Below are 57381 nucleotides of genomic sequence, written 5' to 3'. Positions count from 1 at the left end.
CGACCCGGGTCCGGGTCCGCGCCGCCGCCGAGGAACTGGGCTACGTCCCGCACGCCGCGGCCCGCAGCCTGCGCGCAGGGCGCACCCGGATCGTGCTGCTGCCCACGGCGCACATCCCGGTGGGTCCGCTCTACAGCCGCTTCTTCAGCGAGCTCCAGTGGGAGCTGCGCCGGCTCGACTACACGGTCGTCCAGTACGGCAGCCTCGGGCTCGGCGCGGACGAGGCAGCCCGCGCCTGGGCCGAGCTGCGGCCGGTCGCCGTGGTCTCGCTCGGCGAGATCGAACTGACCCCGCAGGGCGTCCAGCTCCTCAAGCGCTCCGGGGCCCGCGCGGTGATAGCGCTCGGCCCGCAGCGCGTCGAGGGTGCCCACGCGCTCGTGATGGACCAGCGCGAGATCGGCGCGAGCGCGGTCGCCCACCTGTGCGAGCGGGGGCGCCGGCGCATCGGCGTGCTGATCCCCGCCGAGGACGGGCTCGACCTCTTCTCCGCGCCGCGCCTGGCCGGTGCCCGCAAGGCCGTGCACGGCACCGACGCCGTGATCGAGCCCGTGACGATGGCGTACGAGGAGGAGTCCGCCGCCGAACTGGCGGGCCGCTGGCGGGAGTTGGGGCTCGACGCGGTGTTCGCGTACAACGACGAGTACGCCATGCTGCTGATGCGCGCCCTCCAGGACGCTGACATCGATGTCCCCGGCGAGGTCGCGGTGATCGGCGCCGACGACCTCCTGCTCGGCAGACTGCTGCGCCCCCGCCTCAGCACGGTCCATGTGGAGATGGTGACCGGCCGCCACCTCGCCGAACTGGTCGACCGCGTGGTCCGCGACCCGGACGGCGCGCCGGAACGCCACGATCTGATGGGCGCCCGGGCGGTACCCCGCGAATCGAGCTGAGCTCGCGGCCGGGCCGGGGCGCCGCCACCCGTGTGGGGGAGGCGCCCCGGAGGAGCTACTTCACGGACCACTGCCCGGTCTGGTTGGCGAATCCGCTGTTCATCGTGAACTGCACAGTGGCGATCTCCGACGCCTTGGGTATCTCGAACAGGATCCAGCCGAGGGCCTTCTCGCCGGGCGGAATCTTGGTGGCGGCGGGCATCTGCGGCCCGGCGGTGATCTCGCCGAAGGTGGACGGGAACCGCTGCCCGGTGGTGTCCGCGGCCTGGGCTCCGTTGGACGGACTGTCCTCGTAGGAGGCCGAGCCGGTGTTGAGGAGTTCGAACTGCGCCGCCACCCAGCGCTTTCCGTCCTGCGGGCCGGAGAACTCGTTGGCGCTCCCGGCCGGGTCGAGCCACTGCTTGACGGTGACGTCGAGCTGCTCGCCGCTGCCCGTGCCCTCGATTTTGATGGTGTCACCGACGGCGGCAGCCTTCGCGCGGCTGGGCGCCGGTGCGGAGGTCCGGTCCGGTGCGTTCGACGCGGGGCGGGAGGGGAGGGGCTGGCGGGTGATCGTGTTTCCACCCGTGCAGGCGGTGCCCGCGAGAAGCAGAAGCACGCCTGAGGAGATGGCTTGGGCGATGGTACGACGCATGGTGCCCCCAGATGGTGCATGGCTGAGGGACGCAGTGTGGTGCTTGCGGGCACAGGGATGCCGTGTATGTAGCCGGTCCGTGACGGCTTGGCCACCGACAGGTGACGTGATCTTGACGGGAGGGGTTTGTGGGGCGGGAGGGACGGCGTGCGGGCCGGGCGTCGGGTGTTTAGCGTCGGGGCATGAGCAATCAACCGCGGCGCATGAGCCGTCACCCGCAGCGATTCGAGATCCTGCTGGTTCCCGAGCACGTCGAGGACCGGGGCGGTGCCTCGGTGGCGGACAGCGCCGTGCGGTCGGCCGTCGTGGAGGCGACCGGTGAGACGGGATCCTCGGGCTATCCGCGCTACGCCGGGCACGGCATCGTGGCCGACATCGATCCGGCCAGCCACGCGATCGAGGCGCTGCTGGTCGACGGATCCGAGCTGGACTACGGCCTTACCGCGATGGTCGTGCCGCCGCGGACCGGGTTCTAGGGGGTGTCCGGCCCTGACCCACCGGACATCCCCTAGCCCGGGGGCCCGTTGACAGTGGGCGGCGGCGGGCAGAGACTCGGTCGCGGCCATTCATGAACATCACTTCACTGGGCGAACAGGCCGCCGTGGTGGGCCCGACGCGGTGAAGAGATCCGTGGGAGAGACCCGATGAGCATCCGCGACGTGTACATCGTCGACGCCGTCCGCACCCCGATCGGCAAGTTCGGGGGTGCGCTCGCCGGAGTACGGCCCGACGACCTCGCCGCGCATGTCGTCAGGTCGCTGGTGGACCGCACCCCGGAGCTCGACCCGGCCCGCATCGACGACGTGTACTTCGGCGACGCGAACGGCGCGGGCGAGGACAATCGCGATGTGGCCCGCATGGCCGTGCTGCTGGCCGGACTCCCCGTCTCGGTACCCGGCGTCACCGTCAACCGGCTCTGCGGATCCGGGCTCGAAGCCGTCATCCAGGCCGCCCGCGCCATCGCCGTCGGCGACGCCTCGGTTGCCGTCGCGGGCGGCGTCGAGTCGATGTCCCGCGCCCCCTGGGTGGTGCAGAAGCCCGAACGCGCCTTCCCCGCGGGCCATCAGCAGATGTACTCGACCACCCTCGGCTGGCGCATGACCAACCCGGAGCTGCCCGCCGAGTGGACGGTCGCGCTCGGCGAGGGCGCCGAGCTCATCGCCGACAAGCACCGTATCGGCCGCGAGCAGCAGGACGCCTTCGCGCTCGACAGCCACCGCAAGGCCGCCGAGGCGTGGGCCAAGGGTCTCTACGACGGCGAGGTCGTTCCGTACGAGGGTGTCGCTCTGCTTCGCGACGAATGCATCCGCGAGTCCTCGACCCCTCAGGCGCTCGCCCGCCTCAAGCCGGTCTTCCGCAAGGACGGTTCGGTGACCGCGGGCAATGCCTCGCCGCTCAACGACGGCGCCGCGGCCCTGCTCCTCGTCGACGAGGAAGGGCTGCGGGCCACCGGCCGCGAGCCGCTCGCCCGGATCCGCAGCTCCGCCGTGACCGGCATCGAGCCGCAGCTCTTCGGGCTCGGCCCGGTCGAGGCGGTGCGCAGGGCGCTCGCCAAGGCGGGCCGGGGATTCGGCGACCTCACGACCTTCGAGCTGAACGAGGCGTTCGCCGCCCAGTCGCTCGGCTGCCTCGCCGAATGGCCCGGACTCGATCCCGCCGTGGTCAACCCGCGCGGCGGCGCCATCGCCATCGGCCATCCGCTCGGTGCCTCCGGCGCCCGTCTCGCCGGAGCCGTCGCCCACCAGCTCGCGGCCGCCGGTTCCGGTACGGGTCTGGCCGCGCTCTGCATCGGGGTGGGCCAGGGCCTCGCCCTCGTGCTCGAACGCTGACGGGTGTAATTCCAGGGGGAGTTGGGGCAGCAGAGCAGCGCTCGCCCCGGGTTTTCGTTGAGCGGTGAATCATCCTACGATGGCGCCCGCGCGGTGGCGGGCGTCCGACGGCCCCGCCCCGCCCGGGACTTCCCCTGCGCGACAGAGTGACTGGAGATCCTTCATGACCCTGCTCGATCCCAAGACGTGGCAGTCCAGCAGGCTCTCGGGGGGTGAGTGCGAGGTCACCGAGCCCGCCACTGGGGAGTCGCTCGGCGCCGTCACCCTCGCCACCGCCGAGGACGTCGAGGCGGCCGCCGAAGCCGCCGCCGCGGCGCAGACCGCCTGGGCGCGCACCCCGCACGTCGCCCGCGCCGCGGTCCTGCGCGGGGCGGGCGACCTCTTCGCGCGCCACGCCGAGGAGTTGAGGGAGTGGCTGATACGCGAGTCCGGCTCCGTCGCCGGCAAGGCGGACTTCGAGCTGCACGTCGCCGCGCAGGAGTGCTACGAGGCGGCGGCCCTGGCGTCGCGGCCGCTCGGCGAGGTGCTGCCGAGCGAGCAGCCCCGGCTCTCCTACACCCGCCGGGTCCCGGTCGGCGTGACGGGCGTGATCGCCCCGTTCAACGCCCCGCTCATCCTCTCCATCCGCTCCGTCGCGCCCGCGCTCGCGCTGGGCAACGCCGTGCTGCTCAAGCCCGACCCGCGGACCGCCGTCTGCGGCGGCCTCGCGCTCGGGGCCGTGTTCGCCGAGGCCGGACTTCCCGAGGGGCTGCTGAGCATCCTGCCGGGCGGCGCCGAGACCGGGCAGGCGCTCGTCGCGGACCCACGGGTCCCCGTGATCTCGTTCACCGGGTCGACCGCCGCGGGGCGCCGGGTGGGAGGGGCTGCCGGGCGTCAACTCAAGCGCGTACACCTGGAGTTGGGCGGAAACTCCGCGCTCGTCGTCCTCGAAGACGCGGACATTGAGAGCGCCGTCGCGCAGGCCACCTGGGGGTCCTTCTTCCACCAGGGCCAGATCTGCATGACCACGGGCCGGCACCTCGTGCACGCCTCGCTGTACGAGGAGTACGTCGAGCGGCTCGCCGCCAAGGCCGACGCGCTGGCCGTGGGCGATCCGTACCGCGAGCGGGTCCACCTCGGCCCGGTCATCGACCGGCCCCAACTCGCCAAGATCCAGGGCCTGGTGGAGGCCAGTACCGCCCGCGGCGCCCGGCTCGCCGCGGGCGGCACGCACCGGGACCTCTTCTACCGCCCCACCGTGCTGGCCGACGTCGACGACCACACTCCGGCCTACGCCGAAGAGGTCTTCGGGCCGGTCGCGCCGGTCCGCCCGTTCGCCACCCTGGACGAGGCCGCGGCGCTCGCCGCCGCGGGCCCGTACGGACTCTCGCTCGGCATCGTCACCCGGGACACGGCGCTCGGCCTGGAACTCGCGGACCGCGTCCCGACCGGGATCGCCCACATCAACGACCAGACGGTCAACGACGAGGCCGTCGCGCCCTTCGGCGGCATCGCGGCCTCCGGCACCGGCGCCCGGTTCGGCGGCTCGGCCAACCTGGACGCCTTCACCGAACTGCGCTGGACCACCGTGCGCCGCGAACCGGCGGGCCACCCGTTCTGAGAGCCGTGTCTAAACCCCGCCCGGGCATCCTGACCCCGGCCGCGAGTGGCCGGAATCGCCCGGGCATCCTTGGCCGGTGCACTCGGTTCTCTCCGGCTTCCTGCCCATCTGGACCATCACCGCGTTCGGCTGGGCCGCCGGACGGTTCGAGCTGCTCGGCGGCCAGGCCCAACAGGTGCTCGGCCGCTTCGCGTTCACCTTCGCGATGCCGTCCCTGCTGTTCCTCACGATGGCCGGGTCACGGCCCGGCGAACTCGCCAAGCCCGGGGTGGCGGTCTTCGCCCTCAGCCTGCTCGCCGTGTTCGCCGCGGGGCTCCTGGCGAGCAGGAGGCTGTTCCGGCGCAAGAGGGCCGAGCAGGCGATCGGCGCGATGGCCGCGTCCTACGTGAACTCGGCGAACCTCGGCATCCCGGTCGCCGTGCACGTCCTGCACGACACGTCCTTCATCGTGGCCGCCGCGCTCTTCCAGATGCTGTTCATCACGCCGCTGATCCTGGTGCTCATAGAGCTCGACGTACGCCGTGACGCGGGCAGGCGCCGACTGCGGATGCTCCAACTGCCTGTCCGCAACCCGGTGGTGGGGGCGTCGGCGGCCGGTGTGGCGGTGGCCGCGCTCGGGCTTCAGCTGCCCGCCGAGGTGACCTCGCCGCTCCAGATCCTCGGCGGCGGCGCCGTCCCCGCGGCGCTCTTCGCCCTCGGCATGTCGCTCACCGGCCGGGCCGCCGCCGACCCGGAAGGGCGCGCCGAGCGCTCCCTGATCGTCACCCTGAAGACCGCCGTGCAGCCGCTCCTCGCCTACGCCCTGGGGAGGTGGGGCTTCGGTCTCGGCGGGCACGAGCTGTTCGCGGTGGTGCTCTGCGCCGGGCTGCCCACGGCGCAGAACGCCTTCATCTTCGCCTCCGAATACCGCCTCGACACGGCGCTGCCCAGGGACACCGTGCTGCTCTCGACCCTGCTGTCGATGGCGTCCCTGTCCCTGATCGCGGCCCTCCTCGGCTGACCGGACACCGCTCAGCAGGGCTGGCGCCAGGTGTCCAGCTTGAGGTTCTTGCGCATCGAGGACAGGCCGAGTTTGTCGGACTCCGCACAGAAGTCGCTGGTGGGCAGCGCGTACTCGACATGGAAGACCGCCTTGCCCGCCTTCACGAAGGGCGTGAGCTGGTTGCACTCGTCGAACTGCGCGCACTGCTCGTTGACGGCGAAGTCGAAGTCGGGCAGCAGCTCGGGGATCTGCTGGAGATCGTTCTTGAGCCCCACCGCGAGGCCCCGGGCGTGCGCGATCCGGGAGACCATGCGGTTGTACGCCAGTTGGTCACCGGCGCTCAGCGGGAACCCCGTCTTGTTGAGGTAGCCGTCCATGAGATCCGGCTCGACCGCGTCGAAGCCCTTCTCGCGGCACATGTCGAAGCGCCGCTCCATCAGGGGCCGCAGCACGTCGATGCGCCGGATGTCGAGCCAGCGCTCGCCCTCCCAGCCGTTGTTCTCGCCCTGCACCTCGCGGGGGAAGGCGTCCTTGTCGGGCCGGAAGTTCTCCCAGGCGCCCGCGTTGATGTAGCAGATCGCCCTGCGGCCCTGGCGGTGCAGCTTGGCGACGTCGGCAGCGGTGTTCTCGAAGCCGTCGATGTCGTACACCGGGACGTCCGGGCCGCTGTCCACCCGGCCGTTGAGCTGCCACTGCCAGGCGGTGCCCGGCTTGGGCTGCCACGGCTTGCCCTTGGCCGGACCGCTCGGCGAGGGGGTGGCCGGCCCGCTCGGCGCGGGCGCGGTGGGGGCGGCGGGGCCGGAGGCGGTCGGCTGCGGCTCGTCCGGGCCGTCCGCGCCGTCCGAGGAATCCGAGGAACAGGCGGTGGCGAGGAGGAGCAGGGCGACGGCCGTGCACATCAGGGGCAGGGTGCGGTTCATGGTGTCTTTCCGGGAAGTACGGGCGGCAGCGCCGCCCAGGGATTGGGTAGTTCACGCTCGACCACACAGCACACGCCCGCACCGCGTTCCCGTACGGTCCGCAGCGCGAGCTCGGTGAGCGCCCCCGGCACCCCGTACACGAGGTGGCACAGGCGCTCCGGTGGTTGGCGGTCGGCCCAGCCGGGCCGCGTGAAGGCGGACACATACGTCGTCCAGTGCCCTTCGAAGGTGACGACGAGATCGGCGGTCCGCAGATACCCGGGCGCCGGATGGACGCCCGGGTTGAGCACCACGGTGGCCGCGCCGCACCGCCGAGCGGCCCGGGCGACCCGCCGCACCAGCGGCAGGCCGGTCCGGTCGGCGGGCGCCCGGTCCAGGAAGCATCCGTCGGCCCGGTACCAGTCGCGGTGGTGCCGCAGGTCCCGCAGTACGCAGGCGACGGGCCGGGCGCCGTAGTCCAGGTCGACATAGCCGAGCACCCGGACCCCGGCCGCGCGCAGCGCCCCGACCGACCCGGTGAACGCCGGGTCCGGGGCGTCGCCCGGGCCGTCCGCCGCGTTCAGCACCACCGCGTAGAGCCCGGCCGCTGCCTCGGCGAGCAGGCGCCACGCGGCCGGGTCCTCGGCGGGGTGGACGTAGAGCGGAACGAGCAGCATCAGTGCACCGGTTCCCGGTCCGGCTCGGCGCGCACGGCCGCCCACAGCGCGGCCGCCGAATCGGCCAGGCGGTGGTTTGGCGACCACTCCAGGGTGGTGCGGGCGGCGCCGGGGTCGGAGCACTGCCAGGGGACGTCCGCGGAGCGCGCGGAGCCCTCGGCGCCTTCCTCGATCCGCCCCTTGAAGCCGGCCGCGCGGGCGAGCTCGTGCACCAACTCCCTTACCGGGACGGCCTGTCCGCTGCCGATGTTGAGCACCGGGGGCAGCGGGCCCGCGGCGGTCGCCGCGAGGACCGCCGCGTGGGCGACGTCCCGCACGTCGATGAAGTCCCGGTGCGCGGAGAGATCGCCGAGCCGCACCACGGACCGGGGTCCGACATCGCGCAACTGCCGTGCCAGGCGCCCCGGCAGCCCGGCGGCGGGCGCCCCTGGGCCGACCGGATTGGTGATCCGCAGGACCACCGCGTCGAGCCCGGACGAGGTGACGGCCAGCGTGCCGGCCAGCTTGGTCGCCCCGTACAGGGTGCTCGGGCGGGCCGCGGCCTCCTCGGTGACGCGCTCGCCGATCCCGGTCGGCCCGTACTCCGCCGCCGAGCCGAGCTGGACGAGCCGGGCCGCCGGGGCGGCCTCGCGCAGCGCCGCACACAGCACGGCGGGTCCGCGGACGTTGACCTCGGCGAGGGACACGGACTGCGGACCGACCACACCGGCGCAGTTGATGACGGCGTCCGGCGCGAACGAGTAGAGCCGCTCGGCGAGTTGGCCGGATCCGACGGTGGCGAGATCGACGGCGAGGTCCGCGGCCGGGCCGCGTCCAGCGCCGAAGAACCGTACGCCGGGCAGGGCGCGCAGCTCCCGGGCGACATGGCCGCCCAGATAGCCGCTGAAGCCCAGTACAAGGATGCGCATGGTGAGTTCAGGCCCCCTTGAGCAGCAGCGAGCGGTGGGTGGTGAACTCGGCGTTCGCCCGGTCGTAGTCGTCCGGGCGGCCGATGTCGAGCCAGTAGCCCTCGAAAGCGTAGGCGTGCGGCGGGGTTTGGGCCTTGAGCAGGTCGAGCACCAGCTCGTCGAAGCCCAGCGGAAGGCCCGCGGTGTAGTCGGCCAGGGTCTCCAGGGACAGGCCGTACACGCCCATCGACACCCGGTAGTCCATGCTGGGCTTCTCGGTGAAGGCCACCACCTTGGTGTCCTGGGTGGTGAGCACCCCGAAGTCGATGTGCACCTTGCGTGCGTAGGTGGCGATCGTCAGCGGGGCGCCGCTGGTGCGGTGCTGGTTCAGTACGTCCGCGTAGTCGAGGTCCGTGAGGATGTCCCCGTTCATGACGAGGAAGGACTCGGGCAACCGCTCCCGCATGGTCAGCAGCGGGCCGATGGTGCCCAGCGGGCTCTCCTCGGTGCTGTAGTCGATGTCCAGGCCCCAGCGTTCGCCGTCGCCCACGTAGGCGCGGATGATCTGGCCCAAGTGGCCGATCGCGATGGTGCATCCGGTGAACCCGGCGGCCGAGAGCTGGCGCAGCACGATCTCCAGGATCGCGTGCTGGTCGCCGATCGGGACGAGCGGCTTGGGCAGCGCCGTGGTGTAGGGCCGCAACCGGACGCCCTTGCCTCCGGCGAGTATCACTGCGTGCATGGGAGCCTCCCTGAGAGTGGGCCTGGCGGGGTCAGATGTTGTAGATGCCGGTCTTGTAGCGGGCGAGGTTGCCGGGGTCGCGGAAGAACTCCGCGGTCCGCGCCAGGCCCGACTCCAGGTCGTGCTCCGGCTGCCAGCCGGTGGCCCCGGTGAGCCGGCTCGCGTCCGCGACCAGGCGCATCACCTCGGAGTTGGCCGGTCTGATGCGCCGGGTGTCCTCCTGGACGTCGAGCTCGGCGCCCGTCACCTTGCCGATCAGCCGCACCAGGTCGCCGACCGAGATCTCGGTACCGGTCCCCGCGTTGAAGGTCTGCCCCACCACCCGCTCGGCGGGGGCGGTGCCCACGGCGAGGAAGGCCCGCGCGGTGTCGGCGGCGAAGGTGAAGTCCCGGGTCGGCCGCAGATCGCCCAGGGTGATGGTGCGCGAGCCCGCCGCGACCTGGCCGATGACGGTGGGGATCACGGCCCGCATCGACTGGCGCGGCCCATAGGTGTTGAACGGGCGCAGCGTCACCACCGGGGTGGCGAAACTCGCGAAGTAGCTGTCCGCGAGCCGGTCCCCGCCAGCCTTCGAAGCGGCGTACGGGGACTGGGTGTTGATGGGGTGGTCCTCGGTGATGGGCACGGTCTTGGCGGTGCCGTACGTCTCGCTGGTCGAGGTGTGCACCAGCCGGGGGGTCCCCAGCGCGCGGACCGCCTCCAGGACGTTCAGGGTGCCCGTGACGTTGGTGTCCACATAGCTGTGCGGGGCCTGGTAGGAGTACGGGATCGCGATGAGGGCCGCCAAGTGGTAGACGGCTTCGGCGCCTTCGGCCAGGCCCCGTACGGAGCCCGGGTCCCGGACGTCGCCGAGCACGATCTCCACCTGGTCCAGGACATCGGCCGGGAGCGTCTCCAGCCAGCCGTAGGAGGAGAACGAGTTGTACTGGGCCATCGCGCGGACCCGGTGCCCGGAGGCGACCAGGGCCTCGGTGAGGTGGGAGCCGATGAAGCCCTCGGCTCCGGTGACGGCGACAAGCGGTGCGGATGTCAACTGCCGTTCCTTTCAAGGGTGTTCACAACATTCGGTGATCATTCGGGTGCGGTGCGTGAGGCCGGTGCCCCGGCCTGGGCCGGGTGCGTGCGGTGCGGTGGGTCAGGCGTGCGCGGTCGGCCGCCCGAGCAGGTGGAGCGTGCAGCCCGCCAGGGCGGTTGCGGCGGCCGTACAGCAGAGCAGCTGCATGAGTGGTCCGAGCGGGGGTGCGAGCAGCGCGTCCGAGGCGACCCCGGTCGCGGCGGCCAGACTCAGCGCGGCCGGCGGCCAGGCGATGCCGAACGCCTGGAGCAGCAGCGCCGTCCACAGCAGGGCGGCGAGCGCGAGCAGCGGCGCGGGCTCCGCCCCGGTCAGCAGCGCCGCCGGGAACAGGGGGAGCAGATAGACGAGGAGGCAGCCCGCGAGGACCGCGGCCGAACGCCGGCGGAACGCCGCCGGAGTGGCCGTCGCCCGCAGCGCCGCCACCGACAGACCCCGGTAGCGGTAGAGCAGCCATTCGGCGGGGCCCATGCTGAGCGTCAGCGCGATCACCGCGAGCGGATGCCGCTCCCCGGCGAACACCACGAGCACACCGGCGGCGAGCCCGAACAGGCCGTAGGGGAGCGAGGAAATGAGCGGGGGCGCGGGGGAGTCGGCCGGGGTGGATCCCTTGAGGGTGTCGCGCACACAGTGGCCGACGGCCGCGAGCACCAGGATCAGGGTGAGCACGCTCACCCCGATGCGCGGCAACGGACCGGGATCCCGCCACGGCAGCATCGCGCCCCCCGCGATCAGCGGCGTGAGGGCGGCGAGCAGGAGCCGCTCGCGCGCGAGGACCAGCAGGACCCCGGCCGCGGCGAGATAGCAGGACTGGCCCACCACGAACACCGCGGCGCGGCCGGGGCCGGCGATGGCGAGGCCCGTGAGGGAGGCGAGCAGGGCGCCGAGCGGCGCGCCGGTCAGCAGGGTGCGGGCCGCCGCCGCCCGGCTCGACGCCATCCCCAGATAGGCGCGGTGGCCGAGCCCCTGCCCCCAGGCCCAGGAGACCAGACCCGCGAGGACCAGTGCGAGCACCGCCTCCTCGCTCTGCCACAGCCGGGCGGTCAGCGGATAGGCGATTGAGGGCAGCGCGAACAGGGCGCCGCGCAGCGCGCACCGCACCGGGTCGGGCGCCCAGGGATCGGCGGCCGCGGGCGGCTCCGGGAAGCTGCGCGGCACCCGGGCGTAGAGGTCCTCGGCGAGCGCGAAGAGATTGCCGTGGCCGTACTCGTCCGCGATCTGCCGGGCCGTCAGGCCCTCGGACTCCAGGAGGGCCGCGACCTCGTAGGCGTGCACGGCCGGTCCGATCTGCTCGACGAGCCGGGCCGCGAGCCGGTCGACAGCGGCGCCCTTGCCCACCCGCCCGGCTCCCGCGTTCGGCAGGCGCAGCGTCATCGTGGACTCGGCGGCGAGCCGGAGCGTCAGCGCGTCGTCGCGGCCGCCGGGCGGCTCCAGAGGGATCGGGCCGCTCATCCGGCCACCCGGCTCAGATCGGCGGCCGCGAGAGGGGACGCGACCAGGCGCAGCTCCGTCGTGGTGTCCTCGCGGGCGTCCCGTCGCCGGACCGGAACGGACCCGCCGCGGACCGGGAGTTCGAGGTAGATCGCCCGGAAGGTGTCGACGGTCTGCCGCAGCGTGAACTGCTCGACCACCCGCAGCCGGGCCGCTTCCCCCATGGCGGCCCGGCGTCCCGGATCGCCGAGGAGTTCCAGGGCGGCCGCCGCCATCGCGGCCGGATCGCGCGGCGGCACCACGAGCCCGGCCGGACCGACCGCCTCGCGCACCCCGCCGACGTCCGTGGAGACGGTGGCCCGGCCGCACGACATCGCCTCGATGAGGGTGAAGGGGAAGCCTTCGCTGATGCTGGACAGCATGACGACGTTGCCCGCCGCGTAGGCGTCCCTGATGTCGTCCACGCGGCCCTCGAAGGTGACCGCGCCGCGCTGGCCGAGCGAGTCCGCCAGCGCCTCGCACCGCTCCCGGTACGCCTCGCCGCCCCTGGGTGTGCCGCCGAACAGGCGCAGGGTGGCTTCCGGGAGTTCCGTACGTACCCGGGCGAAGGCGCGGATGAGCGTCTCCAGGTCCTTGATCGGATCAACTCGGCCTGCCCAGCTGAGAGTTGGGGTGGCCGGCTCGGGTCCGGCGGGCGGGAAGGCAGCCGGGTCGACCCCGTTGTACACGGTGCGGATCAGCCGCGGGTCGGCCCCGCCCTGCTCCTCCCACAGCCGGTTGTACTGATTGCCCGGCGTGATCAGCGCGGCCCGCCGGTACGTCTCCTCGGCGAGCAGCCGGAAGAAGCCGAGCAGCACCGCCTTGACCGGCCAGCGGTAGGGAGCGGTCCGGTAGCCCAGATAGCGCTCCCGCAGATACACCCCGTGCTCGGTCAACAGCAGGGGTACGCCGTGGAGTTCGGCGCCGACGAGGCCCGGCAGGACGGCCACGCCGCCGCTGACCGCGTGTGAGACGCCCTGGCTCGGCGGCTTCGCGGCGAGCGGCCGCAGCACGTGCTCCAGGAGCCCGGTCGCGGTGACCGCGTCGTGCAGGGTGGGCCGCGCCTCGCGCACGGCGAGCCCGGGCCGGTTCCACACCTCGGTCATGACCCGTATCGCTCGGTCGCCACGGAGCGCGGGGCTGAGCAGGCCGTCCCTGGCCGCCTCGGCAAGCTCGTACAGCGCCGGTCCGAAACCGCTCTCGGCGCGGGGGTCGAGCAGGGCGGTCAGGAAGCGTTCGTACGCCGTCATCAGGCCTCGCAGCCGGCGGCCGCGCGGGGCCGGACCGCCGGGTGCGGGGCCCCACATGGGGAGCGAGACGGGCTCGGAGACGTGCGGTGGAAGCTCCCACGCGATGGGCTCGCGCCCGGTGCCGGTCACCGCGATGATGTCGAAATCGATGTCGGGCATCGCGGTGACGAGCTGGTCGCACCAGACGCTCACCCCGCCGTGGCTGTGCGGATAGGTGCCCTCGGTGAGCAGGGTGACCCGCGCCGCGCCGGAGCGCGGCGCGCGGTGTCGTACGTGCATGCGTGCGCTCCGCGGCTGGAGAGAGCGGTGGGTGGTGAAGGCGGCCCGGCGGCCCGCCGCCGCAGCGGCGGCGGGCCTGTGGAGCCTGGATGCGGACCGGGGTCAGCGCCGCTCGGCGCTGTACGGCACCGGCTTGGCGACACCGGCGGGGACCGGCGTACGGGGCGTGCGCTGCGGTGCCGTGCCACCGGCGGAGTGCGCGGGGTGGCTCTGCGGTGCCAGGGCTCTCGCGGGGGCCGGGGCCAGCGCCAGTCCCACGCCGCTCTGCCCGGACTCCGGCGACACCCAGCCGGACACACTGCCCGCGTAGGCCTGGCCGAACCCGGTGGTGCCGCTCCGCAGGACCTGGTGGGTGCCGTTCGGCATCGTCGCGGTGACCTGCACACCCGGCGGAGCCTGCACGGTCACGCTGTCGCCGATCCGGTAGGCGGTGACCTGGCCGGCCTTCACCGCGCTGTTCCAGAGGCTCCGGTTGTGCAACTCCGCGCCGATGTCCTTCATCCGCGGGTTGACCAGCGGGGCACTGGCCGCGTACAGCGCCTTGTACTGGCCGAGCACTCCGTCGAGGACGGGGTAGCCGATCCGGTCCTCGGCGAGGTTGGACTGGTGGATGAAGTGCGGCCGCGGGTCGTTGCCCAGCACATGGCCGAGGGCCACCTGGGTTTCGAGGGGCACGATGTGACCGGCGTACCCGGTGGCCGCGTCGAGCGGCGCGGGCAGACAGGTGGTGTCCGGCAGGCCCTCGCACAGGCCGCTGCCGCCCTGGGCCCGGCTGGTGTAGATCCAGTTGTACTCGGAGACCTGCTCGGAGACGTGGCCCGCGTTGTAGAAGATGTTGACCGGGTAGCGGGCGACGGTGAGCGCGGAGCCGACCGCGCGCTGCTGGGGGTCGCGCGACATGTCGGCGCCGAGCCAGTCCACGTTGTTGGCGGCCAGCGCAGGGGCGACGTAGGGATTGTCGGCGGGCTGCTGCGGCAGCAGCCTCATCCCCGAGTGCTCACCGGTGATCAACTCGTCGGGCACGACGGGCAGTCCGGCGGTCTTCGCCCACTGCACATTGTCGGAGATCTCCTTGGATATCTCGGCCTGGCTCACATAGCGGGTGGAGCCGTCCGGGTTGGTCGCGCACTTCCACGGCACGACCGTGACGTTCTGCTCGCAGCCGAGGAAGGCGTGGTCGTAGGTGTGGTTGATCCAGCGGAACTGGTCCTTGTCAAGGGCGAGTTCGTCGGCGAGCGGATCGCTGCCGTTGTGCTCCGCCCGGTATTCGACGCTGCCGCCGCCGTTGTAGGCGAGGTCGAGCGTGAAGTTGCGGGACTTCTCCCAGGCGACGGCGTTGCGCACATCGTCCGGGGTCATCCGGATGGTGCTCTGGACGCCCTGCCCGGGCGGGCAGTCCACGTCGCCCGGCGTGCAGTGGAGCCTCGTGTCCCAGCGGTCATCACCGGCGTACATGTCGTCCACGTGGACCGCGAAGTAATTCCGTGCGGCGCCGAGCCGCACGTCCTGGGTCATCCAGTCGACGATGCCCCGGGCGAGCAGTTTGAACTGCTGCTGGTACTGGTTGTACGCGAAGGTGACGACCAGTTCCCGGCGTCCGTCGTGGCGGTACTCGCCGACGAGGCTGCCGTTGCCGGTCTTGCCGGGGATCGGTGCCTCGACGTAGCTGGTGAAGTCGGCGCCCGCGGCCGGTTGGGCGAGGAAGGCGTAACTCTCGCTGACGGAAGGCGAGTTGTCCTCGAACGGCACGCTTGCGTTGAGGTAGCCGAACGGTCCGCCGCGGCCCGCGGTGGTCACCTGGGCCCGCACACCGTCCACCGAGCCGCTGTACCCGGGCGTCTGCAACCCGACCTGCGGGCGTGCGTAGGTGTAGGCGTCGACCTGCGGGATCGCGTACGCCGTCTCGTACGCGGCGAGCGCCGCCATTTCGGTGGAGCCCGCCGGGAACGGGTTGTCGTTCGCCAGCACCACGGACTGGAACCTGGCCCGCGGCCGGCCGTCCACGGTGTCGGCGAGGAACGCGGAGTCGATGACGGGGCGGCCGGTCTGCCCCAGGTCCACCATCGTGTACGGGGTGCCCTCGCCGTCCAGTTCCGCGGCGATCGCGGTGGTGGCGGGACCGCCGTCCGAGACGACGAGGACCCGTAGGTCGATGCGCGGCGCAGGCGTCGCGGAGAACGCCGGCGCCGTTGGTAAGCCGAGTGCGAGCAGCAGCGCGCCGGCGGCCGTGCCGGTCAGGTGTCTGCTGCGGTATCTGTTCCGCTTCACGCGGTGAAGTCCCCTCCCCTGGAGGTCCGTTCGGCTCCCCTGCCGGGACGGACCCCGCCCCCCGCGCAACGGTGGCCCCCGCGAGGAGGGCCGTGCCGTTCCGCTCTGACGCGTCACATAGTGCGGCTCTTCTGGGAGGTTCCGAGTGGCTGCTGTGAAACATGACGAAAAAGTGCGGCCGGTGTGCGCCGGCGCAGAGCGGTGCACACGGCGGTGGGAGCGCTTCCGGCGTGGCCGGGCTCTGCTGGGCCGGGGCGGCAAACTCGGAGGAGCCCGGGGGAGCAATCGCTTTCGGCCGGGGGCGCACGAGGGCGCGTCCTCATCAATGGTCCAGACAACATCGGCGCCCCAGACCGCGTCCGGTTTTCGGCCACATGAGCGAAGCCCGCACTCGAACGAGGGATCCGGGGACGCGGCCCCGGACGCACGGAACCGGCCGACCCGGGGGGATGGGCCGACCGGCGTGCGTGGGGCCGCGCAGGAGCGCGGCCGGTCCGGAGCTAGTGGGCGCCGGGCGTGGCGCAGTTGACCCGCGTCGTCGGGGAGTTGAAGACGCCGTCCTTGTGGCTCTGGCTGTTGTTGAACTCGTAGTAGACGTACGAGTAAAACGCGATGTCGCCGTTGCAGCCGGAGGTCGGGGCTATCTGCACCGGGATGGTGACGGTGCGGCTGGTGCCCGGCGCGACCGGGACCGAGTAGTTCACGCCGAGCGTCGTGGTGCCGGTCCCGGTGCAGGTGACGCCCGTGCCGGAACACGAGGCGAGCGTGTACTTCAGGTCGGTGCGCTGGGCGGTCTGCCAGGTCGGCTGCACCGACTGGTAGACGAACCACACATCGGTGGTCTGGTTGTTGGTGAAGGTCATCTTCAGATTGACCGTGGCGCCCGGGGTGGCCGCCGGCTGGTCGACGCTGAAGCTGATGTCGGGGGCGGCGGCGCTCGCGGACTGGCCCAGGCCGAAGAGGGCGAGGGCGAAGGCGAGGACCGCGGCGAAGCTGAAACGCCCCAGGTGTGTGATTCGCATGAGGACGGAGAGTAGAAGCACGACCACATGACGTCCGCCGGATCTGCACACTGTGGAGCCCGCCCTGGCTCGAACCCTGCGGACCCCAACAGGCCGTCGATTGGCGCCAGTTGGCATCTTGACCACGCCCCGCCCCAGCGCCGCTCCGGTGCGCGGAAGCGCTCACGCGGCCCGGCGGCGGGCGACTGACCGGTAACCGTCGCACCCCGCCGGGCCCAGCAATGGCGCATTCCGCCGGACCGGTCCAACGGCCCGCTCCCGGGGCGGGGAGAGGGCCGTGCGGAGTGGCGGAACGCGGGCTACTTCTGCTGCGCCGCCTCGACCGACTTGCGCACCTCGTCCATGTCCAGGGCGCGAGCCTGGCCGATGACGTCCTCAAGGGCGGTCGCGGGCAGCGCGCCGGGCTGCGCGAAGACCGCCACGTTGTCGCGGACGATCATCAGCGTCGGGATCGACCGGATGTCGAAGGCCGCCGCCAGCTCCTGCTGCGCCTCCGTGTCCACCTTCGCGAAGACCAGGTCGTCGTGGCGCTCGGAAGCGGCCTCGTACACCGGGGCGAACTGCCGGCACGGGCCGCACCAGGAGGCCCAGAAGTCGATCAGCACGAATCCGTTGTCGGACACGACCGAGTCGAAGTTCTCTTTGGTCAGCTCGACAGTCGCCATCACACGCTCCCTCTTCCCGGCCCCGGGCTGGGGCCGCCTCGCACAACGGCACGCGCCGTCGCGGTATTCCGTCTTCGGCGCGTGCCCACCTGGCCAGGGAGTACACCCCGCACCAGACTGTTGCCTATGACGGAAGCCGAGGAATACGACGTGGTGGTGCTGGGTGCCGGACCCGTCGGCGAGAACGTCGCCGACCGGGCGAGGGCGGCGGGCCTGAGCTGTGCGGTGGTGGAGAGCGAACTGGTCGGAGGCGAGTGTTCGTACTGGGCCTGCATGCCCAGCAAGGCGCTGCTGCGCCCGGTCGTCGCCCGCGCCGACGCCCGCAAGGTTCCCGGCCTGCGCCAGTCGGTGCGGGGCCCGCTCGACGCCGGAGCGGTCCTCGCGCACCGCGACGACTACGCCTCGCACTGGAAGGACGACGGGCAGGTCGCATGGCTCGACGGCATCGGCGCCCACCTCTACCGCGGGCACGGGCGCCTCTACGGCACCCGCAAGGTCAGCGTCAGCAGCCCCGAGGGCGAGCACCACGTCCTGACCGCCCGGCACGCCGTCGCCGTGTGCACGGGCAGCCGCGCCGTGCTGCCCGACCTCCCGGGGCTCGCCGACGTGCGGCCCTGGACCAGCCGCGAGGCCACCAGCGCCCAGCGGGTGCCGGGCCGGCTCGTGGTGGTCGGCGGGGGAGTGGTGGCCGCCGAGATGGCCACCGCCTGGCAGGCGCTCGGCGCCCAGGTCACCGCGCTGATCCGGGGCGCCGGACTGCTGCCCAGGATGGAGCCCTTCGCGGGCGGACTCGTCGCCGATTCGCTCCGGGAAGCGGGCGCGGAGATCCGCACGCACACCTCGGTCACGGATGTCGTACGCAATGTCGCGACCGGCGCGGTGACGGTCTCGGTGCGCGGGCCCGAGGGCGACGAGCGCCTGGAGGCCGACGAAATCCTCTTCGCCACCGGCCGGGCGCCCCGCACGGACGACATCGGCCTGGAGACCATCGGCCTCGACCCCGGCTCCTGGCTGCCCGTGGACGACTCCTGCCGCGTCCAAGGCAGCGACTGGCTGTACGGGGTCGGCGATGTGAACCACCGGGCGCTCCTCACGCACCAGGGCAAGTACCAGGCGCGCATCGCGGGAGCCGCGATCGCGGCGCGGGCCGCCGGGATCCCGGTCCTGGAGAGCGACCGCTGGGGCGCCCACAACGCGACCGCCGACCACGCGGCCGTCCCCCAGGTCGTCTTCACCGAGCCCGAGGCCGCCTCGGCCGGTCTCACCCTCGCCGAGGCGGAGGCCGCGGGCCACCGGGTGCGCGCCGTCGACTACGACATGGGCGGCGTCGCGGGCGCCGGACTCTACGCGGACGGCTACCGCGGCCGCGCCCGCATGATCGTGGACGAGGACCGCGGCGTGCTGCTCGGTGTCACCTTCGTCGGCCCCGGCGTCGGTGAGCTGATCCACTCGGCGACGGTCGCCATCGCGGGCGAGGTCCCGCTGGAGCGGCTGTGGCACGCGGTCCCGTCGTACCCGACGATCAGCGAGGTGTGGCTGCGGCTCCTGGAGACCTATCGCGGTTGACGGCCGTCCGGGCAGATCATCGCCGCGAACCGAATGCCGGTGATGCTACGAGTTGGATCGCTCTCTCCAGTCAACTCCCGCCATCTGTACGTTCCGTGGCCGTCAGCGCCCGTCCATGTCGCTCTCCGGCTCTGCGGGCGCGTCCGCCGGTCCGGGTGGGCCCGCGGGTCGCCGCCGGGTCGGCCGCGACCGGCTGCCACAGGCGTGGCCAGTGGCGCTGGACCACGGCGGCGACCAGGCCCACGACGATGCCGGTGATCACGGGCTCGCCGTGGCCGTCGCCGAGCAGCAGCAGGACCGCGCCGTCGGCCGCGATCGCCGCGGCGAGCAGCCAGTGGCGCCGACCGGGGCGGATGAGCAGGGCGAGCCCGGCGATGCTGGTGGCGAGCCGGAAGGTCAGGCCCGAGTTCCCGCCGCCGGGCGGCCCGTGGACCAGGAAGGTGTCGATGCTGAACACGAGCAGGATGGCCGCGGCGATGGCCGGCATCATGCGGGTCCCCCACACGCGTTCGGCGGCGAGAGCGATCACGGCCAGGACGAAGAGGTTGAACGCGGTTCCCCCGACCCCGCCGTCCTGCACCATGAACGAGGTGAACGGCCGCCACCACTGGTGCCGGTCGATGATCAGGCCGGAGTCGCGGTGCAGGGCGTCGTACAGCTGCGGGAGCGCGAACTGGAGCAGCGAGGGGACCGCGACGAGCAGCCACAGCCCGACCGCGGCTTTGGGAGGGTTGCGCGGGCTGAACGTCAGCCGGGGCAGCCCCTCGACGACCTTCATGACCAGCACGATCATCAAGATGTACAGAGCGGGCGACAACACAGGGGTCATGACCCTTGACTACCCCGCGACCCGCCCGTCCTCCCGGCACCACGCGGTATCGGCCACGCTTCCCTCACACCCCGGACACCTGCCGCGGTGTGGTGCGCCCGCCCTCAACAGGGCGGCGGGGCCCGCGAATTCGGCCGGATCCCGCCATGAGCGCCAGCGCGAGCGTGACCGCGATCGACGCCGCCGCCGTCAGTGCCATGGCCGTGCCCGGCGAGGTGCGCTGGGCGACCGTGCCCGCGACGGCGGCGCCGATGCCCTGGAAGGTGAGCATGCCGCTGGAGTGCAGGCCGAGGGCCTGGCCGGTCATGGCATCCGGGGTGCGGGCCATGAGCTGCTCCTGCTGGAGCAGGCCGGCCGCGTATCCGACGGAGGCGAGCGCGACGGCCGCGACGGCGAGCGGCAGCGCCGGGTGCAGGGCGAGCGGCAGATAGGGACCGGCGAGCAGCAGCAGGAGCGGTACGGGCAGTCGGCGACGCCAACTCGCGGTCAGGAAGCGGCCGGTGACGGTGTCTCCGGCGAGCATCCCGACGGCCGCCGCGGCGAAGAGCAGCCCCGCGTGCTCGGGTGCGTACGGCACGAAGAGGGATTCGCAGCCGACGATCAGACCGTTCGGCACCCACAGCCCGAGGTAGAGGCGTCGGCGTGAACCGGACGCCCATAGACGGGAGTTGACCCGCCAGGTCTCGGTGACGGAGGGGCGGCCTTCGGCCCGCGGCGGACGGCGGGTGAGCCGGAGGCGGGCCAGGGCCGCGGCAGCCGCGTACAGTGCGGCGCCCGCGAGCAGGGTGCCGCGCGGCGAGAGCGCGGTCACCAGGACGCCGCCGACGGCGAACCCGCAGATCTGCGTCGTGCCCACGCCCATGTTGAGCACCGAACGGCCCAGCAGATAGCGGTCCTTGGGGAGGATCTCGTTGAGCAGCCCGTACCGCACCCCGCCGCCGACCGAGGCGACCAGGCCCTGGCAGAGCAGGACGGCGAAGACCGCCCCGACGGGCAGGCCCGGCGCCGCGAGCAGGGCGGTGCTCACCGCGAAGGCCGCCGCGATCGCGGTCGTCGCGGCGCGCGGTGGCAGCCGGTCGGCCGCCGACATCAGCAGGCTCGCCCCGATCACCTGGGTGAAGGAGGAACCGAACATGCTGAGCGCGGAGAGCAGCGGCGAGCCGGTCGCCGCGAAGACGAGGGTGGCGAGCGCCAGGCCGCTCACCGTCGCAGCGGCGACCTGGACGGAACTGACGAGGAAGAAGGATGTGAACTCCGGCGTGCGCCCGAGTTCCCGGTAGGTGGGCATGGCGGGCAGTCTCGACGGCCGCGCCGCGCGGCCGTTACTGTTTCGCGGGGAGGCGAAACCAATGGGGTGGTGGCAGGTCAGCGCGGACACCCTCGCGGGCAGCCGGTTCGTCGTCTCGCCCCTCGCCGAGACCACCGCGAGCCTCTTCGCGCTGCTGGCCCCGACCGCCCGCCACCCGGGGGAGCGGGCCTGGCTCGATGCCCATCTGCCCGCGTTCCGGGCGAAGTTGGCGGCCGATCCCGTCACCGCACGGCTCGTACGCGCCGTACGCAGCGCCCGCTGGACCGCGGACTTCCTCGTGCCCACGCCGACCGGCGACGGCGAGCCCGCCTTCCACGAGGAACTGGCGAAGATCCGCGCCACTCCGGCCGCGACCGTCCACGCGGACCTGGTCGAGACGATCGGCGGTCCGCTCCCCGCCGCGCTGCGGCGCGACGATCTGCAGGACCGCACGGCGGACCTCCTCGACTGGCTGTGGAACCGGGCGGTGCTCCCGGACTGGCCGCGCCGCCGCCGGGTCATCGAGGCCGACATCATCGCGCGCACCGGGCAGTTGAGCCGGGGCGGCTGGGCCGCGGTGCTCGACGACATGCGGCCCGGGATGCGCTGGCTGGGCGAGAGCCGCATGCAGATCAATGTGTACGACTACCCGCCCCGGGACATTTCCGGTGCGCGACTGCTCTTCCTGCCGGTCACGCCGCGTCAGTGCTGGGTCAGCTGGGACGACCGCGGCCACTACGCCGTCGTGTACTCGTGCACCGGCGCGCTCGCCGAAGCGGGCCGCGCGGCGGTGCCCGAAGCCCTGGGCCGGCTGCTCGGGCCGGGCCGCGCGGGCGTGCTCGTCCTGCTCGACACCCCGAAGAGCACGAGCCACCTGGTGGCGCTGACCGGCCAGGGGCTGGGCTCGGTGGGCCGTCACCTCAAGATCCTGCTCGACGCCGGGCTGGTGGGGCGGCGCCGGTCGGGGCGCTCGGTCCTCTATTACCGGACGGCCGCGGGCGACGTGCTGGCGGCGGCCCCGTCCGGCGCCGGCTGAGCCGCGCAGGCGGCCGACGCCCCCCGTCTATGAGTAATACTCTCCACATGTCTTCACGTGTTACGGGTTCGCGGGGCGCGGCGCACGGCGGGGTGACCGTCCGGCGGGCGGTCGCGCGCGACGCCAAGCGGCTGACCCGGCTCGTCCGCGGCTCCGGCGCCTACGAGGGCCCGTACGCGCCGATGGTCGCCGGGTACCGGGTGGGCCCGGACTACATCGAGACCCATGAGGTCTTCGTCGCGGTCGGCCCGGACGGCCGGGTGCTCGGCTTCTACGCGCTGATCCTTTCGCCGCCCGAGCTGGACCTGATGTTCGTCGCGGACGACGCCCAGGGCGTCGGCGTCGGCCGCCTCCTCATGGACGACCTGAAGAGCCGGGCGCGCGCCGCCGGGCTCGGCCGCGTGCGGATCGTCTCGCACCCGCCCGCCGAGGGCTTCTACCTGAGCGTCGGCGCCGAGCGCGTCGGCACGGTGGCGGCCAACCCGCCCGCCGTGATGTGGGACCGCCCGGAGCTTGAACTCCCCACTGATGAAGACGAGTTGGGGTACTGAGGAGAGATCGGCGTCCTGCTGGACGGCTGATCGCGTACGAGCCCGACGCGGCTTCCCGCTGTCGCTGGCGTCCCCGCCCCGGCGCCCCTTCCGTAGGCCCGCAGAGGCCGGGCGGGTCATCCGGTCGCCTGACAGCGGTCGAGATGTTCGAAAAGCCCGCTTAAGTTGTGAAACGGCGCGCCAGGCCGTCCGCGGCCATCGGCCGCCGCCGGGCACGACCTCGTGCGGATGGGGCCGTGAAGGTCACGAGGAATCCGGGAGCGAGGGCGACATGGCGCACAGGGCGGGACGGCCGGTCGGCGGCGGGCAGGGCGACCGGAGCGGACCGGATGCGGCGGCCGGTGCGAACGCGCGCGGGCCGGGCCCGGCGAAGGCCGCGCGACGGCGACTGGTGCCGTGGAAACCCCGGAGCGCGCTGACACCGGCACAGCTCGGCCGTCGCAAACTGGCCACCCGGGGCGCACTCGCGGTGTGTGTGGTGTGTGTCGGCGCGCTCGGCTACTCGGTGGGGGAGGTGCTGACCTACCCCGGTGACGAGAGCACGGCGGCGCGGCTGGCGGGCTGGGCCCGCGAACACAAGCTGGGCGTCGTCGTCGACAAGCTGGAGAACCTCCAGTACGAACTCGACCCGCCGAAGGTGGGCGGCACCCTGCCGAGTGAAGCGCTCGCCCGCATGAAGGCGACGGCCCCCGCCATGCCGGTCCACCACCAGGAGGTGCCCCTGCGCTCCCCGATGCGGCCGCTGGTCAGTCCCGCCCTGCCGGGCGAGGGGGTGTGGCGGGTGCTGAGCACCGCACACGGCGAGCCCGTCGTGCAGGGCACCTACGTGCGCCCCGACGGCGCCCACACCTCCTACCAGGCGGCCGTCGCCTGGGTCAGCGCCAAGAGGGCGCGCTTCCAACTGCATCCGGGGCTGCGCGAACCCGGTGGCACCTTCTCCGTACCGCCCGCCATCCCGCAGGGAAGCCGCACCGGTCTCCTCGCCACCTGGAACGGCGGCTTCAAGGTCACCGACGGCGGCTCGCACGGCGGCTTCTACCTCGACGGCAAGACGGCGGGCAACCTGCGCGACGGCGCGGCGGCGGAGGTCTTCTACAAGGACGGCTCGATCGGGATCGGCCAATGGGGCCGTGACATGCGGATGACACCCGATGTGGCCGGCGTGCGCCAGTGCCTGGAGCTCATGGTCGACAACGGCCGGGTCGTGCCGGACATCGACGTCGACTCCAAGTGGGGTGCCACGGACCAGAGCCGGATGTTCGTGGAGCGCTCGGGCGTCGGGGTGACCGCGGAGGGCGACGTCATTATGGTCGTCGGCCAGGCGCTCACCGCCCGCACCCTCGCCGAACTGATGCAGCAGGCCGGCGCGGTGCGCGCCATGCCGCTGGACATGAACCGGGCCTGGCCCTCCTTCATGAGCTACGACTCCGCGAGCGATCCGGCCAACCCGAAGCCCACCAACATCCTCGACTTCGGCAACCCGGCCGAGCGCTATTACAACCAGGCGACCCGGGACTTCGTCGCCGTCTACGCGAAGTGAGGACAGCGCGGGCACACACCCCGCGTTGTCCCCGGCACCGGATTCCCCGGCGGCGGCTGACCGGCCGCGCGCCTCGGCACGACCCCGACAGCGGGGGCGTGCGGGCCGAGGGAGCGCGGCCGTCCCGTGCGACTGTGCGGCCGCTACGTCGTCGGCACGCCGACCTGGGACCAGGCCTTGAGCACCGCCTGGATCTCGTCACCGTCGCCGAAGAGCTTGCGCGCGGTCGCCGCTGTCAGCCGTGCGAAGTCGGCGAACTGGGCGCCGGTGGCGAGCCCGCCGCCGGTGAGCGTGGCGTACCAGATCTTCCCGGCCCGCTCCCAGGCGTTGCCGCCGAGCTGCGAAGCCACCAGATAGAAGGCGTGGTTGGGGATGCCGGAGTTGATGTGCACCCCGCCGTTGTCGCGGCTGGTGCGGACGTAGTCGTTCATCGTTGCGGGCTGCGGATCCTTGCCGAGCTTCGGATCGTCGTACGCCGTGCCGGGGGCCTTCATCGAGCGGAGTGCCTCGCCGTGGACGGTGGGGGCGAGCAGACCGGAGCCGATGAGCCAGTCGGCCTGATCGGCGCTCTGGCCCAGTGCGTACTGCTTGATGAGTGAGCCGAACACGTCGGAGACGGACTCGTTGAGCGCGCCGGACTGGCCGAAGTAGTCCAGGTTCGCGGAGTGCTGGGTGACGCCGTGGGTCAGTTCGTGGCCGATGACGTCGATCGGCAGGGTGAAGTCGCCGAAGAGCTCGCCGTCGCCGTCGCCGAACACCATCTGGTCGCCGTTCCAGAAGGCGTTGTCGTACTTCTCGCCGTAGTGGACGGTCGCGATCAGCGGCAGCCCTGAGTCGTCGATGGAATGCCGTCCGTACGCCTTCAGATACAACTCGAACGTGGCACCCAGGCCCGCGTGCGCCCGGTTGACGGTGGCGTCGCCGGAGGGCTGGTCGCCCTCCGCGTGCACCTTCGTGCCGGGCAGCGTCTGCTGGTGACCCGCGTCGTAGATGGTGCGGTCGGGCTTGTCGGACGGGGTGGCGGTGGGGGCGGCGACGCCGCGCACGGTGGTGATCCGGCGCTGGGTGCGCAGCAGGGCGTCGCGCTCCAGGGTGCGGCGCGCGGGCCCGTACACGGCCGGGTCCTCGTGCTGGGAGAGCCTGTCGAGGATGTGGGGTGGCACCACGGTGCAGAAAACGGCTGAGTTCATGCGCATCAATGTGGCACAGCGTTACTTAACTGTCACCGGACGCAGTCCAGTTGGCTGGAAACGTGCTGCCCGACGGGCGCCCCTTGCCGAGAAGGGGCGCCCGTGGTGTGAGGGGGGCGGCTGTTTCGGCCGGGAGCCGGGCGCTGCCGGGAGGTGCCCGCTACTGACGGACCGGCTGCTCCGCCGGTGTGTCCTTGTGACTGGCCGCCAGGTAGGCGACGAGCGCGACGATCGGCACGATGAGCGCCAGAGTGACCGGTCCGGTGCCCCAGCCGAGGCCGGACCGGGCCGTGGGCACGCCCATCCAGTCGGCGAAGGAGGCACCCAGCGGCCGGGTCAGGATGTACGCCCACCAGAAGGCGGCCACCGCGTTCAGCCCGAGGAAGCGGCCGGAGAGGGCGGGTACCGCGATGAAGGCGGCGAAGAGGAAGCCCGACGCGACATAGCCCAGCTTCAGCGTGCCCGCCGTCAGGTCGCCGACCGCGGTGCCCAGGGCGAAGGTGGCGAGGACGGTGGCCCAGTAGAAGGTCTCGCGGCGGCGGGTGCGGATGCTGTGGATCGACAGCGTTCCCTCGCTGACGTACCAAACGATCAGGATGGCGGCCAGCGCCACGGTGAAGGCCACCGCGGAGACCGTGTACGGGATGCCCGCCACGACGTGCACGACATCGGCGGCCATGGTGCCGAACACGCTGACCATGACGATCGCCGACCAGTAGGTCCAGGGCCGGTACCGGTCGCTGCGGAACTGCAGCACCAGCGCGACCACCAGGCCCGTGAGTCCGAGGCCTCCCGCGGGAATCGGGCCGAGCGTGCGGCCCAGGTAGTCCGACGCGGTCTCGCCCATGCCGGTGGTCAGCACCTTGACGATCCAGAACAGGGCCGTGACCTGGGGCACCTTGCTCCAGTTCGAGCCGGTCGGATACGCGGCCGCCCGGTGCCGCCCCTCCGGTCCCGGCCTGGTCATGGCCTCGCTGATCGGCTGACCCATGGTCGCTCCTGCCCTCCCGGCGCGCCGCGCCCCGTGCCCTCAACTGCCCCTGATCCGGGCATGGTTGGGCTGATTGGTCCGATTCGGTGGTGATCGCCACCCAGTCAATGTCTACGTGACTGTAGACGATCGGGCTGTGGGTGGCGGGCGGAGGGGCGGTGGACCGCTCGGGGGCTCCCGCGGACCGAAGCGGAATCACGCCGTCCGGGTCGGCGGCCCCACCTGTGATCCACTTCGAACTTGCCCTCGTGAGGGCCTACTTGGAGGATGTGCGAGCATCCTGTTCCTGCTCCCGGGAACCTTCCCGGGCAGGAGCATGTCATGGGAGGGGGAAGGTGTTGTTCTCGCGGGGGAGGCGGCTGTGACGTCAGAGGCGGGCCAGGAGGGAAGCGCGCCGGGAGGCGGGGGGAAGGGCTTCGACCTGACGGGCAGCGGGGCCGTGCCGCTGGCGGCGGACGACCCCCGGCAGATCGGTTCGTTCCCGCTCGTCGGACGACTCGGTTCCGGCGGGATGGGGCGGGTCTACCTCGGTGTCGCGTCGGGGCGCTTCACCGCGGTCAAGCAGGTCCTGCCGATGCTGGCCGAGGACCAGGACTTCCTGCGTCATTTCGGGCACGAACTCGACAACCTCGCCCGACTGCCCACCGGCGTCAGCGCCGCGCTGCTCGCCACCGACCGCACCGCCAGGCCGCCGTGGTTCGCCACCGAGTACATCCCCGGACTCACCCTGGACCAGGCGGTGGACCTGCACGGCGGCGCACTGCCGCCCGAGGCGCTCTGGCTGCTGCTGCGGGACATGGCCTCCTGCCTGGGCGCGGTGAACGCGCGCGAGATCGTGCACCGGGACCTCAAGCCCTCCAATGTGATGCTGACCCTCGACGGCCTCACTGTGATCGACTTCGGGATCGCGCGGGCCGCGGACCAGAGCAGGCTGACCCAGACCGGCATGGTCATCGGCACGCTCGCCTACATGGCGCCCGAACAGGCCGCGGGCACCCTGCGCCTGACCGGCGCCTCGGACGTCTTCTCCCTCGGCTGCCTGCTCGTCTACGCGGCGACCGGACGCCCGCCGTTCGGCGAGGGCGCCGGGCACGCCCAGCTGTACCGCATCGTGCACGAGGATCCCGACCTCGGCCCGGTGCGCGAGATCGACGCCGATCTCGCCGCCGTCGTCGAGTCCTGCCTCGCCAAGGACCCCGCGGCCCGGCCGTCGGCGGCCGAACTGCTCGACCTCGCGCGCGAGCACGTGGCACCCGGCGCCGTGGCGTGGCCGCAGGTGGTCAGGGACCGGCTGGCCGAACGGGCCGCCTTCGCCGCGAAGGTGCCCGAGGTCGGCGAGGTCAGCGAGTCGACCCTGAGGCTGCGGCCCCGTACCGCCGAGCCGGAAGTGGACGTTCCGCTGGTCGCCCCCGTGGCCAGGAAGCCCCGCGAGCGCCGCACCCGCGTGCTGTTCACTGTCATCCCCGCCGTCGTGGTGGTCACCGGCACGGTGATCGGCATCAACCTCGTGCCGTACGACTCGTCCCCGCGCGGCGCGGCGCCGCCCGCGGCGGCTTCGTCGGCCGGGGCGCCGTCCCCGGGAAGGTCGGGTCCCGGCGCTTCCGCGCAGCCGCAGCAGTCGGGCGCACCGAGTCCCGGTCAGAGCGCCCCGCCGGCTTCCCCGGTTGCCTCGGGTCCGGCCGCCCCGCCCCCCGGGGCCGATCCGCACCAGGGCGGCCAGGTCACCACCGGCGGCGGCACCGGCGCGGGCGGAGCCTCCGGCGGGTCGTCCGGCGGGTCCTCGGGCGGAAGTCCGGGCGGCGGGACGACGGGCGGTGGAAGCCAGGGCAACCAGCCACCCCCGGCCGACCCGCCCCCGCAGTCCGGGGCCACGATCGGCTCGCCGGGCACCTACCGCGTCAAGAACGTCTCCAACAGCCAGTGCCTGAGCAGCGCCGGCACCGGCGCTTCGTACGGGCCCTGCTCCTCCAGCGCGTCCTACGCGTGGACCTTCTCCCACGCGTCCGACGGCAGCTTCGAGCTGATCAACAAGGCCACGGGTTACTGCCTCGTCGGCGGCAGCGACTTCGGAGGCGGCGTCGGCGGCGGCTTCACCGGCTACGCAACTGCCTTCCCCTGCGGGCAGTCGGGCGGCCAGCACTGGCGCATCGGCTCCAGTGACTCGTCCGGCAGCACCATCAAGAACACCTCCAGTGGGGAGTGCCTCGAAGTCGGCAGCAACGGGGCGATGGTGACGCCTTGCGACGCCAGTCAGCACGCCCAGCTGTGGAACAACGACTGAGCGCTCCGCTTGACGTGCGGTCAGGCGGCCGCGGGCCGAGGGGGGGAGGGCGGTCGCGCGGCTCCCCGCTCCCCTTGCGGGGCCCTTACCACACGGGCGGCGGAGGAATCTGACTACACCCGCGTAGACGCGCCAGTCCTCATTGATTAAGGTATGCCTTCGCTAACTGAGGCGAGGCACGCCTTTGTAGGGCTGGGGAGAACGGCATGTGGGACGACGCGTTTCCGAGCTTCTTGATCGGTTTGAGGGAGGGGCTTGAGGGCGGACTGATCGTCTCGATCCTGGTCGCGACACTCGTACGGGCCGGGGCCAAGTCCCGGCTGCCGCAGGTGTGGACCGGGGTGCTGGCGGCGCTCGCGCTCGCCATGAGTTTTGGGGCGGTGCTCACCTTCACCGCGGCCAGCATGTCCGCGACCGCCCAGGAGGCGTTCGGCGGCTCGCTCAGCGTGGTGGCCGTGGCGTTCGTCACGGCGATGGTGTTCTGGATGCGCCGCTCCGCGCGCAACCTCTCCGGCGAGATCAAGGAGAAGGTCACCGGCGCGCTCGCCATGGGCACGGGCATGCTGATCGTCACCTCGTTCCTCGCGGTGGGCCGCGAGGGCCTGGAGACCGCCCTGTTCCTGTGGACCACCGCGCGGGCGGCCGGCGAATCCGCGGGCCCGATGATCGGCGCCGGAATCGGCATCGTCATCGCCTCGGGCCTCTGCTGGGGCCTCTACCGCCGCGTCCTGAAGATCAACCTGACGAAGTTCTTCACCGCCACCGGCGCCGTCCTCATCGTCATCGCGGCCGGCGTGCTCGGCTACGGGCTGCGGGACCTCCAGGAAGGCGGGGTGCTGCCCGGCAAGTCCGCGTACGCCGTCGACCTGAGCCAGAGCATCGACCCCGGCGCCTGGTACAGCACCCTCGTCCAGGGCGTGTTCAACCTGACCCCGACGATGACCTGGCTCCAGGTCATCGCGTACGTCGGCTATCTCGCCGTGGTCATGACGCTGTTCGTGCGCGGCGTGCGGTCCTCCTCCGCCGCCGAGCCCGCCTCGCAGGAGAAGCCCGCCGAGGCGCCGGCACGTACCCGCAAGCGGCCCGCCTGGGTGGTCCCGGTGGCCGTGGTCGCGGTCCCCGCCGCCGTCGCCGGAGGCGTCGTGGCCTTCGGCAAGTCCAAGCCCGCCGACGCCCAGACCATCGCCGTCTCCGAGAAGGAGTGCGGCAAGGGATTCACCGCGCCCAAGCCCGGTCGGCAGACGTTCCAGATGCACAACACGGGCGACAAGGCCTCCGAGGTCTACCTCATCGACCCGGCGAGCAACGCGGTCTACGGCGAGATCGAGGGTCTGGCCCCCGGCACCACCCGCGACCTGGTCGCCACCGTCGCGGGCGGCTCGTACGCCTGGCGCTGCGTGCCCACCGGCGGCAAGGCCGTCACCTCGACGCCGGTACGGGTCAGCGGCGGCGGTGCCGCCAAGGCCGTCGTGCCCGTCTCCGAGGCCGACCTGGCCGCACCGCTCACCTCGTACAAGCAGTACGTCGGCCAGGGCCTGGCCACCCTCGTCGCGCAGACCAAGCAGCTGAGCGACGACATAGCGGGCGGCAACCTCGACGCCGCGCGCACCGACTGGCTCACCGCGCACCGCACCTACTCCTCGCTCGGCGCGGCCTACGGCACCTTCCAGGACTTCGACAAGAAGATCAACGGACGGACCGCAGGTCTGTCGGACGGCGTGAACGACAAGGACTTCAGCGGCTTCCACCGGATCGAGTACGGCCTGTGGCACGGCCAATCGGCGAGCGATCTCACCGCGCCCGCCGCCCACCTCGCCGAGGACTCCGCCGGTCTCCAGAAGGCGTTCCCCACCCAGGACTTCGACCCCGCCGACCTGCCGCTGCGCACCCACGAGATCCTGGAGAACACCCTCCAGTTCGAGCTGACCGGTGACGCCGACCAGGGCAGCGGGACCAGCCTCGCCACCGCGGACGCCAACCTCGCCGGGACCCGCGAACTCCTCGGCGTGCTGCGGCCGTTGCTCGCCTCCCGCGACGCCCAGCTGCTTCCCAGGGTCGACGGTGACATCGCCCGGGTGCAGAAGCTGCTCGACGCCGCGCACCACGACCAGAACTGGACACCGGTCGACAGGCTCGGCGCGGCCGCGCGGACCCGGCTGAACGGGGCGACCGGGCAGCTGCTCGAAGACCTGGCCCCGGTGCCGGACCTCCTGGAGATCCGGAAGTCCGCCTGATGAACGACGCACGATCTGCCGCACGCCCCGAAGGGAACCCCGACATGCCCGCCGAAAACCCTGCCCCGCAAGGCGGCTGCCCCGCCGGACGGCGCTCGTTCGTCAAGACGGCCCTGGGCGCGGGCGCGGCCGGGGCCGTGCTGGCCGGCGGGGGATTCGCGCTGAGCCAGGCCCGTCCCACCGAGGCGCACGCGGCCGGCACCGAGGACTCGGGGAAGGTGCCCTTCCACGGCGCCCACCAGGCCGGCATCCTCACCCCGCAGCCCGCGGCCGCCACCTTCGTCTCCCTCGACGTCATCGCGGAGAGCCGCAAGGACCTCGCCGAGCTGCTGCGGACCATCACCGAACGGGCCCGCTTCCTGACCGCCGGCGGCGCCCCCGCCGACCTCGGCGTCGGCGCCCCGCCCTCCGACAACGGCATCCTCGGCCCGGTCGTCCCGGCAGACGAGCTGACCGTCACGGTCGGCGTCGGCGCTTCGCTCTTCGACGACCGCTACGGCCTCACCAAGGCCAAGCCGCTGCACCTCACACCCATGCGGACCTTCCCCAACGACAATCTGAAGGCCGCCGAATGCCACGGCGACCTGTCGCTGCAGATCTGCGGGGCGCGCCAGGACGTGGTGCTGCACGCGCTGCGCGACATCGCCCGGCAGACCCGTGGCGCGATGCAGATCAAGTGGCGTATCGACGGCTTCCAGAACGCGCCGCGCCCGGCCGGTGCCCAGCGCAATCTGCTCGGCTTCAAGGACGGCATCGTCAACCCGGACGTGAAGTCCGCTCGTGAGACCGACCGGCTGATCTGGGTCGGCGATTCGCTCGGCGAGCCGTCCTGGGCGGTCGGCGGCAGCTACCAGGTCATCCGGATCATCCGCATGCTGGTCGAGTTCTGGGACCGGGTCTCGCTCACCGAGCAGGAGAAGATGTTCGGCCGCCGCAAGGACACCGGCGCCCCGCTGGACGGCGCGGCCGAGACCGACACCCCGAACTACGCCAAGGACCCGCACGGCACCGCGATCCCGATGAACGCGCACATCCGGCTCGCCAACCCGAGGACCGCGCAGACCGACAACTCCCGTATCCTGCGCCGTGGTTACAACTACGACCGGGGCATCGACAACGTCGGCAACCTCGACATGGGCCTGGCCTTCTGCAGCTACCAGCAGGACGTCAAGCGGCAGTTCGAGGCGACCCAGGAACGCCTCATCGACGAACCGCTCGTCGACTACATCTCCCCGACCGGCGGCGGCTACTTCTTCGCGCTGCCGGGCGTCAAGGACTCGTCCGACTGGCTGGGCCGGGGCCTGCTCGCGACCTGAGCGGGCCTCGCCGACAGGGCGGGTCCGGCCGGGTGGCCGGACCCGCCCTAACGTTCGTGGTGGCGGTGATGGGCCCCGGCCGCCGTGTGCAGGTGACCGGGCGAGGCCGTGTCCAAGAGCTGGTCCATGTCGCTGGCGGACAGCGCCAGGCTGAAGCAGCAGATCACCATCAGCAGCGCGTGCGCCGCCACCAGATCGCGGCGGAACGGCGGCGGCGGAGCGAGCAGTGCCCGCACCCGCTGCGGCACCGGGCCGCCGGTCGCCGCGAGCGAGTGCCGCGGGGCCCGCTTGGCCGCCAGCGCCGCACGGGCGACCGCCCGCGCCACCAGGGGCCGGTCGCCCACCAGGGTGCCGGCCTCCTCGTCGGCCCAGCGCTCCACCGCGAAACTTCCCGCCCGCGCGACCGGCCGCAGCAGCGGGTCGAGCGCCGACGCAAGCCGCAGCACCAGCAGGAACACATGGTGGCGGTGGCGCAGATGGGCCCGCTCATGGGCGAGCAGCGCGGTGCGCTCGTCGGCGGACAGCGCCCGCAGCATTCCGGACGAGACGACGATGCGGCCGGGCGAACCGGGCAGCGCGAAAGCCTGCGGCACCGGATCGTCAACCACCGCCAGATCACTGCCGGTTGGGAGCGCGCGGCCCTCCCGGCGGGCCGCCAGCCAGACCGCCGTCTGCCGCCAGGTGCTGACCGCGAGCGCGCCCACACCGCCGGTGAGGGCGAGCGCGCAGACGGCGGCGACCAGCCAGTTGACCGGGGCCTGCGCGGCCAGCACGCCCGGCGACCACTCGCCTTCCGCGGCCACGGCCGGGATCTGCCCGATGAGGGTGAAGGCCGTCATCCCCAGGTCGATCGCCGTGCCGAGGGCCGCGATCAGCGAGGCGACCGTCAGGAGCCAGGCCGCCATGCGCGGCGGCAGCCGGCCGCCGGCCCAGGGCGCCGCCAGAGCGAGCACCGCGCTGATCGCGAGCGGAGTGAAGAGGGCGACGAGCACCGCTCAGCCCTCCTTGTGCCCGCGCAGCAACTGCTCAAGGATCTCTTCGTCCTCGGTGCCGAGTTCGGACACGAACCGGGCGAGCACCGCGGCCCGGTCGCCGCCCCTTTCGAGCAGCGCCCGCATCCCCGCCGCGGCATGCCCCGCCTCGTCCCGTACGGGGGAGTAGAGGTAGCCGCGTCCGGCCCGCTTCCGGGTGACCAGGCCCTTGTCGTGCAGCCGGGACAGGATGGTCAGGACCGTCGTGTACGCGGGGGCGCCGGCCACCTGCTCGCGGACGCTGCCGGCCGCGGCGGGCGCTCCGGCCGCCCACAGCGCGGCGAGCACCTCGTTCTCCAGCTCGCCGGGCGCCCGTCGCCCGGCCGTCCCGGCGCCGTCGTCCGTCACGCTTGTACTCCTTCGTCGCCCCGGGGCCCGGTGGCCACCGGGCGGACCCCAAACTACTACGCGGCGTAGAGCCGGTGGCAGCCGTGGTCGCGCAGCGGTCCGGTCCGCCAGCCGTGGTCGCGCCAGGTGTCCAGGAGGGCGGGCAGCGCGGCCAGTGTGGTGCGCCACGAGCCGGTGGCGGAGGTGCAGTCGGAGTCGTGCAGCAGCACCGTGCCGCCGCCGCGCAGCGAGCCCATCACCGTGTCGTGCACCGAGCGGGGTGTGGCCCGGCCGCGCCAGTCCTCGCCCCAGGCCGTCCACAGCACGGGCGTCAGCCCGAGATCCCGGCAGGCCAGATGGGCGGCCGTGCTCATCACCCCGTACGGCGGCCGGAAGAGGCGCGGCGGCTCGCCGGTGACGTCGCCGATCAGGTCGCGGGCCCGCGCGAGGTCGTCCCGGGTGGCGCGCGGGCCGCGCAGGACCAGCGGGCGGTGCGCCCAGCCGTGCACGCCGATCTCGTGCCCGGCGGCGGCCATCTCCTTGGCGAGCCCCGGCGAGCGGACGAGCATCGAGCCGAGCAGGAAGAACGTCGCCCGCACCCCTTCGCGGTCGAGGAGGCGCAGGAAATGCGGGGTGGAGAGGTGGTCGGGCCCGTCGTCGAAGGTCAGCGCGATGTGGTCGCGGTCGCCCTGCCCCGACAGCCGGGGCATCGTGCGGTTGCGCAGCGGACCGAGAGTGGACACGGCCGGTGCGGCGTGTACGGCGGCGAGGGCGGGCAGCGCGGTGGCGGCGAGCAGAGCGGCCCTGGCGGTACGGGAGCTCACAGTTCGTACCCCTCGAAGAGGTTGTGGGCGAGCGTGGAAAGCCGCCCGGGATCGGACTCGTAGGCATGGGCGAGCGGCGCGCCGATCCCGAGCGAGACGGTGGCGGCCAGCACGACCGCCGCCAACTTCAACCTGGGACGGGCCAGTCGGGACCGCTTCGCCGGAGCCGGACGCGGGACGGTCGCGCCGGTGATGGCGGCGACGGGACCGGCACCCGAGGAGAACAGGGCGAGACCGGCGGACCGCTGGCGCTCCCCGAGCGGTCCCTTGACGAGATCGGAGAGTACGGAGGTGAGGCCTTCCGGTTCCTTGATCCAGACGGCGAGTCCCGCCTCGTCGAGGGCGGCCGCGTTGGTCTGCCCGTGGCCCGGTATGCACCGGTAGCTGGCGACGGGCAGCCCGCTGGCGAAGGCCTCGATCGAGGTGAGCCCGCCGGCGTTCTGGACGAGCACGTCGCAGGCGCGCATCAGCAGCGGCATGTCCTGCACCCACTCGTGCACGTACCGGAACCCGTCGGCGCGCAACTGCTCGGCCAGCGCCGCGTTGCGCCCGCACACGATGACCGGTTCGGCGGCCGCGCTGTCCCGTATCTCCGCGGCGGACTCCCGCACCGGGCCGACCCCCCAGGACCCGGCGACCAGCAGCGCCAGCGCGGCATCGTGGGGGAGGCCGAACTCGTCGCGGGCGGACCGGCGTTCGGCTTCTCCGGCCGCGGTGAACCGGGCTCCCGTCACCGGCCCGGTCACCATCACGCGGCTCGCGCCGAGCGCGGCCGCCTGCGCCGCCGGAACGGGATGGGCCGCGAGGTGTGCGTCGATGCCGGGGGCCACCCACAGCGGGTGTACGGAGAAGTCGGTGAGGTAGGTGAGCGCGGGGATGTCCAGGCGCCCGCCGCGCCGCAGTGCGCCGAGCACCTGGCTCGCGCCCGGATAGGTGGACACGACCGCTTGTGAGCGCGGCCCGATCGCGCGGAGCATGGGGCGCTCGGCGCTGCGGAACAGGGCGCGGATCACCGGCCCGGGGGAGCCGGAGCGTTCGGTGGCGGCGTAGATCCGCTGGTAGCCGGAGGGCGCGGTGGTCAGCAGCCGGTGGTACGTACCGGAGAGGACGCGGCCGAGCCGGGCCGGCAGCAGATCGAGGAAGTCGTGCCGGTCCACCTGGAACCCGGCCGCTTCCAACTGCGCCGCGAGCGCGTCGGCGGCACCGTCGTGCCCGGCGCCCACACTGGCGGACACGATGGTGATCCGGCCGGTGCGGGTCGGTTCGGTGGGCCGGAAGTGATCCGGGATGTTGCGACGGGGCACAGCCGATCAGCCTCCTGAAGAGCACGCGAAGCAGCGCCACCCCGAGCAGCCGCAACGGCCGCCCCGGCGGGGGCTGCCACGGGAATCTACTACATGATGTAGAACGTCGGGGGGTGGGGTGGCGACGGGCTCCCTGCGGGGTGCCCGGGCGAAGGGGGCGACGGCGCACGAGTCCCGGGCAGGGCCGGCCGCCCAGCTGGAAACACCGCCCAACCGGCCCCCGGGCGGAGGCCACGCGCCCGCCGGGGATTACGGCCCAACCGGCCGCGGGTGGGGGCCGCCCGGCTGTCCGGAATCGCGGTTCAACCTGCCGCGGACGGAGGCCACGCGCCTGCCGGGGATTGCGGTTCAACCTGCCGTGGGTGGGGGCCGCCCGGCTGCCCGGAATCGCGGCCCAACCGGCCCCCGCCGACGTCCATCTGACCTGCCGAAAGCCGGGTGCCGGCAGGACCTCGCGGGCTTGTGCGTGGATCCTGGGGCCGACACCCCGAGAGGGATAGGTTGACCGCATGAGCAATCTCGATCGCCAGCCCGCGCTCACCGTCTGCGGCGGACGCGGCTTCGTTGTCGCCGAGCCGGTGCGCGAGCTCCTCTCGCCCCGCACGGTCAAGCTCGGCGAGTCCACCGAGGTACGCAGGCTGCTGCCGAACCTCGGCCGCCGGATGGTCGGCGCCTGGGCGTTCGTCGACCACTACGGCCCCGACGACATCGCCGACGAACCCGGCATGCAGGTGCCGCCCCACCCCCACATGGGCCTGCAGACCGTCAGCTGGCTGCATCAGGGCGAGGTGCTGCACCGCGACAGCCTGGGCAGCCTCCAGACCGTACGCCCCCGGGAACTCGGCCTGATGACGTCGGGCCGGGCCATCAGCCACTCCGAGGAAACCCCCACGTCGCACAGCCGGTTCCTGCACGGAGCCCAGCTGTGGGTCGCGCTGCCCGACGCCCACCGCCACGTCGAGCCGCACTTCCAGCACCACGCCGAGCTGCCGCACGCCACCGCGCCCGGCGTCGACGCCACGGTGATCCTGGGCGAACTCGACGGCGCCACCTCGCCCGGCAGCACCTACACCCCGATCGTCGGCGCCGACCTCGCCCTCGCGGCGGGCGCCGAGGCACGGCTGCCCGTGAACCCCGACTTCGAGTACGCGGTGCTCGCGATGTCCGGCGAGGCCCACGTGGACGACGTACCGGTACTCCCCGGCTCGATGCTCTACCTGGGCTGCGGCCGCACCGAACTCCCGCTCCGCGCCGCCTCCGACGCGACCGTGATGCTGCTCGGCGGCGAGCCGTTCGAGGAGGAGATCGTGATGTGGTGGAACTTCATCGGCCGTTCACACGAGGACATCGCACAGGCGCGGGACGAGTGGATGTCGGGATCCCGCTTCGGCGAGGTGAAGGGCTACGACGGCGCCCCCATCCCGGCGCCCGAACTGCCCCCGGTGGCGCTGAAACCGCGGGGTCGGGTGCGCTGATCCGCGTCGATGCCCGGCCGGCGCGGAACGAGTGCAGCGTGGAACCCGGCGCCAGAGCCGGCCCCCGGTCGCCCAGCACAAGGTTCCGATGTAGCCCGTCCGCATCATGGTCGAGTGGAGTACCGTAACGCGCGTGGGTGAGTTGGAGCCTGATTCGGAAGTCGGCGCCGTCCGGTTCAGTGACGAGGGCACTCTGGAGGTGTTCGACGGCACGGCGTGGGGCCCGTACGAGCCCCCTGAGGACAATGGCCTCGGAACCATCTACAAAGGCAGGACGGGCGTCTCGCCGCTTCCGACGCGCCCGCAGTCGAACGACCCCACCGAAGAACCGGGCTCGTGAGCGGCTCCACCGGGCAGACGGACGCCGTCGGGACCCAGGCCCCCACACCGACCTCGATGCTGCCTTCGCCTCTTGAATCCGTCGCCGACATGCGGGCGACCGCGAAATGGATCCTCGCCGCGCTCGCAGTCACCGGCGCGGCTCTCCTCGGCGGCGGACCCCTCACCGCCGTGGGCAGGATCCATGGCCTGGGCCACGCCGTCACCGCGTACGCGGGCCTGCTCCTCGGCCTCGTCGGCATCGGTTGGGCGATCTGGCGGACCGCGGACGCGCTCATCCCGCCCCTGACGACGCCGCGTTCCCTGGAGTCCTCGCCGCTGCTGGCCGATCTGCGCTCCCGGATCGCCCGCGAACCGGAATCGTTCTACGGCCCGTTCGGCGCGAGCGTCGGCGACCTCCACCGGGCCCTGGAGTTCCACTCGACGGTGACGAGGAACATCGAGCGTCTACTGGAGCTCGAAGGACCGGACGGTCCGCGCCGCGCACTCCTCCTCGGCAAGCTGGCCGAGTCCCGCACGACGACGGCCGCGATCCACGCACGTCTCAGATCGCTCTGGGAACTCGCGCACGCATGGCAGGTTCGCGCACAACTGCGCAACGCGCGGCTGCACTCGCTCGCCGGCGGGGCGCTCGCCGCGCTCGGCGCCGTGGTCTTCCTCTCCGCCGCCTCGTGAATCAACTGTCGTGAGGTACTACGGGCCCGCGTGGACGAAGAACGCCCAACGGCTGGGACGGTCACGGTGGTCGGCCCTGTCCCGGTAGGCGCGGACCGCCTCGTGGAGGGCGACGGCCGAGCGCGCGGCGCCATGGCCGCTGCTGTCACCGAGGAGCCGCTGGTACGTGGCGAACATGATCTCGGCGGCCGAGATGTCGCCGACTGACCAGAGCGTGCCGATGACGTGGCGCCAGCCCCCGTACTGGAGCGCCGAGACCAGGTTGATGCCTTCGTCGAGGTTGAACAGGCCGCCGGTCGCCGTTTTGCACGCGGACAGGAACGCGAACTCACCGCCCGAGGCCGGTCCCGCCGTGTTCAGGTCGAGGACCCGTACGAGGCCGGCGCGCTCCCAGTCGTGGGGGACCAGTCCTCCGGCGGACGGGTCCGCCAGGTTCTGGTCACCGTGGCAGGAGGCATGGACCCAGGCATGGCCTTCCATCGATTCGAGGATGTTCGCCTTGGTGGCGTCCGCGTCGACGAGGGCGGTGAGCCGCTCGCGTCCCAGTAGTTGGGTGAGATACGCCTGCTCGGCCGCCACGGCGGGCAGTGCAGCCTGCCCGGGAGTGTTCTGGAGCGCGATCAGCAGACAGCTCTCGGGCTCCGGCGATGTCGGGACCGGACGCCGGCGGCTCGTGTCGAGGGCGCGCAGGGTGGGGGTGTAGGAGGAGACGACGCGGTCGAGGACACTCTGCCCGGTGCGCCGGTGGTGGCCCGCCGCGTGCAGGGGCAGGACGGTCAGCGGCCCCGTCGGACACCACCACAGTCGCGGCCAGGGCTGTCCTTCGGCGTGCGCGGTGTGGCCCAGTGCGTCGAGGACGGGCTCGGCGATGGCGTCCCAGAGCCAGGTGAGCGTCTCGGTGACGACCCGCTCCAGATCCTGTCGCGCGGTGTCGGGCTCGGCTTGGGCATGTTGGGACTTCTGGAGCTCGCTCATGTAGGCGTCTGCCCGGCGCCAGGCTTCGGCGCGGTCGACGCCGTCGAGACGGCGGACCTGGACGCCGTCCTCGGTGATCAGTAGTGCGTCGCAGCGCCATTGGCTGACGTTGACCACCGCGACCGTGCCCTCTCCAGCAGCGCCGCGAAGCCGGTCGAAGCTGGGCGAGCGTGCGAAGTCGTGGAAGCCGGGCAGCGCGCGAACCTGGTCGATCAACGTGTCCCACCGGCGCGCCAGGTTGATGCGTCTGTCGGCGTCCGCGCCTCGCGAGCCTTCACCGATCACGGGGGGCGAGGAGGTCGTGGCGGTTGGGGGCGCGGCGGCGCCGCCGTCCAATTCCGCGCGCACGGCGCCGAGTTCGGCTGCGAGCCGGGGATCGGCTCCCATCAGCGCGTCGATCTCGGTGCGTAGGTCCAGGAGCTGCGACCACAGGACGCCCCTGCCGCGGTCGAGCAGTTCGACGGCGTGCTCTGGGCGGCCCGCGGCGATCGCGCACGCGGCGGCGTCCGACGCCAGCCCGCGCCATTGCGTGAGGAGGCGCTCCTGGCTGTCGCGCCCGACGCCCCGCCAGGCGAGGAGCGGCAGCGACTCGACCGCGACACCGTAGCCGTGCACCGCCTCCGGCCAGCGGCTCAGCCGCGCCGCCAGCATGCCCCACGCCTGACCCGCCATCATCCGTGTGGAGGCCGGGATCGCGGGCAGGGCGCAGCAGGTCTGCCACGCCTTGATCGCGGCGTCGGCGTCCTCGGGGCGTTTGAAGCGATCATGCCGGGCGGTCAGGGTGCTGCCGAGGTTGAACAGATAGGCCGCCCGCTCCCTGTCCCCGACGCGGGTGGTCCCGGCGGCCCGCGCCAGAAGGCCCACCGCACGGTCGAGATCGGCCCGTGCCGCGTCGAGGTCGAACCTGGCCAGGAGCGCGACGCCGAGGTTCGAGAGGTTCCGGGCGTGGTGCAAGTGGTCGTCGTCGGTCGCCTCTGTAGTGATGCGCAGCGCGTCGATGGCCGAGTCCAGGTCGCCGCGGTACTTGTCCCGCTCGAAACGCAGCATGAGTCCATGGCCCAGATTCGAGAGGTAACCGATCCGGCCCGGGTACGCGGCGGGCGCCTGCTCCACGGCCCTGCGCCCCACGGCGATGGCCTCGTCGAGGTCTGCGCCGTCCCGGAACTGCTCGTAACGCCGCGCCAGCCCGAGGGCGAGATTCCCGATCCCCGACAGCGCGCCCTCCAGCGAGCCGCCGGGCGATCCCGCGGCCAGGCGCAGCATCGAGATCGCGTGGTCGATGTCGGCCCGGTCCCAGTGCTGCTCGAACCGGGTGAGCAGAGCGTTGCCGAGATTCATCGCGACGCGAGGCCGGTCGGGATCGTGCTCGGACATCAGGCTCTCGGCCTCGCGCAGTACGCGGATGGCGGCGTCGAGATCGGCGGGATCGCCGCGGTGCTCGAATCGGCTTCTGAGCGTGATCGCCAGGTTGGAGAGGAACTTCGGGCGCTGCGGGTCGTCCGGCGGGACGAGCGGTACGGCCTCCTGCAGGGCGACGACGGCGGCGTCGACGGCGGCCTCGCTGCTCTCGATCCTCAGGCGTTCGCCAAGGACCAGCCCCAGTTCGTTCAGGTGGGTTGCACGTTCGCGGCTGCCGGGCGGTGCCTCGTCGGCGGCTTGCCGCAGGGCCTTGACCGCCGTTTCCGCGGCGGCTCGATCACCGTTGTGCTGGTAGCGCGTCAGCATGGCGCTGCCGAGGCTGAGAAGGAGGTCACGGCGCTCGGGCCCCGGGCACATGCCCGCGATGACCGTCTCGACCGCGGAGAATCCGGCATCGACGTCGGTGTCGTACGCGAAGTCCTCAAGGCGAGTGCGCACGGCGAGCGCGAACTCGGAGGCGTAGCACGGTGCTTGGGGATCGACCCGCTGCATCGTATCGAGTATCTCGCGCCACGCCTCGATCGCGGTGTCGAGATCGGCCCGGCGCCTTGTGCGGTCGTATTGGCCGCGCAGTGTTCTGGCAAGGTTGACCAGGCGGCCGGTCCGGCTGCGGTCCCCGCGCGGAGTCGCCGCGACCGCCGCGCGATGTGCCTCGGCGGCTTCGTCCAGATCGCCGTCGCGGCTCGTGTCGAGAAAGGCGCGTGTATACAGCGCGTTGCCCAGGTTCGTCGAGTGGCGCGGGCGGTGCGGGGAATCGGGGGGACCGGCGTCCAGCACCTCGCGCAGCGCGCGGACCGCGGCGTCCGCGTCCTCGCCGTCGCGCCGTTGCTCGGCGCGCATGCGCAGTCCGATGCCGAGATTGCTCATCGCGGACAGGCGCATCGCGTCGCCGACGGGGAGTGCTCGCACGATGCGGTCGAACAGCTCGATCGCGGTGTCGAGGGCGTCGCGGTCGCCGGACTCGGCGGCGCTGCGGAGCTTGGACAGGGCCTGCGAGCCCCAAGCCCCGATGCTGCCTGCGGGCGTGGGCGGCGCGTGGCCGGGCGGCCCGGCGGGCTCGGCGGCGAACCGCTCGTTGGCACGGGGAATCAGCCACTCGCACCGGTCGCAGAACATGTCGCGGTTGTAGCGGAACTCGGCGCGGTTGCACGCCTGGCATCGCAGGGCAAGCGTCCGGACGTCCTCGTGCCGCATGCGCTCAAGGATCGTCGGCACGACGACGTTCAGCGCCGGCGCCCCGCACTCGGGGCAGATCGGGTGGACGGCCTCGCAGCCGCGACCGCGGTGGGTGAGCACGCACAGGCCCTCGTGGAGTGGGCCGCAGGAGTACGGGTGTGGACCGTGTGGACAGTCCGCCCGCTGGCCCGCCGTTCTCCGCATCGTGCCTCCCGCCCCATTCCGGCTCAATTCCGGCTCAGAAGATGAATCGCTTGAGCGATTGCTGATCCGCGGGTGACAGCACGTCATAGGGGAGAATCGCATTTCTCCTCGTCCCCGACGGGCTGAAGTAGCCGAGGTGGACGCTGCGGAACTTTCCGTCCGCGCAGAGCAGCCAGTGCGCGATGTCGGGGTCCGCGGGGCGAGCCTCGGCCTCCACCTGCTCCGTGATTCCCAGTTCGGCGAGCAACTGCGGATAATCGCCGCCGGGCATGAGCGCGCGGATGCGCTGCGGATCGGTCTCCGGGAACAGGCTCACGGTGATCTGGAGGTCGCCGAACTGGAGTGTCTCCCCGTCCCGTGCGCCCGCGACGAAGGACAGGGCCGGATCGTCGCCGAGCCGGGAGAACGCGGGCCGCCGAGCCGCGGACTCCCCCGCCCCGGCGAGTCGTTCCAGGTGAAGCGGTATCAGCTCGCGCACCCACGTGTTGAACTCCTGCGCGAGCACCACGGCCACGACCCGTCCCACTCCGTTCACCGTGAGGCGACGCACGATCGTCCGGTCGGCCGCGCCGTGCGAGAGCCTGCCCTGGCGCTCGTAGAGGTCGACCAGGAAGGTTCCGTACCCCTCGACCAGATCGCCGTCGCCACGGCAGCGTTCGACGTGGTTGCCTGCCAGGCAGAGCCTCGTCTCCCGCTCGAACTCCTTCATGATCTGGCGGACTTCCCCGGCATCTGGATCATGACCGTCGATATAGATCATGAATATCGCTTCTGCTTCCGCAGCGGGCACTGGCACGGTCCATCTCGCTCTCCGGCGGGAACAACGCCTACGCCGATCAAGGCTACGGTACGGTTTTCGGCATGTCCGGCTATAAGACCTATACCTTTCTGATCCAGTTCCGGAACGCGAGTGGTGAGTGGAGCAACCTCGTTGACCCCCACTCGGGAGACCTGATGCAGGGCACCATCGGCACGGTCGCCACGACGGAGGAGGGGTTCGCCGACGCGGCCAAGCGCATCCTGGGACGGTTCAACGGCATCAGCCTCAAGCGGCGCGTGGCATTCTTCGAGGGAAATCGCCTCGACGAAAAACTGTTGGCCGAGGGCGTGTTCAGGATCGTCACCGACGACGAAACCACCTGAGAGGGCAGGTGACTCAGCAGGTACTGCGCCCGCTCGGGGCCGGACAAGCGGTGACCTCACGGGTAGGAGGGTCGAGAGGGGGTGCGAGCGCCCACCCCTCGGCCCTTGACTCAGCTCAAAATCAAGCAAGTTCCGCCCGTACGGTACGGGCCGCCGTCGCCAGGTTCTCCAGGGAGGCGCGGGTCTCGGGCCAGCCGCGGGTCTTGAGGCCGCAGTCGGGGTTGACCCAGAGGCGGTCCGCCGGGATGGCCTGAAGTCCCTTGCGCAGCAAGGCGGATGCCTCCTCCGGGGAGGGGACGCGCGGGGAGTGGATGTCGTAGACCCCGGGGCCGGCTTCGCGGGGGTAGCCGTGTGCGGCCAGTTCGCGGGCCACCTGCATGTGCGAGCGGGCGGCCTCCAGGCTGATGACGTCGGCGTCGAGTTCGTCGATGGCCTGGACGATGTCGCCGAACTCGGCGTAGCACATGTGGGTGTGGATCTGCGTGTCCGGCCGTACGCCGCTGGTGGTGAGGCGGAAGGACTCGGTGGCCCAGTCCAGGTAGGCGGGGTGGTCGGCGGCGCGCAGCGGGAGGGTTTCGCGCAGGGCCGGTTCGTCGACCTGGATGACCGAAGTGCCTGATGCCTCCAGGTCGTTGACCTCGTCGCGCAGGGCGAGGGCGACCTGGCGGGCGGTGTCGCCGAGCGGTTGGTCGTCGCGGACGAAGGACCAGGCGAGCATGGTGACCGGGCCGGTGAGCATGCCCTTGACCGGGCGGTCGGTGAGCGAGTTCGCGTAACTGGTCCAGCGCACCGTCATCGGCTCGGGCCGCGAGATGTCGCCGGCCAGGACCGGCGGGCGGACGTAGCGGGTGCCGTAGGACTGGACCCAGCCGTGCTGGGTGGCGAGGTAGCCGGTGAGCTGTTCGGCGAAGTACTGCACCATGTCGTTGCGTTCGGGCTCGCCGTGCACGAGGACGTCGATGCCGGTCTTCTCCTGGAAGGCGATGACCTCGCGGATCTCGTTCTCGATGCGCTGTTCGTACGCGGCGGTGTCGATGCGCCCCGCGCGCAAGTCAGCGCGGGCCGTGCGCAGTTCGGTGGTCTGCGGGAACGAGCCGATGGTGGTCGTGGGCAGCAGCGGCAGCTTGAGGTGGGCGCGCTGGGCCGCGGCCCGCTCCTCGTACGGAGCGGAGCGGCGGCCGTCCGTGTCGGTGACGGCGGCCACGCGGGCCCGGACGGCCGGGTCGCGGGTGATGGGGGAGTGTGCCCGGGATGCCAAGCGGGCCTGGTTGGCGGCGAGTTCGGCGGTGATCGCCGAGGCTCCCTCGGTGAGGCCGCGCGCGAGCGTGACGACCTCCGCCGTCTTCTGGCGGGCGAAGGCCAGCCAGCGCAGGATCTGCGGCTCGATGTCCCGCTCGGCCGCCGCGTCGATCGGCACGTGCAGGAGCGAGCAGGAGGCCGCCACGTCGACCCGGTCGGCCAGACCGAGCAGCGTCCCGAGGGTGGACAGGGACTTCTCGAAGTCGTTGATCCAGATGTTGCGGCCGTTGACGACGCCGGCGACCAGACGCTTGCCGGGCAGTCCTCCGACGGCGGCGAGCGCGTCCGGATTGGCGCCGGCCGCCTCGGTGAAGTCGAGGGCCATGCCGTCGATCGGGGCCTTCGCCAGGACGGGAAGCGCGTCCCCGAGCCGGTCGAAGTACGAGGCGACCAGGAGCTTGGGCCGGTCGGTGAGGGTGCCCAGGTCGCGGTAGGCGCGGGCGGCCGCGTTGAGCTCGGCCGGGGTGCGGTCCTGGACGAGGGCGGGCTCGTCCAACTGCGCCCACTCGGCACCGGCCGCGCGCAGGTCGGCGAGGACCTCGGCGTACACGGGGAGCAGCCGGTCCAGGAGGGTCAGCGGGTCGAAGTCGGTGGCGATGCCGGGGGTGGGCTTGGCGAGCAGCAGGTAGGTGACGGGGCCGACGAGGACGGGGCGTGCGCTGTGGCCGAGCGCGAGGGCTTCCGTCAGTTCGGCGACCTGCTTGGTGGAGTCGGCGGTGAAGAGGGTGTCCGGCCCCAACTCGGGCACCAGGTAGTGGTAGTTGGTGTCGAACCACTTGGTCATCTCCAGGGGTGCGACGTCCTGGGTGCCGCGGGCCATCGCGAAGTAGCCGTCGAGCGCGTCGGATTCGACGGCGTCGCGGTGTCGCTGGGGGACAGCGCCGACCATGACACTGGTGTCCAGGACGTGGTCGTAGTACGAGAAGTCACCGGTCGGCACCTCGTGGATACCGGCGTCGGCCAACTGCTGCCAGTTCGAACGGCGCAGGCCCTCGGCGGTCTCCTTCAGGGCGGCGGCGGTGACGCGGCCCTTCCAGTAGCCCTCGATCGCCTTTTTCAGTTCGCGGTTCGCGCCCTGGCGGGGGTAGCCGTACACGGTGGCCCGTGCTGCCGCGGCTGCGGACTTCGCTGTCACGGAAATCTCCTTCGCGAGATGACTCCTGAGAATCCCGGAGACGGGACACGGACGCGAAGGGATGACGAACCGGACGGAGCCCACACGCGCCACTGGCACGGTGCTCCGTCTGATATGTACGCCGACCCGCCCACGAGGTCACCGGGATGTCCGCACGCGATCGGTCACGTGCGGGCAACGGGCAGGTCTTCGGACTCGTGGGCACTCTGCCGAGGCAGGTTCCTACTGGCCGTCGCTTCCCAGGTCCGCGGAGGGATCCAGTGCGTATGACGGCGGTCGTTCCCACTCACCGCTGCGGGGCAGTCCCGGATTCCCACCGGGTTCCCTCTTACGACGCGTCTGTCTGGTGGACAGGGCGAACCAGCTGCACTGGTCACAGTAGAGGGCAGATGGCATCCAGGACAGCATTGTTCATATTCCGGAATGCGAAATGAGACGCGGGCGAGGCCCCGGCGCATGGGTGAAGGGGCGCGGAGCAGTCTCAGCTATCTGCTCCGCGCCCCACTCCACAGCAGCCGCGGGCCCCTCAGCCCCCGGCGGCAGACCCGGGCCCCTCAGCCCCGGTCGTAGATGTGGAACCCGCGGCCGCTCTTGCGGCCGAGCAGCCCGGCTTCCACCATGCGCAGGAGCAGCGGCGGCGGGGCGTACAGGGGTTCCTTGAATTCCGCGTAGAGGGATTCGGCGATGGAGGCGACCGTGTCCAGGCCGATCAGGTCCGCCAGCTTCAGCGGCCCCATGGGGTGCGCGCAGCCCAGCTCCATGCCCGCGTCCACGTCGGCGGCGGTGGCGAAGCCTGACTCGGCCATGCGGATCGCCGAGAGGAGGTAGGGAATCAGCAGTGCGTTGACGACGAATCCGGCCCGGTCCTGGGAGCGGACGACCGTCTTGCCCAAGGTGTGCGTGACGAAGTCCTGTACGGCGGTGACGGTCTCCGGGGCGGTGTGCAGCGAGGAGACGACCTCGACCAGGGGCAGGACGGGGGCGGGGTTGAAGAAGTGCAGTCCGAGAACGCGGTCGGCGCGCCGGGTGGCCATGCCCAGGCGCATGACCGGGATGGCGGAGGTGTTGGTGGCGAGGATCGCCCCGGGATCCTCGACGATCTTGTCCAGGGCTGCGAACACCTCGGTCTTCACCGCCGCGCTCTCCACCACCGCCTCGATGACGAGATGGCGGTCGGCCAGGTCGTCAAGACTGCCGGTGAAGACCGTGCGGGCCAGCGCGTCCTCGGCGGTGACGCGGTCCAGCTTGCCGCGCTGGACGGCGCGTTCGAGCGAGATGGCGATCCGCTCCCGTGCGCCGCGGGCGGCGATGGCGTCTGCCTCGCAGACGACGGTGTCGAGTCCGGCGCGGGCGCAGACCTCGGCTATCCCGGCGCCCATCTGGCCGCCGCCCACCACGCCGATCCGGCTGATGACTCTGGTCATGACTGTCCCTCCAGACGGTGCACCAAGTGGCGGCTGTACGCATCGGTGGTGAAGAAGGCGGGCAACGGACCGGCCAGGGCGGTCCGTTCGAAGAGCGCGCGGACCTCGTCCACGGCGGCCCAGGGGTACTCCGCGCCGAGGGCTGCGAGTTCGTCCTCCAGGAGTTCCACTACCGTGGTGCGCTCGACGACGCGGTGTCGCAGCCACTGCCAGATCTGCACGCGGGCGATCTCGGCGGTGGCGGCGTCCTCCATCAGCCCCTGCAGGGCGACGGCTCCGCGGCCGCGCAGCCATTCGGCGAAGTAGCGCACGGCGACCGCGATGTTGGTGCGCAGCCCCTCGGATGTGGGCGGCGTACTGATACGGCGCACGGACAGGAGCTGTGTCGCCGTCACCTCGACGTCGTTGCGGGTGCGGTCGATCTGGTGCGGGCGGGTGCCGAGCACCCCGTCGAAGACCTCGCGGCAGAGCGGGACGAGCGCGGGGTGAGCGACCCAGGAGCCGTCGAAGCCGTCTTCGGCCTCGCGTTCCTTGTCGAGCCGCACCGTGGCGAAGACCGCCTCGTTGGCCTGCGCGTCGCGGCTGGGGACGTGTGCGGCCATGCCCCCGATGGCGTGCGCACCGCGTCTGTGGCACGTGCGCACCAGCAGTTCGGTGTAGGCACGCATGAACGGGGCGGTCATGGTGACCTTCGCCCGGTCGGGCAGCAGGAAGTCGGTGCGGTGCCCGAAGGTCTTGATGAGGCTGAACAGGTAGTCCCAGCGCCCGGCATTGAGGCCGGAACTGTGCTCGCGCAGCTCGTAGAGCATCTCCTCCATGGCGAAGGCCGCGGTGACGGTTTCGATCAGGACGGTGGCCCGGATCGTGCCGCGGGGGATGCCGAGGAGGTCCTGGGCGAGGACGAACACGTCGTTCCACAGCCGTGCCTCGTCGCGGCTCTCCAGTTTCGGCAGATAGAAGTACGGGCCGTACCCGGCGCGGATCTGCCGCTGGGCGCAGTGGAAGAAGTAGAGCCCGAAGTCCACCAGGGAGGCGGGCGCGGGACGGCCGTCGACCTCCAGGTGTTCCTCGGTCAAGTGCCAGCCGCGCGGGCGGACGACGATGGTCGCCAGGTCGTCGCCGAGCCGGTACTCCTTGCCATCCGGCGTGGTGAAGTCGATGCGGCGTTCCATGGCGTCGACCAGGTTGAGCTGGCCGCCGACGATGTTGTCCCAGATGGGCGAGGTGGCGTCCTCGAAGTCCGCCATCCATACCTGCGCACCCGAGTTGAGGGCGTTGACGGTCATCCGGCGGTCCGGCGGCCCGGTGATCTCCACGCGGCGGTCGGTCAGGCCGGGTGCCGGGGGTGCCACCCGCCAGGAGTCGTCGGCACGGATGCGTGCGGTGGTGAGGGAGAAGTCGAGCGGGGACCCGGAAGCCAGCCGGTCCCTCACCCGCACGCGCTCCGTGAGGATTTCCAGGCGCCGGTCCGCGAAGGCGTCGACGAGCCGGCCGATGAACTCCAGGGCCTCGGGCGTGAGGATCTCGCCATGACGGTCGCCCGGGGCGCCGAGGACCTGGACTGTACGGGGCGGAGCGGTAGTTGGCATGCAGGTCTCCTCAGCGGAAGCGGTGCGGACCGAACGGAGGCCATCGTGGTCCGCACCGGGACACGGGCCGACTGGACGGGGAGGGGCGAGCCAACAGGCCAAGGCCCTGCTCGCCCCTCCGTGCCGCCTAGTGGAACTGCTCTTCCTCGGTGGAGCCGCTGAGTGCGGTGGTGGAGGAGGCGGGGTTGATGGCGGTCGAGACGAGGTCGAAGTAGCCGGTGCCGACCTCGCGCTGGTGCTTGACGGCGGTGAAGCCGTGCTCCTGGGCGGCGAACTCCCGCTCCTGGAGGTCGACATAGGCGGTCATGCCGTGCTCGGCGTAGCCGCGTGCGAGGTCGAACATGCCGTGGTTGAGGGAGTGGAATCCGGCAAGGGTGATGAACTGGAAGCGGTAGCCCATCGAGGCCAACTCGCGCTGGAACTTGGCGATTTGATCATCGTCCAGCGCTGCCTTCCAGTTGAAGGACGGCGAGCAGTTGTAGGCGAGCATCTGATCCGGGTGCTCGGCGTGGATCGCCTCGGCGAACTCGCGGGCCTGGGCCAGGTCGGGGGTGCCGGTCTCCACCCAGATCAGGTCGGCGTACGGGGCGTAGGCGAGGCCGCGGGCGATGACCGGGGCCATGCCGTTCTGCACCCGGTAGAAGCCCTCGGCGGTGCGCTCGCCGGTCACGAACTGCGCGTCGCGCTCGTCGACGTCGCTGGTCAGCAGGTTCGCGGCGAGTGCGTCGGTGCGGGCCACGATGAGGGTGGGAACGTCGGCGATGTCGGCGGCGAGCCGGGCCGCGTTCAGCGTGCGGATGTGCTGCGCGGTGGGCACCAGCACCTTGCCGCCGAGGTGGCCGCACTTCTTCTCGGAGGCGAGCTGGTCCTCGTAGTGGATGCCCGCCGCACCCGCCGCGATCATCGCCTTGGTCAGCTCGAAGGCGTTGAGCGGGCCGCCGAAGCCGGCTTCCGCGTCGGCGACGATCGGTGCCAGCCAGTCCACCGAGTCATCGCCCTCGCTGGTGGCGATCTGGTCGGCCCGCAGCAGCGCGTTGTTGATCCGACGGACCACCTGGGGAACGGAGTTGGCGGGATACAGGCTCTGGTCGGGGTAGGTGTGACCGGCCTGGTTGGCGTCGGCGGCGACCTGCCAGCCGGACAGGTAGATCGCCTGGAGTCCGGCCTTGACCTGCTGCACGGCCTGACCGCCGGTCAGCGCGCCCAGCGCGTGGATGTAGTCCAGCTCGTGCAACTGGCGCCACAGCCGCTCGGCACCACGCCGGGCCAGCGTGTGCTCCTCGCGGACGCTGCCCGACAGACGTACGACGTCCTCGGCGGTGTGGGTGCGCTCGATGCCCTTCCAGCGCGGGTCGTTTGCCCAGTGCTGCTTCAGCTCTTCGGCCGTCGTCCCTGCCTGCGCCATGACTGTCTCCCGGAGAATCGTGAACTATGCAAAGTGCTGGCACTGAGTGCCGTACTGATCTATGGGTGCGGCCCGCAGTCTCCGTGGGTAGGCAATCGGAGCAATGTCGCCGAGTCGGGCGGAAGTGGCCGGGATCTCCGACGCCAGGGCATTGAATCGCACCCCGGTTCCGCTCCGCCCGCTGGAGTCCGGCGGGCCGCAGTACGACTCTGGCATCGGCACCCAGTGCCATCAAGCGAGAACATCTGCCAACTTCTGCGAATCTTTTCTGTCGAATTGCCAATTCTGTTAACGCTGAGAGCCTCGTCCGTGTGGCTACCATCGTGAACGGTCTGATCGGGGCGGGACGGGAGCCATGGGTGAGCAAGACGTACGCGGGAACACGGCTGCGACGGCTGCGCGAGGAACGGCGCATGAGCCAGGCCGATCTGGCCCGGGCCCTGGACATCTCGCCGAGCTATCTGAACCAGATGGAGCACGATTCCCGCCCGCTGACCGTGCCCGTGCTGCTGCGCCTGACGGAGGCGTTCGGAGTCGATCCGGGATTCTTCTCCGAGCGCGACACCAGCCGCTTGGTGGCCGACCTGCGGGACGCGCTCACCGGTGAGGTCGCCGCCGGCCGGGTGTCCACGTCCGACCTCGCGGAGCTGGCGTCCCGGATGCCGGCCGTGGCGACGGTCCTGGTCGACCTCGGCCGGCGAAACCAGCACCTCACCGAACGTCTCTCCGAAGCCGCGGAGGGGCGGGGGCCGGGAGCGCAGGCGCAGCCCCGCTCCGCGCACGAGGAGATCCGTGAGTTCTTCTACCGGCGGCAGAACTATCTCCACGACACCGACCTCGCCGCCGAACGGCTCGCTGCCGAGATCGGCGTACGCCCCGGCGAGGTCGTGCGGGCCCTGGTCGCCCGCCTGACCGATCACCATGGGGTGCGCCTGGCCGCGGACTCCGACCGGCTACTGCACCACTACGACCCGGCGGCCCGGGTCCTGCACCTGTCCGGTCGACTGCGTCCCGGGCAGCAGGCGTTCCGGATGGCCACCCAACTCGCGCTCCTCGAATACGGGGACGAGCTCTCCGCGCTCGCCTCGGAGGACTTCGAGCGGGACGCCGCCGCCTGGCCGCTTGCCCGCATCGGCATCGCCAATTACTTCGCGGCGGCACTGATCCTTCCGTACCGCCGCTTCCAGGCGGCCGCGGAGGAGTTCCGCTACGACATCGAGCGGCTGACCGACCATTTCGGCCTCGGCTACGAGACGATCTGCCACCGCCTCAGCACGTTGCAGCGGCCCCGGCTGCGCGGCGTGCCCTTCTCGTTCGTGCGGGTGGACCGGGCGGGGAACATGTCCAAACGCCAGTCAGCCACCGCGTTCCACTTCTCCCGCGCGGGCGGCACCTGCCCGCTGTGGAACGTGTACGAGGCGTTCGCCGCACCCGGCCGCATCCACGTCCAGGTCGCCGCCATGCCGGACGGACACCGCTACCTGTGGACCGCCCGCGCCGTCACCCGCCACCGCGGCGGCTGGGGCGAACCCGGCAAGACCTTCGCCATCGGCCTCGGCTGCGAGCTCCGCCACGCCTCCCGGCTCGTCTACTCAGACGGCCTCGACCTCGACAACGCCTCCGCCGCCGTGCCCATCGGCATGGGCTGCCGCCTGTGCGAGCGCACCGACTGCCCCCAGCGTGCCGTACCGCCGCTGGACCGCCGACTGGCGATCGACGAGAACAGCAGCACGTTCATCCCCTACCCCGTGGCCGGAATGCAGGCAGATATCGACTGACAGGCGGCGACAACGGGAGTCCTTTGGTCGCCTCGTCAACGACCTACGGCGTTCTGGGGTGCCCACGGCCCGCCACCCCGACCGTCCCTCCGGGGCGGACTTGTGAAGATGCCCAGGTCTCGGGATGCCGGACCGCTCAGCTGTCGCCGGACGACGTCTCCACCGGATAGGGCACATAGGTACGCCGGTCGGGGTCGACGGCAAGGCGGCCACCGGCCGGCGGCCGGGCCCGCTGGGCGCAGTCGCGGCGTTCGCAGATCCGGCAGCCGAGGCCGATCGGGGTGGCCGCGCGGGGGTCGTCCAGGGACACGCCCTCCGCGTAGACCAAGCGGTGGGCGTGGCGCAGTTCGCAGCCCAGGGCGACGGCGAATTCGGCGCGGGGCGCGTGATGCCCGGCTCCGCCGCGGGTGACGGTGCGGGCCACCCAGAAGTACCGTTTGCCGTCCGGCATTTCGGCGACCTGGGTGAGGATGCGCCCGGGTGCGGAGAACGCCTCGTACACCGTCCACAGCGGGCACGTGCCGCCGAGCCGGGAGAAGTGGAAATCGGTGGCGGACTGGCGCTTGGAAACGTTTCCGGCCCGGTCCACGCGCAGGAACGAGAAGGGCACGCCGCGGCGCCCGGAACGCTGGAGGGTACTGAGCCGGTGGCAGACGGTTTCGAAGCCGAACCCGAACCGGGCCTGCAACAGCTCGATGTCGTACCGCAGTTCCTCGGCGGCGGACTGAAATGCCGTGTAGGGCATCAGAAGGGCCCCGGCGAAGTAGTTCGCGAGACCGATGCGGGCAAGGGCCTTGGCCTGTGCGGAGGTCAGCGCGGCCGCGCTGACCAGGGAGTCGAGCAGCGAGCCGCATTCCAACAGGGTGATCTGCGTGGCGAGTTGGAAGGCGCGCTGGCCATCCGTCAGCCACGGCGACAGGAACAGCAGCTTGCTTGCGGCGTCGAAGCGGCGGGCATCGGCCGAGCGCTCGGGCGTCGCCTCCACCACCGTGACATGGTGCTCGTCGGCCAGGCGCCGCCGCAGGATGCACGTCGCCGAACGGGCCGAGTCGAGGCCCCAGTCACGTGCCGAGCGCTCCGCCTCGCTGTCGAGCGGCCCGAAGTGGTTGTGATGGGCGTAGAAGAAGTCGCGTACCTCGTCGTGCGGTTCCGACCACCGCTACCGGGACGCCTCCGAGCAGGTCGCCGCGCTCGCTTCGGCGGATGCCCTCTCATCGTCGACCACCGCCCTGCCGCCTGCACCATCGGGCGTACGGATTTCACAGATTGGAGCCGTCGCCCACGGAGCTGGATGTGGGAATGATCGGTGCGAAAGGAAGACGTGAGGCCCCCGGGTGAAGGCGGTCTCCGCCCAGCCGCACCCCGCGAGGAGTCCCGTGATCGACCACCAGGTACGCGTCCACCCCAGCACCGACCGGCTGCCCCGCGAGGAACAGCTCGCCTGGAAACTGGCCACCGTCGCCACCGGCAACCAGGAGGTCGCCGAGCCGCATCCGGGAGCCGCCGCCATGGCGGTCAACCGGGTGATCGACAATGCTTCCGTCGCGGTCGCCTCCCTGCGCCGCCGACCCGTCGCCGTGGCACGAGCCCAGGCCGTGACGCACCGGGCCACCCCGGGCGCCTCGGTCTTCGGTGCGGAACCGGGAACGCGCGTGTCGCCCGAATGGGCGGCCTGGGCCAACGGCACGGCGGTACGCGAGCTGGACTTCCACGACACCTACCTCGCCGCCGACTACTCCCACCCCGGCGACAACATCCCGCCGCTGCTCGCTGTCGCGCAGCACACCGGGCGCTCCGGCGCCGATCTGCTGCGCGGCGTCCTCGCGGCGTACGAGATCCACGTCGCGCTCGTCAAAGGCATCTGCCTGCACGCGCATCGCATCGACCACGTCGCCCACCTGAGTGCCGCCACCGTCTGCGGACTCGGGGCGATGCTGCGCCTGCCGACCGGGACCGTGTACCAGGCCGTGGGGCAGGCGGTGCACACCACGACCGCGACCCGCCAGTCCCGCAAGGGCGAGATCTCCAGCTGGAAGGCGTTCGCCCCGGCCTTCGCCGGGAAGGCCGCGATCGAGGCCGTGGACCGGGCGATGCGCGGCGAAGGGGCGCCGTCGCCGATCTACGAAGGAGAGGACGGCTTCCTGGCCTGGATGCTCGACGGCCCCCGGGCGTCGTACTCCGTCGCCCTGCCGGAGCCGGGCGAAGCGCGCCGGGCGATCCTCGACACCTACACCAAGGAGCACTCGGCCGAGTACCAGGCGCAAGCGATCATCGACCTCGCGCGGCGGCTGCGCGAGAAGATCCCGCTCGACCGGGTGCGCTCCATCGTGCTGCACACCAGCCACCACACCCACAACGTCATCGGCTCGGGCGCCAACGACCCCCAGAAGTACGACCCCGCCGCCAGCCGCGAGACCCTCGACCACTCCGTGCCGTACATCTTCGCCGTCGCCCTGGAGGACGGCACCTGGCACCACGAACGCTCCTACGCCCCCGAGCGCGCCCGGCGCCCGGAGACCGTGGAGCTGTGGAAGAGGATCTCGACGGTCGAGGACGCGGAGTGGACCCGGCGCTACCACGACCCCGACCCAGGGCGCCGTGCCTTCGGCGGCCGGGCCGTGATCACCCTCGACGACGGCACGGTCATCGAAGACGAACTCGCCGTCGCCGACGCCCACCCGGCCGGGGCCCGGCCCTTCGACCGCGCCGGCTACACGGGCAAGTTCCGCACTCTCACCGAGGGCATCGTCACCCCGGCCGCGCAGGACGCGTTCCTCGACGCCGTCGGCCGACTGGCCGAGCTGGACACGGCTGGGCTCGCGGACCTCTTCCCCGCCGTCGACACCAGCATGGTCGCCGCGTACGACGCCGAGCTCCCGAAGGGGCTGTTCTGATGCTGCACACCCGCACCACACCCGCTCAGCGCCGCACGACACTGCGTCAACGGCTCGCTTCGGGGCGGCTGTTGCCGATGCCGGGGGCGATCAACCCGTACTCGGCGAAGCTGATCGAGCAGCACGGGTTCGAGGCCACCTACCTCTCCGGCGCCGTGCTCGCCGCCGAGCTGTGCCTGCCGGACATCGGGCTGACCGCATCCACCGAGATCGCGGCCCGCGCCCAGCAGGTCACCCGCGTCACCGACCTACCGGTGCTCATCGACGCCGACACCGGATTCGGCGCACCCGTCAACGCCGCGCGCACCGTACAGCTCTTCGAGGACGCGGGGCTCGCCGGGCTGCACCTGGAGGACCAGGTCGGCGTCAAGCGCTGCGGGCACCTCGACGGCAAGACGCTCGTGACCCGCGACGAGATGGTCCAGCGGGTCCGCGCCGCGGCCGACGCCCGGCGCGACGACGACTTCCTCCTGATGGCCCGAACCGACGCACGCGGAGTCGAGGGCTTGGCCGCCGCGATCGAGCGGGCGAAGGCATACGTCGACGCCGGCGCCGACGCGATCTTCCCCGAAGCCCTGGCCGACGAGGCCGAGTTCGAGACGTTCCGCAAAGCCCTCGACGTGCCGCTGCTCGCCAACATGACCGAGTTCGGCAAGGGCTCCCTGCTGACGACGGGCGCCCTGGAGAACCTCGGATACAACATCGCCCTCTACCCGGTCACGTTGTTCCGGCTCGCGATGGGCGCCGTCGAGGACGGGCTGCGGACGCTGGCCGCCGAGGGCACCCAGGAGTCCCTGCTGCCCCGCATGCAGACCCGCTCCCGGCTCTACGAGGTGCTCGGCTACGAGGAGTACACGGCCTTCGACTCGGCCGTCTTCGACTTCACCCTCCCGCCCGGCACCTGACACCGCTCCGCCCGGCCCGCACCCACTGCTGGAGGACCGCCCCATGACCACCGCCCCGCTCGTCGCCCCCGACATCCACCGCGGCCTTGCCGGAGTATTTGTCGACACCACCGAGATCTCCACCGTCATCCAGGAGACCAACTCCCTTACCTACCGCGGCTATCCGGTCCAGGAGCTCGCCGCCCGCCGCTCCTTCGAAGAAGTCGCCTACCTCCTCTGGCACGGCGAACTTCCCGACGCCGGACAGCTCGGCGAATTCCGGGCCCGTGAACGCGCCTTGCGGCCCTTGGACCGCACCACCGCGGAGATGCTGGCCCGGCTGCCCGAGACCTGCCACGGTCGGCGGCGACCACCGTCGGCAGAACTTCTTCCACATGTGCTTCGACCGGATTCCCGAGCCCGAAGTGGTCCGCTGCTTCGAGGTCTCCCTCATCCTCTACGCCGAACACAGCTTCAACGCCTCGACGTTCACGGCCCGCGTCGTCACCTCCACCCTGTCCGACCTCTACAGCGCGGTCACCGCCGCGATCGGCGCCCTCAAGGGGCCCCTGCACGGTGGCGCCAACGAGGCCGTGATGCACATGCTCAACGAGATCGGAGACCCCCGAAGGGCCGAGGAATGGCTGGATGAGTCCCTCGCCTCGAAGCGCAAGATCACGGGCTTCGGCCACCGCGTCTACCGGCACGGTGACTCACGTGTCCCGATCATGCAGGAGGCCACCGACCGGCTCGTCGCCCGCGCCGCCGACCCCGAGGTCACCCGGCAGGCCACCCTGCACGCCGCCCTTCGCCACGCCATGATCACAGGCAAGGGCATCCACCCCAACCTCGACTACCCGGCCGGGCTCGCCTACCACCTGATGGGCTTCGACATCCCCGCCTTCACTCCGATCTTCGTGATGAGTCGCATCACCGGCTGGACGGCCCACATCACGGAACAGCTCGCCCACAACGCACTGATCCGGCCACTGGCGTCCTACGCCGGGCTGGAGCAGCGGGCGGTCCCGGCGGCCTCGTAGCGGAGAGACTCACGTACGGGCGGAGGGCGGCACCTGCCACCTCGTCCGGGCGGACCCCACGGTGCCTTTCTGGCCCAGCCCCTGAACGAGGCTTGAATCAGACTTGATTGACGGGCAGGAGAAACCGGCCATGCAGTCGACATGTAGTGATGGCATAAGGAAGCTGGTGGAACTCCAGCACGGTCGCGCCACTGTGAGCCAGCCACCGAGAGGTGGCTGACGAGTCAGACACTGAGCCCTCACTCCGCCCGTATTCGCAAGGGACGCACGATCCCACAAGGAGGGCTCGCCTTGAGCAGCATTTCCGCACCTCGCCCGGTGTCCACCCCGGTTGTCCTGCCCGTCTCGAAGTCCATCGTCTGGCTGGTCGGCACCGCCCTGGTCGCGCTGGCCATCTACTACTTCATCGGCGTCGACCAGGGTGCTGTGTCGGTATTCGGCAACGACATGCACATCCACGAGTTCGTCCACGACGGTCGCCACTTCCTCGGCTTCCCCTGCCACTGACCCCGCCGGCACCTGGACGTACGGACAACTCGACATGGAAAAGAAGCTCATACTGCGCGGCGTGCTCGCCGGCGCAGTCGCGGGCCTGCTCGCATTCGTCTTCGCGCGAATCTTCGCCGAGCCACAGATCACCAAGGCCATCGACTACGAGAGCGGCCGTGACGCCGCCCAGGCCGCCCTGGACAAGGCGGCCGGTCTGCCCGCCAGTCCCGCCCGGTCCCGACCTTTTCAGCCGCACCATCCAGGCCAACGTCGGCATCGGTGTCGGCCTGGTCTTGTTCGGGATGGCGATGGGTGCCCTGTTCGCCGTCGCCTACGCGGTGTGCCTGGGCCGCACCGGTGGCCTGCGAGCCCGCTCCCTGGCGCTGCTCGTCGCCGGTGGCGGATTCCTCGGCATGTACCTGGTGCCGTTCCTGAAGTACCCGGCCAACCCGCCCGCCATCGGCCACGAAGAGACCATCCAGCAGCGCAGCGCCCTGTATCTGATCATGGTCGTATGCTCCATCGCCTTCCTCGCGGGAGCCGTCTGGCTCGGCAAGCGGCTCC

47 protein-coding genes, 3 pseudogenes and 2 riboswitches (2 of these 52 running past the window's edge) are annotated in these 57381 nt (G+C 71.8%); of the genes and pseudogenes, 23 read left to right on the top strand and 27 right to left on the bottom strand.

All coding sequences use genetic code 11. From position 1 onward, the window contains the following. Positions 1–890, top strand: the 3' portion of a protein-coding gene (locus ACIBK6_RS16530; RefSeq protein ID WP_399051940.1) for a LacI family DNA-binding transcriptional regulator. It extends 133 nt beyond the left edge of the window; only the last 890 of its 1023 coding nucleotides appear in the window; the start codon falls outside the window, past its left edge; it ends in the stop codon at positions 888–890. A gap of 55 nt (positions 891–945) precedes the next feature. Here the strand turns inward: ACIBK6_RS16530 and ACIBK6_RS16525 are convergent, their stop codons facing one another. After that, positions 946–1524 carry a DUF4352 domain-containing protein gene (locus ACIBK6_RS16525; protein ID WP_399051939.1) on the bottom strand — a complete coding sequence of 193 codons (579 nt, stop codon included), beginning with the start codon at positions 1522–1524 and terminating at the stop codon, positions 946–948. Positions 1525–1727: 203 nt separating this feature from the next. Between ACIBK6_RS16525 and ACIBK6_RS16520 the strand changes: the two genes are divergently transcribed. The 4 genes from ACIBK6_RS16520 (at position 1728) to ACIBK6_RS16505 (ending at position 5953) form a co-directional block, all read left to right on the top strand. Continuing rightward, positions 1728–2000, top strand: a complete 273-nt coding sequence (locus ACIBK6_RS16520; protein ID WP_399052188.1) for a hypothetical protein — start codon at positions 1728–1730, stop codon at positions 1998–2000. A gap of 168 nt (positions 2001–2168) precedes the next feature. Further along, the gene (locus tag ACIBK6_RS16515; RefSeq protein ID WP_399051938.1) at positions 2169–3353 is read left to right on the top strand and encodes a thiolase family protein; all 1185 of its coding nucleotides are present in this window, start codon (positions 2169–2171) and stop codon (positions 3351–3353) included. Positions 3354–3516: 163 nt separating this feature from the next. After that, positions 3517–4953 (top strand): aldehyde dehydrogenase family protein, encoded by a 1437-nt coding sequence (locus tag ACIBK6_RS16510; protein WP_399051937.1) that lies wholly within the window; start codon positions 3517–3519, stop codon positions 4951–4953. 76 nt (positions 4954–5029) lie between these two features. Continuing rightward, entirely contained in the window at positions 5030–5953 is a 924-nt protein-coding gene (locus tag ACIBK6_RS16505) for an AEC family transporter (RefSeq protein ID WP_399051936.1), read from the top strand. An 11-nt stretch (positions 5954–5964) separates the two neighbouring features. On the opposite strand, the gene ACIBK6_RS16500 is transcribed toward ACIBK6_RS16505, so the two are convergent. From ACIBK6_RS16500 to trxA, 10 genes are all read right to left on the bottom strand, one after another. Then, entirely contained in the window at positions 5965–6855 is an 891-nt protein-coding gene (locus ACIBK6_RS16500; RefSeq protein ID WP_399051935.1) for an endo alpha-1,4 polygalactosaminidase, read from the bottom strand. Further along, the gene (locus ACIBK6_RS16495; protein ID WP_399052187.1) at positions 6852–7514 is read right to left on the bottom strand and encodes a spherulation-specific family 4 protein; all 663 of its coding nucleotides are present in this window, start codon (positions 7512–7514) and stop codon (positions 6852–6854) included. Before ACIBK6_RS16495 ends, ACIBK6_RS16500 begins: the two co-directional genes overlap by 4 nt. Further along, positions 7511–8419: an NAD-dependent epimerase/dehydratase family protein gene (locus ACIBK6_RS16490; RefSeq protein WP_399051934.1), complete on the bottom strand. Its 909-nt coding sequence runs from the start codon at positions 8417–8419 to the stop codon at positions 7511–7513. The genes ACIBK6_RS16495 and ACIBK6_RS16490 overlap by 4 nt, the downstream gene beginning before the upstream one ends. A 7-nt stretch (positions 8420–8426) precedes the next feature. Beyond that, positions 8427–9140 (bottom strand): NDP-sugar synthase, encoded by a 714-nt coding sequence (locus ACIBK6_RS16485; RefSeq protein WP_399051933.1) that lies wholly within the window; start codon positions 9138–9140, stop codon positions 8427–8429. A gap of 31 nt (positions 9141–9171) precedes the next feature. After that, the gene (locus tag ACIBK6_RS16480; protein ID WP_399051932.1) at positions 9172–10173 is read right to left on the bottom strand and encodes a GDP-mannose 4,6-dehydratase; all 1002 of its coding nucleotides are present in this window, start codon (positions 10171–10173) and stop codon (positions 9172–9174) included. A gap of 102 nt (positions 10174–10275) precedes the next feature. Continuing rightward, positions 10276–11664 (bottom strand): hypothetical protein, encoded by a 1389-nt coding sequence (locus tag ACIBK6_RS16475; protein ID WP_399051931.1) that lies wholly within the window; start codon positions 11662–11664, stop codon positions 10276–10278. Then, positions 11661–13211, bottom strand: a complete 1551-nt coding sequence (gene pelF, locus ACIBK6_RS16470; protein WP_399051930.1) for a GT4 family glycosyltransferase PelF — start codon at positions 13209–13211, stop codon at positions 11661–11663. The genes ACIBK6_RS16475 and pelF overlap by 4 nt, the downstream gene beginning before the upstream one ends. Positions 13212–13313: 102 nt before the next feature. Further along, positions 13314–15479 (bottom strand): hypothetical protein, encoded by a 2166-nt coding sequence (locus ACIBK6_RS16465; RefSeq protein WP_399051929.1) that lies wholly within the window; start codon positions 15477–15479, stop codon positions 13314–13316. A 500-nt stretch (positions 15480–15979) separates the two neighbouring features. Further along, complete coding sequence (locus ACIBK6_RS16460; protein ID WP_399051928.1) at positions 15980–16501, bottom strand: hypothetical protein; 522 nt, start codon at positions 16499–16501, stop codon at positions 15980–15982. Between the two features lie 299 nt (positions 16502–16800). Next, positions 16801–17166 (bottom strand): thioredoxin, encoded by a 366-nt coding sequence (trxA, locus tag ACIBK6_RS16455; protein WP_399051927.1) that lies wholly within the window; start codon positions 17164–17166, stop codon positions 16801–16803. A gap of 126 nt (positions 17167–17292) precedes the next feature. Here trxA and ACIBK6_RS16450 point away from each other — a divergent pair, with 126 nt between their 5' ends. Next, on the top strand, positions 17293–18732 hold the full coding sequence (locus ACIBK6_RS16450; protein WP_399051926.1) for a dihydrolipoyl dehydrogenase family protein: 1440 nt from the start codon (positions 17293–17295) through the stop codon (positions 18730–18732). A gap of 70 nt (positions 18733–18802) precedes the next feature. Here the strand turns inward: ACIBK6_RS16450 and ACIBK6_RS16445 are convergent, their stop codons facing one another. Both ACIBK6_RS16445 and ACIBK6_RS16440 read right to left on the bottom strand, forming a co-directional pair. Then, a complete protein-coding gene (locus ACIBK6_RS16445; protein ID WP_399051925.1) occupies positions 18803–19561 on the bottom strand; it encodes a hypothetical protein in 759 nt (252 codons plus the stop codon). A gap of 64 nt (positions 19562–19625) precedes the next feature. Further along, positions 19626–20849, bottom strand: coding sequence for an MFS transporter (locus ACIBK6_RS16440; protein WP_399051924.1), 1224 nt, complete (start codon positions 20847–20849; stop codon positions 19626–19628). Between the two features lie 61 nt (positions 20850–20910). Here ACIBK6_RS16440 and ACIBK6_RS16435 point away from each other — a divergent pair, with 61 nt between their 5' ends. The 3 genes from ACIBK6_RS16435 (at position 20911) to ACIBK6_RS16425 (ending at position 23976) form a co-directional block, all read left to right on the top strand. After that, on the top strand, positions 20911–21885 hold the full coding sequence (locus tag ACIBK6_RS16435; RefSeq protein WP_399051923.1) for a transcriptional regulator: 975 nt from the start codon (positions 20911–20913) through the stop codon (positions 21883–21885). A 47-nt stretch (positions 21886–21932) separates the two neighbouring features. Further along, positions 21933–22436, top strand: coding sequence for a GNAT family N-acetyltransferase (locus ACIBK6_RS16430; RefSeq protein WP_399051922.1), 504 nt, complete (start codon positions 21933–21935; stop codon positions 22434–22436). Positions 22437–22707: 271 nt separating this feature from the next. Next, positions 22708–23976 (top strand): phosphodiester glycosidase family protein, encoded by a 1269-nt coding sequence (locus ACIBK6_RS16425; RefSeq protein WP_399051921.1) that lies wholly within the window; start codon positions 22708–22710, stop codon positions 23974–23976. Between the two features lie 143 nt (positions 23977–24119). On the opposite strand, the gene ACIBK6_RS16420 is transcribed toward ACIBK6_RS16425, so the two are convergent. Beyond that, positions 24120–25166, bottom strand: a complete 1047-nt coding sequence (locus tag ACIBK6_RS16420) for a M4 family metallopeptidase (RefSeq protein WP_399051920.1) — start codon at positions 25164–25166, stop codon at positions 24120–24122. Between the two features lie 160 nt (positions 25167–25326). Beyond that, positions 25327–26157 (bottom strand): hypothetical protein, encoded by an 831-nt coding sequence (locus tag ACIBK6_RS16415; protein WP_399051919.1) that lies wholly within the window; start codon positions 26155–26157, stop codon positions 25327–25329. 361 nt (positions 26158–26518) lie between these two features. On the opposite strand from ACIBK6_RS16415, the gene ACIBK6_RS16410 reads away from it, so the two are divergent. From ACIBK6_RS16410 to efeB, 3 genes are all read left to right on the top strand, one after another. Further along, complete coding sequence (locus ACIBK6_RS16410) at positions 26519–28438, top strand: protein kinase (RefSeq protein ID WP_399051918.1); 1920 nt, start codon at positions 26519–26521, stop codon at positions 28436–28438. Positions 28439–28644: 206 nt separating this feature from the next. Next, complete coding sequence (efeU, locus tag ACIBK6_RS16405) at positions 28645–30672, top strand: iron uptake transporter permease EfeU (protein WP_399051917.1); 2028 nt, start codon at positions 28645–28647, stop codon at positions 30670–30672. A gap of 44 nt (positions 30673–30716) precedes the next feature. Then, a complete protein-coding gene (gene efeB, locus ACIBK6_RS16400) occupies positions 30717–31988 on the top strand; it encodes an iron uptake transporter deferrochelatase/peroxidase subunit (protein ID WP_399051916.1) in 1272 nt (423 codons plus the stop codon). A gap of 47 nt (positions 31989–32035) precedes the next feature. Here efeB and ACIBK6_RS16395 read toward each other — a convergent pair whose 3' ends face one another. Genes ACIBK6_RS16395 through ACIBK6_RS16380 form a run of 4 tightly spaced genes read right to left on the bottom strand, consistent with a single transcriptional unit; the run spans position 32036 to position 35474 of the window. Then, positions 32036–32980, bottom strand: coding sequence for a M48 family metalloprotease (locus ACIBK6_RS16395; protein WP_399051915.1), 945 nt, complete (start codon positions 32978–32980; stop codon positions 32036–32038). A gap of 3 nt (positions 32981–32983) precedes the next feature. After that, positions 32984–33367 (bottom strand): BlaI/MecI/CopY family transcriptional regulator, encoded by a 384-nt coding sequence (locus tag ACIBK6_RS16390; protein WP_399051914.1) that lies wholly within the window; start codon positions 33365–33367, stop codon positions 32984–32986. Between the two features lie 56 nt (positions 33368–33423). Next, the gene (locus ACIBK6_RS16385; RefSeq protein WP_399051913.1) at positions 33424–34170 is read right to left on the bottom strand and encodes a polysaccharide deacetylase family protein; all 747 of its coding nucleotides are present in this window, start codon (positions 34168–34170) and stop codon (positions 33424–33426) included. Continuing rightward, the gene (locus ACIBK6_RS16380) at positions 34167–35474 is read right to left on the bottom strand and encodes a UDP-N-acetylglucosamine--N-acetylglucosamine transferase (RefSeq protein WP_399051912.1); all 1308 of its coding nucleotides are present in this window, start codon (positions 35472–35474) and stop codon (positions 34167–34169) included. Before ACIBK6_RS16380 ends, ACIBK6_RS16385 begins: the two co-directional genes overlap by 4 nt. Positions 35475–35983: 509 nt before the next feature. Between ACIBK6_RS16380 and ACIBK6_RS16375 the strand changes: the two genes are divergently transcribed. From ACIBK6_RS16375 to ACIBK6_RS16365, 3 genes are all read left to right on the top strand, one after another. Beyond that, a complete protein-coding gene (locus ACIBK6_RS16375) occupies positions 35984–36949 on the top strand; it encodes a pirin family protein (RefSeq protein WP_399051911.1) in 966 nt (321 codons plus the stop codon). Between the two features lie 133 nt (positions 36950–37082). Beyond that, positions 37083–37289: a hypothetical protein gene (locus ACIBK6_RS16370; RefSeq protein WP_399051910.1), complete on the top strand. Its 207-nt coding sequence runs from the start codon at positions 37083–37085 to the stop codon at positions 37287–37289. Continuing rightward, entirely contained in the window at positions 37286–37963 is a 678-nt protein-coding gene (locus ACIBK6_RS16365) for a hypothetical protein (RefSeq protein WP_399051909.1), read from the top strand. Before ACIBK6_RS16370 ends, ACIBK6_RS16365 begins: the two co-directional genes overlap by 4 nt. An 18-nt stretch (positions 37964–37981) precedes the next feature. Here the strand turns inward: ACIBK6_RS16365 and ACIBK6_RS16360 are convergent, their stop codons facing one another. After that, positions 37982–41653: a CHAT domain-containing protein gene (locus ACIBK6_RS16360; RefSeq protein ID WP_399051908.1), complete on the bottom strand. Its 3672-nt coding sequence runs from the start codon at positions 41651–41653 to the stop codon at positions 37982–37984. A gap of 118 nt (positions 41654–41771) precedes the next feature. Then, positions 41772–42497: a hypothetical protein gene (locus ACIBK6_RS16355; RefSeq protein WP_399051907.1), complete on the bottom strand. Its 726-nt coding sequence runs from the start codon at positions 42495–42497 to the stop codon at positions 41772–41774. A gap of 101 nt (positions 42498–42598) precedes the next feature. Between ACIBK6_RS16355 and ACIBK6_RS16350 the strand changes: the two genes are divergently transcribed. Then, positions 42599–42880 carry a hypothetical protein gene (locus ACIBK6_RS16350; RefSeq protein ID WP_399051906.1) on the top strand — a complete coding sequence of 94 codons (282 nt, stop codon included), beginning with the start codon at positions 42599–42601 and terminating at the stop codon, positions 42878–42880. A gap of 121 nt (positions 42881–43001) precedes the next feature. On the opposite strand, the gene metE is transcribed toward ACIBK6_RS16350, so the two are convergent. The 4 genes from metE to aceA all read right to left on the bottom strand — a co-directional run bounded on the left by metE (position 43002) and on the right by aceA (position 49732). Further along, the gene (metE, locus tag ACIBK6_RS16345; RefSeq protein WP_399051905.1) at positions 43002–45314 is read right to left on the bottom strand and encodes a 5-methyltetrahydropteroyltriglutamate--homocysteine S-methyltransferase; all 2313 of its coding nucleotides are present in this window, start codon (positions 45312–45314) and stop codon (positions 43002–43004) included. Between the two features lie 162 nt (positions 45315–45476). Further along, a riboswitch (cobalamin riboswitch) is annotated at positions 45477–45694 on the bottom strand. Between the two features lie 174 nt (positions 45695–45868). After that, positions 45869–46738 (bottom strand): 3-hydroxybutyryl-CoA dehydrogenase, encoded by an 870-nt coding sequence (locus ACIBK6_RS16340; protein WP_399051904.1) that lies wholly within the window; start codon positions 46736–46738, stop codon positions 45869–45871. Further along, entirely contained in the window at positions 46735–48327 is a 1593-nt protein-coding gene (gene aceB, locus ACIBK6_RS16335) for a malate synthase A (RefSeq protein ID WP_399051903.1), read from the bottom strand. The genes ACIBK6_RS16340 and aceB overlap by 4 nt, the downstream gene beginning before the upstream one ends. Before the next feature lie 127 nt (positions 48328–48454). Then, complete coding sequence (gene aceA / locus ACIBK6_RS16330) at positions 48455–49732, bottom strand: isocitrate lyase (RefSeq protein WP_399051902.1); 1278 nt, start codon at positions 49730–49732, stop codon at positions 48455–48457. A 359-nt stretch (positions 49733–50091) separates the two neighbouring features. On the opposite strand from aceA, the gene ACIBK6_RS16325 reads away from it, so the two are divergent. Further along, complete coding sequence (locus ACIBK6_RS16325; protein WP_399052186.1) at positions 50092–51510, top strand: short-chain fatty acyl-CoA regulator family protein; 1419 nt, start codon at positions 50092–50094, stop codon at positions 51508–51510. Positions 51511–51646: 136 nt separating this feature from the next. On the opposite strand, the pseudogene ACIBK6_RS16320 reads toward ACIBK6_RS16325, so the two are convergent. Continuing rightward, positions 51647–52663 (bottom strand): annotated as a pseudogene (locus ACIBK6_RS16320) (short-chain fatty acyl-CoA regulator family protein); the annotation flags it as partial. Between the two features lie 223 nt (positions 52664–52886). Between ACIBK6_RS16320 and ACIBK6_RS16315 the strand changes: the two are divergent. Together ACIBK6_RS16315 and prpB are read left to right on the top strand one after the other, a co-directional pair. After that, on the top strand, positions 52887–54404 hold the full coding sequence (locus ACIBK6_RS16315; protein WP_399051901.1) for an MmgE/PrpD family protein: 1518 nt from the start codon (positions 52887–52889) through the stop codon (positions 54402–54404). Next, positions 54404–55309, top strand: coding sequence for a methylisocitrate lyase (prpB, locus tag ACIBK6_RS16310; protein WP_399051900.1), 906 nt, complete (start codon positions 54404–54406; stop codon positions 55307–55309). Before ACIBK6_RS16315 ends, prpB begins: the two co-directional genes overlap by 1 nt. Here the strand turns inward: prpB and ACIBK6_RS16305 are convergent. Then, on the bottom strand, positions 55287–55532 hold the full coding sequence (locus tag ACIBK6_RS16305; protein ID WP_399052198.1) for a hypothetical protein: 246 nt from the start codon (positions 55530–55532) through the stop codon (positions 55287–55289). The two genes, prpB and ACIBK6_RS16305, sit on opposite strands and share 23 nt — an antisense overlap. Here ACIBK6_RS16305 and ACIBK6_RS16300 point away from each other — a divergent pair. The 4 genes and pseudogenes from ACIBK6_RS16300 to ACIBK6_RS16285 all read left to right on the top strand — a co-directional run. Then, positions 55425–56328, top strand: a pseudogene (locus ACIBK6_RS16300) (citrate/2-methylcitrate synthase). The gene ACIBK6_RS16305 and the pseudogene ACIBK6_RS16300 overlap by 108 nt on opposite strands. Before the next feature lie 158 nt (positions 56329–56486). Then, positions 56487–56560, top strand: a riboswitch (cobalamin riboswitch). Between the two features lie 59 nt (positions 56561–56619). Further along, complete coding sequence (locus ACIBK6_RS16295; RefSeq protein ID WP_399051899.1) at positions 56620–56835, top strand: CbtB domain-containing protein; 216 nt, start codon at positions 56620–56622, stop codon at positions 56833–56835. A gap of 34 nt (positions 56836–56869) precedes the next feature. Beyond that, positions 56870–56989: pseudogene (locus tag ACIBK6_RS16290) on the top strand (CbtA family protein); the annotation flags it as partial. 4 nt (positions 56990–56993) lie between these two features. After that, positions 56994–57381, top strand: partial view of a CbtA family protein gene (locus ACIBK6_RS16285; protein WP_399051898.1) — the 5' portion only. 356 nt of this gene lie beyond the right edge of the window; 388 of the gene's 744 nt are visible here — the first part of the coding sequence; the start codon lies at positions 56994–56996; its stop codon lies beyond the right edge, outside the window.

The organism is Streptomyces sp. NPDC050485, assembly GCF_044458185.1.
In the GTDB taxonomy this organism is placed as follows: domain Bacteria; phylum Actinomycetota; class Actinomycetes; order Streptomycetales; family Streptomycetaceae; genus Streptomyces.
The sequence above is the reverse complement of the archived record's forward strand: the minus strand, read 5'-3'. Positions and strand labels throughout refer to the sequence as shown.

Bases quoted from the DNA above. Each gene is read 5' to 3' on its own strand.
- ACIBK6_RS16525 (WP_399051939.1), bottom strand. From the start codon at position 1,524: ATGCGTCGTACCATCGCCCAAGCCATCTCCTCAGGCGTGCTTCTGCTT.
- ACIBK6_RS16520 (WP_399052188.1), top strand. From the start codon at position 1,728: ATGAGCCGTCACCCGCAGCGATTCGAGATCCTGCTGGTTCCCGAGCAC.
- ACIBK6_RS16515 (WP_399051938.1), top strand. From the start codon at position 2,169: ATGAGCATCCGCGACGTGTACATCGTCGACGCCGTCCGCACCCCGATC.
- ACIBK6_RS16510 (WP_399051937.1), top strand. From the start codon at position 3,517: ATGACCCTGCTCGATCCCAAGACGTGGCAGTCCAGCAGGCTCTCGGGG.
- ACIBK6_RS16500 (WP_399051935.1), bottom strand. From the start codon at position 6,855: ATGAACCGCACCCTGCCCCTGATGTGCACGGCCGTCGCCCTGCTCCTC.
- ACIBK6_RS16490 (WP_399051934.1), bottom strand. From the start codon at position 8,419: ATGCGCATCCTTGTACTGGGCTTCAGCGGCTATCTGGGCGGCCATGTC.
- ACIBK6_RS16485 (WP_399051933.1), bottom strand. From the start codon at position 9,140: ATGCACGCAGTGATACTCGCCGGAGGCAAGGGCGTCCGGTTGCGGCCC.
- ACIBK6_RS16475 (WP_399051931.1), bottom strand. From the start codon at position 11,664: ATGAGCGGCCCGATCCCTCTGGAGCCGCCCGGCGGCCGCGACGACGCG.
- pelF (WP_399051930.1), bottom strand. From the start codon at position 13,211: ATGCACGTACGACACCGCGCGCCGCGCTCCGGCGCGGCGCGGGTCACC.
- ACIBK6_RS16460 (WP_399051928.1), bottom strand. From the start codon at position 16,501: ATGCGAATCACACACCTGGGGCGTTTCAGCTTCGCCGCGGTCCTCGCC.
- trxA (WP_399051927.1), bottom strand. From the start codon at position 17,166: ATGGCGACTGTCGAGCTGACCAAAGAGAACTTCGACTCGGTCGTGTCC.
- ACIBK6_RS16450 (WP_399051926.1), top strand. From the start codon at position 17,293: ATGACGGAAGCCGAGGAATACGACGTGGTGGTGCTGGGTGCCGGACCC.
- ACIBK6_RS16445 (WP_399051925.1), bottom strand. From the start codon at position 19,561: ATGACCCCTGTGTTGTCGCCCGCTCTGTACATCTTGATGATCGTGCTG.
- ACIBK6_RS16440 (WP_399051924.1), bottom strand. From the start codon at position 20,849: ATGCCCACCTACCGGGAACTCGGGCGCACGCCGGAGTTCACATCCTTC.
- ACIBK6_RS16435 (WP_399051923.1), top strand. From the start codon at position 20,911: ATGGGGTGGTGGCAGGTCAGCGCGGACACCCTCGCGGGCAGCCGGTTC.
- ACIBK6_RS16430 (WP_399051922.1), top strand. From the start codon at position 21,933: ATGTCTTCACGTGTTACGGGTTCGCGGGGCGCGGCGCACGGCGGGGTG.
- ACIBK6_RS16425 (WP_399051921.1), top strand. From the start codon at position 22,708: ATGGCGCACAGGGCGGGACGGCCGGTCGGCGGCGGGCAGGGCGACCGG.
- ACIBK6_RS16420 (WP_399051920.1), bottom strand. From the start codon at position 25,166: ATGAACTCAGCCGTTTTCTGCACCGTGGTGCCACCCCACATCCTCGAC.
- ACIBK6_RS16415 (WP_399051919.1), bottom strand. From the start codon at position 26,157: ATGGGTCAGCCGATCAGCGAGGCCATGACCAGGCCGGGACCGGAGGGG.
- efeU (WP_399051917.1), top strand. From the start codon at position 28,645: ATGTGGGACGACGCGTTTCCGAGCTTCTTGATCGGTTTGAGGGAGGGG.
- efeB (WP_399051916.1), top strand. From the start codon at position 30,717: ATGCCCGCCGAAAACCCTGCCCCGCAAGGCGGCTGCCCCGCCGGACGG.
- ACIBK6_RS16375 (WP_399051911.1), top strand. From the start codon at position 35,984: ATGAGCAATCTCGATCGCCAGCCCGCGCTCACCGTCTGCGGCGGACGC.
- ACIBK6_RS16355 (WP_399051907.1), bottom strand. From the start codon at position 42,497: ATGATCTATATCGACGGTCATGATCCAGATGCCGGGGAAGTCCGCCAG.
- ACIBK6_RS16350 (WP_399051906.1), top strand. From the start codon at position 42,599: ATGTCCGGCTATAAGACCTATACCTTTCTGATCCAGTTCCGGAACGCG.
- ACIBK6_RS16340 (WP_399051904.1), bottom strand. From the start codon at position 46,738: ATGACCAGAGTCATCAGCCGGATCGGCGTGGTGGGCGGCGGCCAGATG.
- aceB (WP_399051903.1), bottom strand. From the start codon at position 48,327: ATGCCAACTACCGCTCCGCCCCGTACAGTCCAGGTCCTCGGCGCCCCG.
- aceA (WP_399051902.1), bottom strand. From the start codon at position 49,732: ATGGCGCAGGCAGGGACGACGGCCGAAGAGCTGAAGCAGCACTGGGCA.
- prpB (WP_399051900.1), top strand. From the start codon at position 54,404: ATGCTGCACACCCGCACCACACCCGCTCAGCGCCGCACGACACTGCGT.